A 56,971-nucleotide genomic window follows, 5' to 3' on the forward strand; every position below is an offset into this window, starting at 1 on the left:
GGGGTGCGGATCACCAGCAGGTCGTCGTAGAGCTCGCCGGTCGTGGGGTCGACGGCGGTCTTGTGCGGCGCCCGCTGGAGGACGAAGCCGCGGCCCTTGTCGCCGCGCGGGACCTTGTAGGTCGGGCGGTCGCCCCAGCTGACGCCGAGCTCGACCTCCGGCAGCGACAGGCAGATCTGCCCGATGTCGTCGGGCGTCGCCGGTCTGGTCACGATCCGAAGGTAGCCCCGTCGGGCAGTACGACGCCCCTGGCCCAGTCGGCGGCCGCCATCTCCTTGCGGCCGGTGGGGCGGACCTGGCCCAGGCGCACGGGAACGCTGGCGGTACCGACGTGCACCGAGCGCTTGGTGACCCGCAGCTCCCCCGGAGCCAGCGGCGCCTCCTCGGCGTCGGGCGTCACCGGGCCGAGCTTGAACCGCTCCCCCGCGACCGTCGTCCACGCACCCGGCGCCGGGGTGCAGGCCCGGATCCGGCGGTCGACGGCGGCGGCCGGTTCGGACCAGTCGACGCGGGCGTCGTCCACGGTGATCTTCGGCGCCACGGTGACGTCGTCGGTCGGCTGCTCCCGCGCCTCGAGGGAGCCGTCGTCGATGCCGTCGAGCGTGGCGACCAGCAGCTGCGCTCCCCCCTCGGCCAGCCGGCCCAGCAGGTCGCCCGCGGTGTCGGCGGGCCGGATGCGCTCGGTCATCACACCGAAGGTCGGGCCCGCGTCGAGCGCCGGGACGATCCGGAAGGTGGTCGCACCGCTGAACTCGTCACCGGCCCAGATGGCGTGCTGCACCGGCGCGGCCCCGCGCCACTGCGGCAGCAGCGAGAAGTGGAGGTTGACCCATCCGTGCCGCGGGATGTCGAGCGCGCTGGCAGGGAGGAGCGCGCCGTAGGCGACGACCGGCACGCAGTCGACGTCGAGCGCCTTGAGCTCGTCCTGGAACGCGGGGTCGCGCGGGTGCTCGGGCTTGAGGACGGGGATGCCCAGCTCCTCGGCACGCTGCGCCACCGGACTGGCGACCAGTCGCCGGCCGCGGCCGGCGGGGGCGTCGGGTCGGGTGACGACGGCGACGAGCTCGTGCCGGGACTCGGCGATCGCGTTCAGGGACGGCAGCGCCACCTCGGGCGTGCCTGCGAAGGCGAGCCGCATCAGATGGCGAACCCGCGCGTGGCGTGCGGCGACAGCTTGACGGTCGGCCTCTCGACGCCGAACCAGTCCGAGTCGCGGATCTCCTTCATCGCCGCCTTGCGCGCCGCCTGGTCGAGGCGGTCGATGAAGAGCACGCCGTCGAGGTGGTCGGTCTCGTGCTGGATCGCCCGGGCGAGCAGCTCGGAGCCCTCGATGAGCACGGGCTCGCCGTACATGTTGAAGCCGCGCGCGACGACCGCGAGGGCCCGCCGGCAGTCGTACTTCAGCCCGGGGATCGAGAGGCAGCCCTCGTCGCCGTCCTGCGTCTCGGCGGAGAGCGTCAGGTCGGGGTTGATCAGATGACCGACCTCGCCGTCGACGTACCAGGTGAAGACGCGGAGACCCACGCCGATCTGCGGTGCGGCCAGGCCGGCGCCCGGCGCCTCGAGCATGGTGTCGGTGAGGGCCTCGACGAGCCGCCGCAGCTCCTTGTCGAAGTCGGTGACGGGCTGCGCCTTCTGGCGCAGGACCGGGTCGCCGAAGAGACGGATGGGCTGGATGGGCATGGGCGCAAGTCTAGAGAGTGGGCGGGTCGACCTGGACGCGCACCGGGTCCAGCTTGCGCGAGGAGCGCAGCCGCTGCAGCTCGAGGAGCGCCCGGGAGAGTGCCGCACCCTCCGCCCGCGGCACGCGTACGACGGCCCGCCACTGCTCCTCGGCGACGGGGACCGGCCCGAGCACCTCGGCGCTGGCCGGGGCCGCGAGCAGCGTGAGCGCGTCGTCGAGCGCACCGGCGTCACCGGTGATGGTGGCCAGTCGCGAGGCCGGCGGCAGGTGCGCCTCCGCCCGCTGCTCGGCCTCCCGCCGGGCGAAACCCGGCTGGTCCCACCTGACCAGTGCCTGCAGAGCGGGATGCGCCGGGTCGCCCACGACGACCGCACGGCCGCCGGGCGCGGCCAGCGCGATGGCGGCGCTCCAGCGGCGCAGCGCCTCCTCCTCGGTGCGCAGGTCCGGCCGCCCGAGCAGCAGCCACGTGTCGAGCAGCACCACGGAGGCGTACCCCTCGGCGGCGACCGGCTCGGCACCCGGGGTCGCCACGACGATGGCGCGCTCCGCGGGGACGCTCGGCAGGACCCGCTCGCCGCTCGAGGTGACGACGCGGACGCCCGGGAACGCCCGCCCGAGCTCCTCGGCGGTGCGGGCGTCGCCGAGCACGGGAGCACGCAGGCCCCGGTAGTCGCAGACCGGGCACGCCCAGTGCTCGGCCACGGTGCCGCACCAAGTGCAGGCCGGCGGCGTGGCCGGGCCGGTGAGGCGGAGCGGACCGGTGCAGACCGTGCAGCGGGCCGGCGTCCGGCACCGCTCGCAGGCCAGCGCCGCCGCGTAGCCCCGCCGCGGCGTCTGCACCAGCACGGGACCCTCCTCCAGGGCAGCCCGGATCGCCTGGTGCACCTCCCGCGGCACCCGAGACGCACGGGTGAGCGGATCGCGGTCGAGGGAGAAGTCGCTGGCACCGGTGATGGCGACGCGGACCCGCTCGCGAGCGAACGTCCGGGTCGGCGCGATCTCCTGCGCCCAGCCCGAGCGCAGCAGCTGGTCGGCCTCGACGGTCCGGGCGAAGCCACCGACGAGGGCCGCCGCGCCCTCCCGCTCGGCACGCAGCAGCAGCGTCTCGCGGGCGTGGGGGTAGGGCGCGCGGGGCTCGGCGAGCAGGTCGTCGCCGTCGTCCCACACCGCGACCAGGCCGAGGTCGTGGACCGGCGCGAAGGCGGCTGCCCGGGTGCCGATCGCGACGCGGACGGCCCCGCGCGCGACCGCCAGGAACGACCGGTAGCGCGCCGCCGGGCCACTGTCGGCGGTCAGCGTGACGTGCCGCCCCGGGCCCAGCACCGTGTCGAGCGCGGCCGAGAGCCGGGCGACGTCCTTGCCGTCGGGCACGCAGACGACGGCGCCGCGTCCGCCGGAGCCGACGGCGCCGACGGCCGAGGCCAGGAGCAGGGCCCAGTCGGTGCCTGCCGCGGCGTGCCAGACCGCCCGCGGCGACCCGCCGGCGGCGAGGTGCCGCAGGAAGGCCGCACCCGGCTCGTGCCCCGCCCAGGCGGCGGCGAGCGCCGACGGGTCCAGCGACGCCGCCGGGGGCGCGTCGGAGGCCTCCTTCTCCACGGCGGCGTGCCGGGGCGGCACCGCCAGGCGGAGCAGGTCGGACCGGGTGCCGGCGTAGCGCTCCGCGAGGTCGGCGGCCAACCCGGCGATGGCGGGGCTGAGCACGGGCTCTGCGCTGACCACCCGCTTGAGGGGGGCGAGCCTGCCCTCGTGCTCGGAGGCCTCCAGGCGCGCGAGGACGAAGCCGTCGACGTCCTGGCCGGCGAACCGGACCTTGACCCGTGCGCCCGGCACCGCGTCGGCGGCCATGCTGGCCGGGACGGCGTAGTCGAACGTCCGGTCCAGGTGGGTCGGCTGCAGGTCGAGCAGCAGCTGGGCGACCGGCAGGTGGTCGGTGATCTCGGCCTCGGCCTGCTTGCGCGCGCGGGTCGCCCGCGCCTTCGCCCGGCCCTCGGCGACCTTGTCCCGGACGAGGCCGGGCAGCTCGAGGTGCTGCTCGGTGCTCTCGCGGGCCGGCCGGTTCATGCGGCCGTTTCTACCAGCGCGCCACCGACACCCGGGCGCCGCGGTCGGGTCGCCTGTGGATGTGGAGCGATCACCGGCGCGGTGCTCAGGTCGCGGCGCGACCTGACGATCAGTCTCATCGGAAGCTGCGCCTGCGGGGCCAGGGAGACGCCACTCGACGCCGGGAGCAGGACCAACCACATGACACCGATCCCGGCGCTCGTCCCCGAGCACAGCACGTCGCTGGTCGCCATCGCCGCCGTCCTGTGCCTGGCCGGGGCGTGGGCCGCCTCGCGCTTCTTCCAGCGGATGACCGACGTCGGCGACCGGCAGCGCTACGCGTGGCTCTTCCTGACCTCCCTGGCCAGCGGCGTGTCCATCTGGGGCACCCACTTCGTCGCGATGCTCGGCTACCACCCCGGCGTACCGATGAGCGTCGAGTGGCTGGCGACCGCGCTCTCGCTCCTCATCGCCGTGCTCGGCAGCGCCGTGGGCTTCCTCATCGGCGGCGCCGCCGACGTCTCGCGCGCCCGGGTCGCGCTCGGTGGGACGGTCGTCGGCCTCGCCGTGTCCTCGATGCACTACGTCGGCATGAGTGGCCTGCGCATGCAGGGGACGATGTCGTGGAACGAACCGCTCATCGTCTTGTCGGTCGTCTTCGCGGTCGGGTTCGCCTCGGCGGCGCTGCTCTACGGACGGTCCGACCTGCGCCACGCCCAGACCCTGATGTGGCTGCTGTTCACGACGTCGGTGCTGGCCCTGCACTTCACCGGGATGGCCGCCATGTCGGTCGCCCACGACATGTCGGACATGGCCGGCACGCGGAGGTCGCTCGACCCCGAGACGCAATACGTCCTCGCCGTCGCGATCGCCGGCATGGCCTTCGTCACCCTCGGGTCGGGCATGGTCGGCTACCTGATCGACAACAACAGTCGCGCGTCCGCGGTGGAGCGCCTCCGGCGCCTCGCCATGTACGACGTCCTCACCGGTCTGCCCAACCGCGCGAGCCTCAACGAGCGGCTCGCCGCCGAGATCGAGCGCTCGCGCGAGCACCACCAGCGGCTCGGGCTCGTCGTGATCGACATCGACAACTTCAAGGAGGTCAACGACCTGCATGGCCACCCGGTGGGCGACGAGGTGCTGCGCGTGCTCGGCAGCCGGATGGCCGAGCTCATCCGGGGCGACGACGAGTTCGTGGCGCGGATCGGCGGTGACGAGTTCATTGCGCTCTGCCGGCTCGAGGACGACGCGCACCTGCCCACCTTCCTGGACGCCCTGCGCCAGGTGCTGTCCGGTGTCATCCACGTCCGTGGGGCGCGGATCGCGCCCCGGGCCAGCATCGGCGCCGCCACCTTCCCCGACCACGCCTCGGACGCGGAGACGCTGGTCAACAACGCCGACCTCGCGATGTACCGCGCCAAGAGCGACCCGCTGCACGACATCTGCCTCTACGACGCCTCGGTGGACGAGCAGACCCGACAGCGGCGCGGCCTGACCGCCGACCTGCGCGAGGCGCTCGCGCGCGGTGAGCTGTTCCTCCACTACCAGGTGCAGACGGCCGTCGCGACCGGCGAGACGCGCGGCTACGAGGCGCTGCTGCGCTGGCGGCACCCCGAGCTCGGCCTGGTCTCCCCCGCCGAGTTCATCCCGCTTGCGGAGGAGAGCGGACTGATCGCGCCGATCGGCGAGTGGGTGCTGCGCACGGCCTGCGCCGAGGCGGCCCGGTGGGTGCCGCCGCACCGTGTCTCGGTCAACGTCTCGGCGGTGCAGCTCGCCGAGGCCGGGCTGGCCCGCACGGTCCGCGAGGTGCTCGAGGAGTCCGGCCTGCCCGCTCACCGCTTGGAGCTGGAGATGACGGAGACGGCCGTCTTCACCGACCGGGAGAGCGCCCTGCAGACCCTGCTGGAGATCAAGGACCTCGGCGTCGGGATCGCACTCGACGACTTCGGCGTCGGCTACTCCTCCCTCGACGCGCTGCGGACCTTCCCCTTCGACCGGATCAAGATCGACCGCTCGTTCTTCTCCGGCGGCGGCACGCCTGAGCAGACCGTCGAGCTCGTCCAGGCCGTCCTCTCGCTGGGCCGCACGTTCGGGATGTCGGTGCTGGCCGAGGGCATCGAGACCGACGACCAGCTCGCCCTGCTGACCGACACGGGCTGCGACGAGGCCCAGGGCTACCTGTTCGGCCGCCCGGCCTCGCTCGACGACATCGTGAGCTCCGGCCAGCTCGGCATGGCTGCCGTCTAGCGGAGCCGGGCGGCGGCTACCTCACCTTGCCGGTCGGTCGCGACGTCACGCTCGCGGTGGTGTAGCCGGCCTTGCGGCCGGTCACCCGCACCGAGATCTTCTTGCCCCGGTCCTTCTTGGTCAGCTTGTACGCCGTCTTGGTCGCCCGCTTGATCGCCTGGCCGTTGCGCAGCCACTGGTAGGACAGCGCCACACCCCGCGGCGACCAGGTGCCCGGGACGGCCCGTAGGACCTTCCCCACCTTCGCCGTGCCCGCGACCTTCGGGCGGGGCGCGCTGAGGACGCCGGGCGCGACCGGAGCCGCCGCGGCGCTCGTCGCCTGGCCCGGGATGAGCCCCGTCGCACTCGCGGTGACCTGCACCGAGAGGCGGTGGCGCAGGTCCGCCGCCACCGGGACGTACGCCGCGCCGGTGGCCCCGGTGACCGGCCGGCCGTCGCGCAGCCACTGATAGCTGACCCGCTCGGGGGCGGGCAGCCAGCCTCCGGGCGTGGCCGTGAGCCGCCCGCCGACCCGGTCGGTGCCGCGGACCGTCGGGGCCGCCGTCAGCAGCATCCGCGTCGAGCAGGTGTAGACGGTGATGTCGTCGAGGAACCACCCCGGGGACCAGTACGCCGAGTCGTTGTCCAGGGTGAACCGTGGACGGACCGGGTGGCCGGCCAGGCTCGAGAGGTCGAGCTGGCTGGCGATCCAGCCGCGGCTGTCGCCGCCGAACCCGAGCCGACCCGCTGCCGGGTTGCCCGAGCCCTCGGCGATGACCTGGCTCGGGCCGTCGACCCACGGCAGCGTCGCCGCGTCGATCGGCGGCTGGGGGTCGTCGGTCCGGTCGACCTCGACCGTGCCGGCGTCGTAGTAGGTCGCGTCGACGTAGTCGAGCAGGTACCACCCCTGGAAGCGCAGGTAGGACCGCTGGCCGGCGGGCAGGCTCACGGGCGTCGCCAGCGTCAGGGACGAGGCTCCGGGCGTCGTGTCGGCACTGCTCCACGGGTGCGTGTTCGACCAGGAGGCAGTGCCCGAGGTGGCGTTGCTGCCCCAGGTCGGCGAGGCTCCCCGCACCCAGTTGGGTCCGGCCGTGAACGTCGCCGCGTTGCCGGTCTCACTGTCGAGCATCTCGACCTGGCGGGTCCCGCTCGGGCAGCTGTTCGCCGGCGCGTCGGCGGGCTGCCGGGCCTGAGTGGGCGTCGTACGGAGCTCGGTGGCCACCGTCGCCTGGTGCACGCGCGTGCAGTCGGCCGACGTGAAGCCGACCCGTTGGGCGGTGACCAGCGCCTGGCAGCTCTGCTCGAGCACGCCGGCCAGGTCGGCGTAGTCGCTGCCCGAGCTCAGCTTCATGGTGACGTCCGCGTAGAGCGTGGCCGTCTTGGTCAGCTGCGGATCGCCCGCGTCGATCCCGGTGATGGTCTGGCCGTTGAACGACCCGCCCTGCGAGATCAGGTAGGCCGTCTTGTTGCCCACGCCGCTGTCGGTGTGGACGCCGCCGTTGTCGGAGTAGCTCGGCGCGTCGGAGGTGTAGCGGTTGCTGGTCATGCGGTCCGGCTGGCCGAACTGCGTCGGGTTGGACAGACTCCTGATGGCACCGCCCGGCAGGTCCTCGCCGATCTGCCAGTTGCTCGCGACGTCGGAGGGCGACGGATGCCGGTGGTCGATGATCTCGCCCATGATGTCGGCCAGGGACTCGTTGATCGCGCCTGACTGGCCCCAGTAGAACAGCTGGGAGAAGTGGTCGATGACGCCGTGGGTCATCTCGTGCCCCACCACGTCGTCGGCGCCCGCGTAGCCCTGGCCGTAGTACATCTGGCGGCCGTTCCAGAAGGCGTTGTCGTAGGGGCAGGTCTCGCCGGTGTAGCACCACCGCACCGTCGAGGCGAGCCTCTTCCTGCCGCCGACGCTGATGCCGAGCAGCTGGGTGAGGTCGAGGCCGACGATCTGGCGGTAGAAGTCGGAGACCGCGCCGGCGAGGTCGAACGCACTGTTGGCCTCGGCGAGGGTGCTCGGTCCGGACGTCTCGGTCCGGGCGAAGCCGGTCGTGCACGGCAGGTCGGTCGTCCGCGGGGTGTTGGCGTTGTCGCAGACCACCCGGTCGATCGACTGGTTGTCGTCGATGTCCAGCAGCACCGCGCCGGTCTGGTCGTCGACCAGCACGAGCCGGCGTACGCCGTCGGCGCCGGTGACCTCGAACCGCCAGCCGGTCCGGGCGCCGGCCGTCGACGGCTCGCCGAAGACCGCCGGGTCGAAGATCGACCGTCCGTCCGACGACACCGCCAGGTCGGCGGCTCGGCGGCGCGAGTCCCGCGCCACGACCGCACGGGCGGCGCCGGCGGCCGCGCGCTCCGCCACGCGGGCGGCCGGGACGCTCTGCGCCGTGCTGAGGCTGGCGCTCGCCGCCGTGAGGTCGCGCTGCGCCCCGAGCGTGAGGACCACCTGCCCGCCGAGCACGGGGACGCCGTCGACCGACTGGTCGTAGCGCACGACGTCCTGCCCGCTCACGGTGCCGGCCGTGCCGGCGTCGGCCAGGGTCGTCCCGGGCCGGTCGGCGCCGAACGCGGCGCCGTAGCGCTCGAGGTGCGCCCTGGCCGCCGCCCTGACGCTGTCGCGCCCGTCGACCGACGGGTTGTCGATCCGGCCGTGACCGCCCACGGCGGCGAACCGCATCGCTCCGGCCGGGCCCCGGCTGACGAAGGTCGAGCTCGCGTCCGCCCGCAGCCGAGAGGCGGCGCGGGCCGGCCCGTCAGGGGGCGGAGGGCTCGCGGCGCCAGCGGGGACCGTCAGTCCTGCGACGACGGCGGCGGTCGCCAGGGCACCTGCGAGTCGGGTTCGTGCGGCGAGCACGTTGACAAGTACCCCTCCTGTCCCGAAACAGACGGCGGCCGGGTGGGATAACTCCCACCCGGCCGCCGACGGCGTCTCAGTGCAGCGGCGTCAGGCGCCCGCGGCCGCCTTCAGCGCCTCGGCGCGGTCGGTCTTCTCCCACGTGAACTCCGGGAGCTCACGGCCGAAGTGGCCGTAGGCGGCGGTCTTGGCGTAGATCGGGCGCAGCAGGTCGAGGTCGCGCACGATCGCGGCCGGGCGCAGGTCGAAGACCTCGAGCACCGCCTTCTGGATCCGGTCGACCGGAACCGTCTCGGTGCCGAACGTCTCGACGAACACACCGACCGGGTGAGCCTTGCCGATGGCGTAGGCGACCTGGACCTCGGCGCGGCGGGCCAGGCCGGCCGCGACGATGTTCTTGGCGACCCAGCGCATGGCGTAGGCGGCCGACCGGTCGACCTTGGACGGGTCCTTGCCGGAGAAGGCGCCGCCACCGTGGCGGGCCATGCCGCCGTAGGTGTCGACGATGATCTTGCGCCCGGTCAGGCCGGCGTCACCCATGGGGCCGCCGACGACGAATCGGCCGGTCGGGTTGATGTAGAGCTTGTAGCCGTCCGAGGGGACGCTGTCCTTGAACTGCTCCAGCACCGGCTCGATGACGTGCTTCTTGATGTCGGGAGCCAGCGTCGCCTCGAGGTCGATGTCGTCGGCGTGCTGCGTCGACAGGACGACGGCGTCCACGCGGACGGCGCGGTTCTCGTCGTCGTACTCGATGGTGACCTGGGTCTTGCCGTCGGGGCGCAGGTAGGGCAGCGTGCCGTTCTTGCGCACCTCGGTGAGCCGCTCGGAGAGCGTCTGCGCGATCTTGATCGGCAGCGGGAACAGCTCCGGGGTGTCGTCGCAGGCGTAGCCGAACATGAGTCCCTGGTCGCCGGCACCCTGGCGGTCGAGCTCGTCGATCGAGTGGTCGACGCGGTCCTCGTAGGCGTCGTCCACGCCCTGCGCGATGTCGAGCGACTGGGCGCCGATGGCGACCTGCACACCGCAGGAGTTGCCGTCGAAGCCCTTGTCCGAGGAGTCGTAGCCGATCTCGAGGACCTTCTGGCGGACCAGCTGGGCGACGGGGGCGTAGGCCTCCGTGGTCACCTCGCCGGCGACGACCACGAGGCCCGTGGTCAGGAGGGTCTCGACCGCGACCCGGCTCTTGGGGTCGTGCTCGAGGAGGTAGTCGAGCACCGTGTCGCTGATCTGGTCGGCGATCTTGTCGGGGTGGCCCTCGGTCACCGACTCAGAGGTGAACAGACGTCCGGTCACAATCGATCTCCCGTTCCTGCTGGCGGACTAGTGGTCATACGGTAGGCGACGCCGTCCAGGTGATGGACGGCCGTCTCATTGTCACACGGTCAGGTAGACAAACGCGCGACCACCTGGTCCCAGATCACATGGGCCAGGGCGTTCTTCGAACCCGACGGTACGTCGACCGCGGCTCCGTCGGCGGCCAGGATGACCGCCTCGTTGTCGGGGCTGCCGAACACGGCGCCCCCGCGGACGTCGTTGACGACCAGGAGGTCGCAGCCCTTGCGGGCGAGCTTGGCCTTCGCCAGCTCGAGCACCGTGCCGGTGTCGTCGCCGGTCTCCGCCGCGAACCCGACCACCACGCTGCCGGGGTGCGGCCGGTGGTGGCTGATCTCCTTGAGGATGTCGGGGTTCTGCGTCAGCTCGATGGTGGGCGCCGAGCCGTCGGTCGCCTTCTTGATCTTCGCGTCGCTCACCGCCGTCGGCCGGAAGTCGGCCGGTGCGGCGGCCATGACGACCGCGTCCGCGCCGGACGCGGCGCTGACGACCTCGTCGCGGAGCTGGGCGGTGGTCTCGACGCGGACCACCTTCACGCCGGCCGGGTCGGGCAGGCTCACGTTGGCGGCGACGAGGACGACGTCGGCGCCCCGAGCGGCGGCCGCGCGGGCCAGCGCGTAGCCCTGCCGGCCGCTGGAGCGGTTGCCGATGAAGCGGACCGGGTCGAGGTACTCCCGCGTCCCTCCCGCGCTCACGACCACCCGGCGCCCGGCCAGGTCGGCCAACGCGTCGGTCGAGCCCGTGGAGGTCCACCGGGCGAGCACCTCGGAGCAGAGGGCGAAGATCTCGTCCGGGTCGGGCAGCCGGCCCTTGCCGGTGTCCTTGCCGGTCAGCCGGCCCTCGGCCGGCTCCAGGACGAGGGCGCCGCGGCGGCGCAGCGTGGCGACGTTCTCGGCGGTCGCCGGGTGCTCCCACATCTCCGTGTGCATGGCCGGCGCGAAGACGACCGGGCAGCGGGCGGTGAGCAGCACGTTGGTCAGCAGGTCGTCGGCCAGGCCGTGAGCGGCGCGGGCCAGCGTGTTGGCGGTCGCCGGGGCGACGACCACGAGGTCCGCCTGCTGCCCGATGCGGACGTGCGGCACCTCGGTGATGTTCTCGAAGACCTCCGTCGCGATCTCCTTGCCGGAGAGCGCCGCCCACGTCGGGGCGCCGACGAACTCCAGGGCGGAGGCGGTCGGTACGACGGTCACGTCGTGGCCCGACTCCGTGAATCGACGCAGCAGCTCGGCGGCCTTGTAGGCCGCGATCCCGCCCGAGACCCCCAGAACGACACGCGGCCGCTCCCCGGCGTGGGGAGCGGCCTCGTGGGTGGTGCGAATGGTCACTCGCCGACCGCGAACGGGTCCGTCGCGGTCGCAGCGCGCTGGGCGGCCTCCTCCGCGGCGAGCTCCGCGGGGTCGACCTCCTCGCAGGTGAGCAGGTCGTCGTTGATCTCGCGCAGCGCGATCGAGAGCGGCTTCTCCTGGACGTGCGTCTCGACCAGCGGGCCGACGTACTCGAGCAGGCCCTCGCCGAGCTGCGAGTAGTAGGCGTTGATCTGACGGGCGCGCTTGGCACCGTAGAGGACCAGGCGGTACTTGCTGTCGGTCTTGCTCAGCAGGTCGTCGATCGAGGGGTTGGTCACGCCCTGGGCGTCGATCTCGGGGGCAGCCACGCGTTCATGCCTCACTGTCGGGGTTCGATGGGCTCGTGCGCAGAGGCGCACTGAGCTTCATCAAGGTTACCAAGTCCTCCGCAGCAGCGTGAACTTCGCGGTTGACGATGGTGACGTCGAACTCCTGCTCGGCCTCGAGCTCCACCCGCGCGGTCTCCAGGCGACGCTCGCGCTCCTCCTCGGTCTCGGTGCCGCGTCCGACCAGTCGGCGGACCAGCTCCTCCCACGACGGAGGCGCCAGGAACACGAACAACGCCTGCGGCATGGTGGCGCGCACCTGGCGGGCACCCTGAAGGTCGATCTCGAGCAGCGCCGGACGGCCGGCGGCGAGCGCCGCCTCGACGGGCTTGCGCGGGGTGCCGTAGCGGGCGACCTTGTGCACGGTCGCCCACTCGAGGAGCTCCCCCTCGGCGATCATCCGGTCGAACTCCTCGTCGGAGACGAACCAGTAGTGCACCCCGTCCTGCTCCCCCGGCCGCGGCGGGCGCGTGGTGGCCGAGACGGAGTACCAGACCTCCGGGTGCGACGTGCGTACGGCGGCCGCGACGGTGCCCTTGCCCACGGCCGTCGGGCCGGCGAGCACCACGAGACGTGACGGCTGTGTGGCGGCGGGCGCGTCAGCCACGCCGGGCGAACTCCTCGGCCAGTGCCTCGATCTGCTTGAACCCGAGGCCGCGGACGCGGCGGCTCTCGGCGATGCTGAGCCGCTCCATCATCTGGCGGGCGCGCACCTTGCCGACACCGGGGACCGCCTGGAGCAGGTCGAGGACCTTCATCTTGCCGATGACCTCGTTGGTCTGTCCCTGCTCGATGACCTCGAGCACCGAGCCGCCCGAGTTCTTGATCCGGTTCTTCACCTCGGCCCGCTCCCGTCGGGAGGCCGCCGCCTTGTCGAGGGCGGCTTGGCGCTGTTCGGGCGTGAGCGGGGGCAGAGCCACGTGCGTGGTCCTTCTGGGGTCTCGGAAGCAGATAGGAGGGACTTCGGGTCAAGATAGCCGCACCCCCGGACAGCGGCAACGCGGGGATACCTCAGACGGTGAGCGGAGCGTGGCAGACGTCGCGTGCGTGCTGGTCGACCGCCGCCAGGGCCGCCCGCGTCCGGTCCGCGCCCACCTCCGTCGCTGCCGCCGTGATGCGGTCCTGCTCGGACTTCGTGAGCCCGGCCGGGGGCGTGGCCGGGTCGTACGTCGCCGGGTCGACGTCGGCGTCGGCCAGCGCGCGCTCCAGGTCCCCCAGCGCCTTCGTGAGCGTCGCCCAGTCGCCCTCGATGTCGCTGGGCGCCTTGTCCTGGAGCACCTCGAACGTCGGCAGCGCCTTCAGCAGCGCCTGCGGCCCGCCCGCCTCGAGTGTCTTCGACAGCCCCTCCTGGTGGTCCTTCACGCTGCCGCAGTAGTCCGCGTACCGATCGCCGCCGCACCCGCTGAGCGCGGCGAGCAGCAGCGCGGCCGACAGGCCGCTCACCAGGAGTCGTCGCATCCGGACATCCAAGCAGCCGGGTGGGTGCGAGCCCGCCAGCCTCAGCGCAGCTCGTCGTTGGTCCGCAGCGCGGCATCGCGCAACGCGTCGACGGACGGTCCGGCGCGGAGCAGGCCGCGCGAGGAGGAGGGCAGCACGGTGAGCGGGCCGAAGATGCGGCGGACGTCGGCCGCCGTACCGCCCTGCTCGCCGAAGCCCGGCGCCAGGATCGGACCGTTGAAGGCGAGGTCCTCCCCCGCATCGCCGATCGTCGCGCCGACGACCGCACCGAAGGAGCCGAGCGGGGCCGCGTCGGCGTTGAGGCGGCGCAGGTGGTCGAACATCCGGGCCGCGACGGTCTCCCCCGAGTCGACGGTCGCGGACTGCACCTCCGGACCCTCCTTGTTGGACGTCAGGCCCAGCACGAACAGGCCGGCGTCGAAGCGGCGGGCCGTGTCGACGAAGGGGTCGAGCGAGCCGAAGCCGAGGTACGGCGACACCGTGATCGCGTCGGAGGCCAGCGGCGAGGCCGGGTCGAGGTAGGCGTCGGCGTACGCCTGCGAGGTGGAGCCGATGTCGCCCCGCTTGACGTCGAGGAGGACCAGCGCGCCCAGCGCGCGCGACTCGGCGATCACCCGCTCGAGCACCGCGACGCCGGCCGAGCCGAAGCGCTCGTAGAACGCGCTCTGCGGCTTGATCACCGACACGTGCGGTGCCAGTCCCTCGACCGCGGTGAAGGCGAACGTCTCCAGGCCGGCGACGCTGTCCTCCAGACCCCACTCGACCAGCAGCGACGCGTGCGGGTCGATACCGGCGCACAGCGGGCCGCGCTCGGCGACGGCGGTGGACAGGCGCTCTCCGAACGTGCTCATGGGCTCATCCTTCCTGACACGCAGACAGCCGCCCGCATCCGGCTCTAGTGTTCCGGCATGTCGCACCCTGACCGGTCCGTCGGGCCACTCCCGACGGTGGTGGCGGTCGTCCTCGCCACGCCGGTCCACCTCCTGACCCTGGCGGTCGCCGCCCTCGGCGTCCGGCTGCTGTGGCTCGGAACGCCGCTGGCCGCCAAGGTCGCCGGCCTCCTCTGCCTCCTCCTCGCCTACGCGCTGCGGCCCGCACTCGGCGACCGCAAGCCGGTCGGCAGCGAGCTCGACCTCAAGCGCTGCCCGCAGACGGCCACGCTGCTGCGCGAGGTGGCGGCCGCGGTCGGGACCACTGCGCCGGGACACGTCAGCCTGACCACCGACCCGCGGGCCGACGCCCGGCTGACCGGCCTGAGCGGTCGCGCGCTCTCGATCGGCGCTCCGCTCTGGCTCGCCCTCACCGGACCCGAGCGGGTCGCGTTGGTCGGCCACCAGCTCGGCCACCTCGCGCGTGGCGATGTCTGGGTGCGCCGGTACGTCGGCGGAGCGCTGCACACCCTGCGCGGCTGGGAGGGCATGCTGGCGCCGTACCGCCCACGTCTGGAGATGAGGCCGGAGGACCAAATCCTCGCGATGAGCTCGGGAACCGACGTCCAGTCGCCGAACGCGTCGGCCGGCATCCTCGGCGACATCGTCTCGGTCCTCCTGTGGCCGCTGCGTGTGCTGCTCGCCGGCTACCGCCGGCTCGTCGAGCGAGTCGCCGCTCCGTCCGTCCGTCACGAGGCGCTGCACGCCGACCTCGCCGCCGTCCGCGCCGCGGGCACCGACGCGACCGTCCGCCTCCTCGAGGTGCTGCTCGCCCTCCCGGCCGTCGAGACGTCGGCCAACCGCGCGGTCTCGACCCGCTCCGACATCGCCACGGCCATCGCCCAGCGGATGGCGGCCTTCGACGCCGGGCAGCGCTCCGCAGTCAGGAACGGCGCCGGCGCCGACACCGTCGACGCTGTGCACCCGTCGACGCGTGAGCGTCTGGCCGCCGTCGAGTCGGCCCCGCGCGCCGAGCCCGCCGTCCGGGTGACGACCGAGCGCTGGACCGCCATCGACCAGGAGCTGTCGGCCGCCGTCACCAAGCAGCTCAAGCGGCTGGCCGACGACTTCCGTCACGCCTACTGACCGAGTGGGGTCGTCCGTCCTCGAGCACGGCCCCCTCCTCCACTGGCTGATCGACGAGGAGCTGACGCCGTCCTCGGACCGGGCGTTTCAAGCGACTCGGCGACACCGACCGGGTCGTCCGCTGAGCCCGCCGCGCCCGGGTCACGCCGACGTCAGGCCCTTCGCGATCCGCCGCGGCCACAGCGGCCCTTCGTAGATGAAGGCGGTGTAGCCCTGCACCAGGTCGGCGCCCGCGGCGACCCGCTCCCGGGCGTCCTCGACGGTGGTGATGCCGCCGACGCCGATCAGCGTCAACCGGTCGCCGACCCGTCCCCGCAGCAGCCGCATGACGTCGAGGGCGCGCACGGTGAGCGGGCGGCCCGAGAGCCCGCCGGCGCCGACGTCCGCGATCGAGCTCGGGTGGCTGCGGAGCCCCGCGCGGGAGATCGTCGTGTTGGTCGCGATGATGCCGTCGAGGCCGATCGCGAGCGCCAGGTCGGCGACGCCGAGGACGTCCTCGTCGGCCAGGTCGGGCGCGATCTTCACGAGCAGCGGCACCCGCCGGTCGGTGGCCGCTTCCGCAGTCGCGCGGACGTGCTGCAGCAGCGGGCCGAGCTTCTCCACGGCCTGCAGCGAGCGGAGTCCCGGGGTGTTGGGCGAGCTGACGTTGACGACCAAGTAGTCGGCGTACGGCGCGAGGAGACGGGTCGACTTGCCATAGTCGGCCTCCACCGCGGCCTGGTCGTCCTCCGGGACGACCTTGGTCTTGCCGATGTTGACGCCGAGCACAGGACCGAGCGCACCGGCCGGACGTCGGTCCAGCCGCTCCTTGAGACGTCGCGCGACGGCCTCGGCACCGTCGTTGTTGAAGCCCATCCGGTTGACGACGGCGCGGTCGGAGACGAGCCGGAACAGCCGCGGCGTCGGATTCCCGGGCTGCGCCTCCCCCGTCACGGTGCCGATCTCGACGTGGCCGAAGCCGAGCCCGCCGAGCGCGTCGATGCCGACGGCGTTCTTGTCGAAGCCGGCGGCCAGTCCCAGCCGGTTGGGGAAGGTCAGCCCGAGCGCCTCGACCGGCTCCCCGGCCGACGGCAGCCGGGTGAGCGCCGGCGCCGCCTGCCGGATCGCACGGAAGGCGCCGTGGTGCGCCTCCTCCGGATCGGTCCGGGTCAGCACATGGTCGAACAGCAGCCGGTAGGGCCGGCCCATCAGGCGGACTCGGAGCGCTCGTCGGTCCCGGCCGAGGTCAGCTCCGCCCACTCCTGCAGCGACCGTACGTCGATCTCCCCCTGACGCAGCGCCGCGATCCCCTGCACGGCGGCCGCGAGCCCCTGCACCGTCGTGATGCACGGCGTTCCGGACAGGACCGCCGCCGACCGGATCTCGTAGCCGTCGGCGCGAGCACCGCTGGCCGAGCCGTTGGGCGTGTTGACGATGAGGTCGATCTCGCCGTCGAGGATCAGCTGCACGGTGGTCCGCTCCCCGTGCGGACCCTCGCCCTGGGAGTGCTTGCGCACGATCGTCGACGGGATGCCGTTGCGGCGCAGCACCTCGGCGGTGCCCTGCGTCGCCAGGATCTCGAAGCCGTAGTCGGCCAGCACGCGCGCGGGGAAGATCATCGTCCGCTTGTCGCGGTTGGCGATCGAGACGAACACCTTCCCGGCGGTCGGCAGCGGGCCGAACGACGCGGTCTGCGCCTTGGCGAAGGCGCGGCCGAAGTCGGCGTCGAAGCCCATCACCTCGCCGGTCGACTTCATCTCCGGCCCGAGCACGGTGTCGACGAACTGGCCGTCCTTGGTCCGGAACCGGTTGAACGGCAGCACGGCCTCCTTGACCGCGATCGGCGCGTCGGCCGGCAGCGTGCCGCCGTCACCGGTCGCCGGCAGCAGACCGGCGGCCCGCAGCTCGGCGATCGACTCGCCCATCATGAGCCGGGCCGCGGCCTTGGCCATCGACGTCCCGGTCGCCTTGGAGACGAACGGCACCGTGCGCGACGCGCGCGGGTTCGCCTCGAGGACGTAGAGCACGTCGGCACCGAGCGCGAACTGGATGTTGATGAGGCCACGCACGCCCACGCCGCGGGCGATCGCCTCGGTGGCCTGGCGGATCCGCTCGATCTCGGCCGCGCCGAGCGTGATCGGCGGCAGCGCGCACGAGGAGTCGCCGGAGTGGATGCCGGCCTCCTCGATGTGCTCCATCACGCCGCCGAGGAAGAGCTCGGTGCCGTCGTAGAGCGCGTCCACGTCGATCTCGACCGCGTCGTCGACGAAGCGGTCCACCAGCACCGGCCGGTCCGGGCTGATCTCGGTCGCGGCCTCGATGTAGGACTGCAGCGCGCCGTCGTCGTAGACGATCTGCATGCCGCGGCCGCCGAGGACGTACGACGGCCGGACGAGGACCGGGTAGCCGATCTCGTGCGCGATCGTGCGGGCGTCCTCGAACGAGACCGCGGTCCCGTGCTTGGGGGCGATCAGGCCGGCCTCGGCGAGCACGCGGCCGAACGCGCCGCGCTCCTCCGCGAGCTCGATGGCCTCCGGCGAGGTCCCGACGATCGGGACTCCGGCGTCCTGCAGGCCCTGCGCCAGGCCGAGCGGCGTCTGGCCGCCGAGCGTGGCGATGACGCCGGCGATGGGGCCGGCGGCCTTCTCGGCCTCGTAGATCTCGAGGACGTCCTCGAGCGTCAGCGGCTCGAAGTAGAGGCGGTCGGAGGTGTCGTAGTCGGTCGAGACGGTCTCCGGGTTGCAGTTGACCATCACGGTCTCGTAGCCGGCCTTGGACAGCTCCAAGGAGGCATGGACGCAGGAGTAGTCGAACTCGATGCCCTGGCCGATGCGGTTGGGGCCCGAGCCGAGGATCAGGACCGCCGGCTTCTCGCGCGGCGCGACCTCGGTCTCCTCGTCGTACGAGGAGTAGTGGTAGGGCGTCTTCGCCGCGAACTCGGCCGCGCACGTGTCGACGGTCTTGTAGACCGGCCGCACGCCGAGGTCGTGCCGGGTGGCGCGGACCTCAGCCTCGCTCACGGTTGCCGAGCCTGCGTCGTCCTGAGCCTGCCGAAGGGTCGAGGTGCGGATGCCGGCGATCTGGGCGTCGGAGAAGCCGTGCCGCTTGGCGAGGCGCAGCGTGCTCTCGTCGAGCGACTCGGCGGCGCCGATCTTCTCGGCGACCTCGTGGATGAGGAAGAGCTGGTCGACGAACCACGGGTCGATCTTGGTGGCGTCGAAGACCTGCTCCGGCGTCGCGCTGAGGCGGATCGCCTGCATGACCTTCTGCAGACGGCCGTCGTGCGGGACCTGGACCTGCTCGAGCAGGGTCTCGAGGCTCGCTGACGCTCGCACCTCGACCGGCGGCGTACCGAAGTCGAACGGCGCGGCCTTGTTCTCGAGGCTCCGCAGCGCCTTCTGGAGCGCCTCGGTGAAGTTGCGGCCGATCGCCATCGCCTCGCCCACTGACTTCATGTGCGTGGTCAGCGTCGGGTCGGCGGTCGGGAACTTCTCGAACGCGAACCGCGGCACCTTCACGACGACGTAGTCGAGCGTGGGCTCGAACGACGCCGCCGTCTCCTGGGTGATGTCGTTGGCGATCTCGTCGAGCGTGTAGCCCACGGCGACCTTGGCGGCGATCTTCGCGATCGGGTAGCCGGTGGCCTTCGAGGCGAGCGCGCTCGAGCGGGAGACGCGCGGGTTCATCTCGATCACGATGACGCGGCCGTCGGCCGGGTTGACGGCGTACTGGATGTTGCAGCCGCCGGTGTCGACGCCGACCTCGCGGATGATGCCGATGGCGAGGTCGCGCAGGCGCTGGTACTCGCGGTCGGTGAGGGTCATCGCCGGGGCGACGGTGATCGAGTCGCCGGTGTGGACGCCCATCGGGTCGAGGTTCTCGATCGAGCAGATGATGACGACGTTGTCGGCCTTGTCGCGCATCACCTCCAGCTCGTACTCCTTCCAGCCGATGATCGACTCCTCGATGAGGACCTCGGTCGTCGGGCTGGCGGCGAGGCCCGCACCGGCGATGCGGTGCAGGTCGGTCTCGTCGTAGGCGATGCCGGAGCCGAGGCCGCCCATCGTGAAGGACGGTCGTACGACGACCGGGTAGCCGAGCTCCTGGGTGGCCTTCTCGACGTCATCCATCGAGTGGCACACGAACGAGCGGGCGACCTCGCCGCCGACCTTGGCGACGATCGCGTTGAACTTCTCGCGGTTCTCGCCGCGGTGGATCGCGTCGAAGCTGGCGCCGATCATCTCGACGCCGTACTTCTCCAGCACGCCGTTCTCGTGGAGCGCGGTGGCGGTGTTGAGGGCCGTCTGGCCGCCGAGGGTCGGCAGGATCGCGTCGGGGCGCTCCTTGGCGATGACCTTCTCGACGAACTCGGGCGTGATCGGCTCGACGTAGGTCGCGTCGGCGAACTCCGGGTCGGTCATGATCGTCGCCGGGTTGGAGTTCACGAGGATGACGCGCAGGCCCTCGGCCTTGAGCACGCGGCACGCCTGCGTGCCGGAGTAGTCGAACTCGCAGGCCTGGCCGATGACGATCGGGCCGGAGCCGATGACCAGGACGCTCGTGATGTCGTCGCGCTTCGGCATGTCAGGCACCCACCTTCTCGTCGCCGGTCGAGCCCGACCGGGACTCCATGAGCTGGACGAAGCGGTCGAACAGGTAGGCCGCATCGTGCGGGCCGGCCGCCGCCTCCGGGTGGTACTGCACCGAGAAGCCCTTCAGGTTGCCGTCCGCGTCGCGCAGCTCGAGGCCTTCGACGCAGTCGTCGTTGAGGTTGACGTGGGACACCGACGCCGTGCCGAACGGCGTCTCGGTCGGCTCGCCGACCGGCGCGTCCACCGCGAAGCCGTGGTTGTGGGCGGTGACCTCGACCTTGCGCGTGGTCAGGTCCATGACCGGCTGGTTGATGCCGCGGTGGCCGTACTTCAGCTTGTAGGTCCCGAAGCCGAGCGCGCGGCCGAAGAGCTGGTTGCCGAAGCAGATCCCGAAGTAGGGGATCTCCCGGCCCAGCGCCTGCTGCAGCAGCTGGATCTGGTGCGTCGTGGCCGCCGGGTCGCCGGGGCCGTTGGAGTAGAAGAGGCCGTCCGGCTCGACCGCGAGGACGTCCTCGAGGCTGGCGGTCGAGGGCAGCACGTGCACCTCGATGCCGCGCTCGGCCATCCGCTGCGGCGTCATCTCCTTGATGCCCAGGTCGAGGGCGGCGACGGTCAACCGCTTCTCGCCGATCGCCGGGACGACGTACGCCTCGGTGGTGGTCACCTCGTCGGCGAGCTCGGCGCCGCTCATCTCGGCGCTCTCACGCACCCGGGCGAGCAGCGCCTCGGGGTCGGTCTCGACGGTGGAGATGCCGACCCGCATCGCACCTCGCTCACGCAGGTGCCGGGTGAGTGCGCGGGTGTCGACGCCGGAGATGCCGACGACGCCCTGCTCGCGCAGCTCGTCGTCGAGGGTGCGCTTCGAGCGCCAGTTGCTGGGGACGCGGGCGGGGTCGCGCACGACGTAGCCGGACACCCAGATCTGGCGGGACTCGGGGTCCTCGTCGTTGATGCCGGTGTTGCCCACGTGCGGGGCGGTCATGACGACGACCTGCCGGTGGTAGGACGGGTCGGTGAGGGTCTCCTGGTAGCCGGTCATACCGGTCGAGAAGACCGCCTCGCCGAAGGTCTCGCCCTCGGCCCCGAACGACTCACCGCGGAACGTGCGCCCGTCCTCGAGGACCAGAAGAGCGCTGCGCTTGACCTGGGGACTGGTGGCATGCAGCGGCACGCCGTACCTCCTTCTCCGCCTCTCTGGACGGCCTGTTAAAGGATGCCGGACTCGGGGGTTGACACTACCAGCGCGCGGTCGGCGGCTCGGTATCGGGATGGTGCCCGCATGTTCGTCGAGGTATGCAGGCCAATGCGCACTCCCCCCGCGGAGTTCCGCACGGGAAGCGACCACTCGTCTGCATACCTCGACGAACATTCACTGCTGACGCTCCGCCACGATCTGCCACGCGAACCCGACCCGGTGGAACGGCTCGCGATCGCACAGGGCGAGCTCGAGCCGCAGCAGCGCGTCGTAGGCGCTCGGGTCGTCCGTGGCCGCGTCGGCGATCCGCAGGTCGTTGGCGATCCGGTGGCCGTAGCGACCGACCACGCGCAGTCCCTCGGCGTCGAGGGCCGTCTCGACGTCGCCCGGCGCGACCTTGCGTACGTCGTGGTCGAACGTCACCGTGTGGGTGCTGTCGGACTCCAGCTCCGCGAGGGCGGCCGCGGGTCCCTCGCGCAGCAGCGCGCCGAGGACCGCCCCGTCCGGGTTGGCGTCGACGAGCGACAGCCGGCCTCCGCTCCGCACGCGGGCAGCGAGGGCGGCGACGTCAGCGGCGTCGGCGGGCCGGTAGCGGAGGACGTAGTGGCAGATCACCAGGTCCCACGTGCCGTCGGGCAGGTCGTCGAGCCCGCCGACGACCGTGGTGATCCGGGTTCCGGCCTCCGCGGCCCGGCGCTGCGCCTCGTCCAGCCAGGCAGCGGTCGGGTCGACGATCGTCACCTCGTGACCCGCCTGCGCCAGCGTGATCGAGTCCCGGCCGTCGCCGCCGCCGACGTCGAGGACGCGCAAGCGCTCGCCCAGCGCGGTGGCGTGTCGGCGGAGGACCTCGCCGACGACGGCGTACCGGATCCGCGGGTAGGGCAGCTCGCAGTAGTCGCGCCAGGCCTGGAGCCGGTCGGTGAAGACGTCGGTCATCCGGCCAGGAACGCCTCGGTGCGGGGGTCGCGCTGCCCGGCGAAGAACGTGTCGAGGACCTGCTGGAAGACGGGCTCCGACGGGGCGGCGATCGCGAAGAGCGTCATCGAGGACCACAGCTTCTGGTCGTCGGGCGATCCCATGATGTCGAGCGCGGATCGGTCGTGGTGCCCGAGGACGGCGCTCGCGCACTCGACCAGCCGTGGCCCGAGGACGTCGTCGGCGGCGTAGGCCCGGGCCTCCTCGAGCGAGCCGATCGCGTAGTGCTGGGACGTCGCCGAGTGGCCGAGGCCGGCCACCTGTGGGAAGACGAACCAGATCCAGTGGCTGGTCTTGTGGCCGCGCCTCAGCTCGGCGAGCGCCTGCTCGTAGACGCCCTCCTGGGCGTCGTGGAACCGCCGGAGATCGCTCATGCCCCGAAGGTACGCGCGCCCCGCAGCCAGGTGCCGACCACGCGGCCGGTGAGCGAGCGGCCGTGCCACGGGTTGTTGCGGCTCAGCGAGAGCGACGCGCCCCGGTCGACGACGTACGACGTGCTCGGGTCGACCAGCGCCAGGTTGGCCGGCTCCCCGACGGCGAGGGCGCGCCCGTGGCCGTCGAGGCCGGCGATGGCGGCTGGGTTGGCCGACATGACCCGGGCGACGCCGGCCCAGTCGAGCAGCCCGCCCTCGACCATCACGGTCGCGACCACGGAGAGCGCCGTCTCGAGGCCGAGCATGCCGAACGCCGCGTCGACGAACGCGTGCTCCTTGTCGTGGCGGGCGTGCGGCGCGTGGTCGGTCGCGACAGCGTCGATCGTGCCGTCGGCGAGCGCCGCGCGGAGTGCCTCGACGTCCTCGGCGGGCCGCAGCGGCGGGTTGACCTTGAAGGTCGGGTCGTAGCCGGCGAGCAGGTCGGTGGTGAGGAGCAGGTGGTGCGGGGTGACCTCGGCCGTCACGGCGATCCCCTGCGCCTTCGCCCAGCGGACGACCTCGACCGAGCCGGCGGTCGACACGTGCGCGACGTGGACCCGGGACCCGGTGTGGCGGGCCAGCATCACGTCGCGGGCGACGATGACCTCCTCCGCGATGGACGGCCACCCGGGCAGGCCGAGCTCGCCGGACAGCTGGCCCTCGTGGCAGCAGGCGGCGTGCGGGGCGAGGGCCGGGTCCTGCGAGTGCTGCGAGATGACGCCGCCGAACGCCTTGACGTACTCCAGCGCACGGCGCATGACCCGAGCGTCGGCGACGCACCTGCCGTCGTCGGAGAACACCCGCACCCGGGCCCGCGAGCGGGCCATCAGCCCGAGCTCCGCCAGCTCCTCGCCGGCCAGGCCACGGGTGACGGCGCCGACGGGCTGCACGTCGACGAGACCGGCGTCGCGGCCGAGCTCCCAGACCCGCAGCGCGGCCTCGGCGGTGTCGGTGACCGGGGTGGTGTTGGCCATCGCGAGGATCGACGTGAAGCCGCCGGCCGCGGCCGCCCGGGAGCCGGTGAGCACCGTCTCGGCGTCCTCCCGGCCGGGCTCGCGCAGGTGCGTGTGCAGGTCGACCAGGCCGGGGAGGAGGACGAGGCCGTCGGCGTCGACGGTCTCGTCGGCAGTGGTGGAGACCGACCCGACCTCGCGGATGAGCCCGTCCTCGACGTACACGTCGGCGGCGTCCTCGCCGAGCAGGCGGGCACCCTTGATCAGCAGGCTCACTTCTGGTCCTCTCCGGCGAGCAGGTGGTAGAGCACGGCCATCCGGACGGCGACGCCGGCGGAGACCTGGTCGAGGACCATCGAGTCGATCGCGTCGGCGGCGTCGGCGGAGATCTCCAGGCCGCGGTTCATGGGGCCGGGGTGCAGGATCGGGGCGCCCTCCCGGAGCACGCCGAGCCGGTCGCGGGTGAGCCCGTAGCCGACCGTGTACTCACGCGGGCTCGGGAAGTAGCCGCCGCTCATGCGCTCCTTCTGGACGCGCAGCATCATCACGGCGTCAGCGGTGGGCAGCACCGCGTCCAGGTCGTACGACGTCCCGAACCCCGCGTCCGCGGACCAGGTGCCGATCCCGCTGGGCATGAGCGTCGGCGGCGCGACGACCGTGACCCGTGCGCCGAGCTTGGTGAGCGCCTTGACGTTGGACCGGAACACCCGGGAGTGGGTCAGGTCGCCGACGATGACGACGTGCCTGCCCTCGAGCGAGCCGAGCCGGCGCGTCAGCGTGTAGGCATCGAGCAACGCCTGCGTCGGGTGCTCGTGGGTCCCGTCGCCGGCGTTGATGACCGGGACGTCGATCCACTCGCTGACCTGCTGCGCAGCGCCGCTGGCGGAGTGCCGCATGACCAGGCCGTCGATGCCCATCGCGGTCACGGTCAGCACGGTGTCGCGCAGCGACTCGCCCTTGGACGTCGACGAGCCCTTGGCGGACAGGTTGATGACGTCGGCGGACAGCCACTTGCCGGCGATCTCGAAGGACGAGCGGGTCCGCGTGGAGTCCTCGAAGAACAGGTTGATCACGGTGCGACCGCGCAGCGCCGGCAGCTTCTTCACCTCACGCCGCTGGACGTCGTGCATCTCGGCGGCCGTCTCGAAGAGCGCCGCGATGTCGTCGGCGGTGACGTCGTCGATCGAGAGCAGGTGCTTCTTCATCGGACCTCACCTCCAGCGGTGCCCGCCGGCGAGCCGAAGATCGACACCGAGTCGCCTCCGTCGGTCTCGGCCAGCCGCACGCGGACCTTCTCGCTGCGCGCGGTCGGGAGGTTCTTGCCGACGTGGTCGGCGCGGATCGGCAGCTCGCGGTGGCCCCGGTCGACCAGGACCGCGAGCCGGACGGCCGCCGGGCGGCCGAGGTCGGAGAGCGCGTCGAGGGCGGCCCGGATGGTGCGCCCGCTGTAGAGCACGTCGTCGACGAGCACGACGGTCTTGCCGTCGATGCCGCCGGCCGGGAGCGACGTCTTGTGCGGTGCGCGGGTGGGGTGGCTGCGCAGGTCGTCGCGATACATCGTCACGTCGAGCGAGCCGACCGCGACCGACGTGCCCTCGACGGACTCGATCCGCTCCGCGATGCGCCGGGCCAGCGGGACTCCGCGGGTGTGCAGCCCGAGCAGCAGGAGGTCCTCGGCGCCCTTGTTGCGCTCCAGGATCTCGTGGGAGATGCGAGTCAGTGCGCGGGAGACGTCGTCGGCGTCGAGGACGACGCGGCCGTCGCCCGCTGGGGTGTCAGGAGAGGACATGGCCTCGCAGGACCTCCTTCTCCGCCTCACAGGACGGGTCGTTAAAGGATGTCGGAACGACCAGGAGACTAGTCCAGGTCGAGGAGAACCTTGCCAACCGCACCCTGCTCGACGGCGTCGTGGGCGGCGCCGGCGTCCTCGAGCGGGTAGTGGTGCAGCGGTACGCCGACGTCGGACCCGACCTGCAGCGCGCCCGCCTCGACGGCGGCCGCGACGTCGGCCGCGGCGGCGCGCAACAGCTCCGGCTCGAGCATGTAGAGCAGGATGAACTGGTAGCGCAGGTTCTTCGAGAATGTCGCGCGCAGCGGCAGGGTCATCTCGTCGCCGCCGTTGTTGGCGTAGATCGCGACGGTGCCGTGCACCTTCAGGACCTCGCGGTCGAGGTCGTTGTTGACCGCCGGCGCCACCTCGACGACGAGATCGACGCCCTCGGGTGCCAGCGCCCTGATCTCCGCCGCCGGGTCGCCGACGCGGTAGTTGACCGTCTGGTGGGCGCCCGCGGCGATGGCGAGCGCCGCCTTCTCGTCGCCGCTGACGGTCGCGATCACCGTCGCCCCCGCCCAGCGGCCGAGCTGGATGGCGGCGTTGCCGACGGCGCCGGCCCCACCGGCCACGAGGACAGTCTGACCCGTCATCGCACCGGGCTCCAGCCGCGTCACGTCGCCCGAGGTCAGCGCCCGGTGCGCCGTGACGGCGGGGACGCCGAGGGAGGCGCCGAGGTCGAACGAGGCACCGACGGGCAGGTGCACGGCGTTGTCGGCCGGCACGACGACGTACTCGGCAGCGGTGCCGTGGGCCCGGCCGTGCTGGGCCATGAGCACCCAGACCCGGTCCTCCACGGCGAACCCGAGGACCCCGTCGCCGATCGCGTCGACGACGCCGGCGCCGTCCTGGCCAGGGGTGATCTCGTCGTACGGCAGCTCGGGGTAGGTCCCGCCGGCCCGCGCCTTCCAATCGGTCGGGTTGACGCCCGCGCGGGACAGACGCACCCGCAGCTCGCCCGGACCGGGCGTGGGCAGGTCCCGCTCGACGAGGCGGAGGACGGAGGACGGACCGGGCTCGGAGTAGACGATGGCGCGCATGAGGCCGACGGTACCCAGGGACGCGCGAGGGGCACGGCGTGGCGCCGTGCCCCTCGTCCCTCAGCCGATCAGCGGATCACTTGAAGGCGTCCTTCACCTTCTCGCCGGCCTGCTTGAGGTTGCCCTTGGTCTGGTCCTTCTGGCCCTCGGCCTCGAGGCTCTCGTCGTCCGTGGCCTTGCCCACGGCCTCCTTGGCCTCGCCGACCTTCTCCTCGGCGAAGTTCTGAGCCTTGTCCTTGTCACCCATGGGTGTCCCCTCTCCTGAGCGGTACTCCGTCGAACCTCCGGTAACCGCTCCTGCTCGGGGAATTCGTCAGGAGAGCTTCGTCTTGTCCCGCTGGATCGCGCCGAGGATGCCGTTGACGAACTGCGGCGAGTCGTCGGTGGAGAGGTCGCGCACCAGCTGCATCGCCTCGCTGATCGCGACGTGCTCGGGCACGTCAGGAGCGTGGAGCAGCTCCCACACGCCCAGACGCAGCACGTTGCGGTCCACGGCGGGCATGCGGTCGAGCGTCCAACCCTCGGAGTACGTCGCCAGCAGCTCGTCGATCCGAGGCTGCTCGGCCGCCACGCCGCGGACCAGCGTCGCGGTGTAGGCGTTGCCCGGGCCCTCGCCCTCGGCGATGGCCTGGTCGAGCATCTCGGTCGCACTCAGGCCGCGAGCCTCGGCCGCGAAGAGCAGGTCGAGGGCGCGCTTGCGTGCCTTCGTCCGGGCGGTCGGCTGGCCGGAGGGAGCAGCCACGTCAGCCCTTCACACGGCTGAGGTAGGAGCCACCCTCGCGGGTGTCGACCTTGATCTTCTCGCCCTGCTCGATGAAGAGCGGGACCTGGATCTCGTGGCCGGTCTCCAGGGTGGCCGGCTTGGTGCGGCCGGTGGCGGAGTCGCCGACGACGCCCGGCTCGGTGTAGGTCACCACGAGCTCGACGGAGGCCGGCAGCTCGATGAAGAGGACGCGGCCCTCGTTGGTGGCGACGATGACGTCGGTGTTCTCGAGCATGTAGTTGGCGGCGTCGCCGACGAGCTCGGGGCCGACCTCGATCTGCTCGTAGGTGCCCGTGTCCATGAAGACGTAGTGGGTGCCGTCGTTGTAGAGGTACTGGTAGGTCCGGCGGTCGACGGTGGCCGTCTCGACCTTCGTGCCCGCGTTGAACGTCTTGTCGACGTTCTTGCCCGACTCCACGTTCTTGAGCTTGGTGCGCACGAAGGCCGGGCCCTTGCCGGGCTTGACGTGCTGGAACTCGACGACTGACCAGAGCTGGCCGTCGATGTTGAGAACCATGCCGTTCTTGAGGTCGTTCGTGGTTGCCATACGTTCGCGTCCAGCCTTCTGGTCTGTGCAGGTTGTCAAAAGTCGTGCGAGGTCGTGCGGGGTGCCCTGGGCACCAGCGCCCGAGTCTATCGGCGCTGCTGTGGCGCGACGAAAACCGCGCGACTCAGACCAGCTGGGCGGCCTTGTCGAGGAGCTGGGCGAGCGAGACCGCGCCGAGGGCGAAGGCGCCCGCCCGCAGCAGCCACAGCACCCCGTCCACGGCGACCGGCGCGGACCGCGGAGGTACCGGCCAGTCGGCCAGGATCCGGCGCTCCGCGACGATGGTCAGCAGACCGCCGTACAGGCCCGGGATCGCGACGAAGAGCAGCACGGCCAGCCACGCGGGCTCGAGCAGGGTGAAGTCGACGCCGTCGGTGTGCACGAGCTGGTTGCCGACGCCGACGCCCGCGGCGAGCGCGACGCTTCCGACGCGGAACCACTCCGGCCCGAAGAGCAGCCAGCGGGCGAGCAGGTAGACCACCGCGCCGACCAGTCCCAGGAACGCCCCCGCGCTGACCAGGTGGAGCGAGCCGCTGACCGTGAACCGGCCCATCTCGAAGCCGTCGTCGCTGATCGTGCCCTCCAGCTCGGGGCTGAGCCTGATGAGCAGGAACATCGCCAGCCGACCGAGGAAGCCGGCCACCAGCGCGCCGAGCACCAGGCCGGCCACCACGACGAGGCCGAGCCGACGGACCAGGTGGAGCGCCATGCGCGGCAGTGTGGGCCACCCGGGGCGAGACGGCCTTCGCGACACGTCGTTTACCCCAAGACCGGGGACGTGGATCAGGCCACGATCACCCGGTCCGTACGCCGACCGCGGCTCGAGCGCCGGCCTCGGACCACGTCCCATGACTCCGCGAGCACGCCGACCGCCGCCTCCAGCTCCGCGGCCGTCCGGCTCCACGGGATCCGCACGTAGTGGCCGAGACCGCCCTCGAGGGCGAAGACCGGCCCGGGCGCGACGACCGCGCCGCGGCGCTCGGCCTCGACGGCCAGGTCCGGAGCGAGCGGCTCGGGCAGCCGGCACCAGAGGCACAGGCCGCCGCGCGGCACGCGGAACGTCCACTCGGGCAGCTGCTCGCTGACCGCCTCGACCAGCGCCGCCCGCTGCACGCGGAGCCGGGCCCGGTGCGCCTCGACGACCGGCTCCGGGTCGTCGAGCAGCCGCGCGAACGCCAGCTGCTCGACCACCGGTGCGCCGAGGTCCAGACGTACGCGCGCCCGGGTCAACGCGCCCATCGTCGCGCGACCGTCGCGGTCGGGCACCCGGATCCAGCCGATCCGCAGGCCGCCCCAGAAGCTCTTCGACGCGCTGCCGAGCGTGATCGTCTCGGGCGCGAAGGTCGCGAACGGCGGCGGCATCGGATCGCCGTCGAGCATCAGCGCCTGGTGGGCCTCGTCGACGATCGGCACCGTGCCCGCCGCCCGCAGCGCCCCGGCGACCCGCTCCCGCTCCTCAGCGGTCATCACGAGGCCGGTCGGGTTCTGGAAGTCCGGGATCAACGAGGCGAGCGTCGGCCGGGCCTGGCGGAGGATCGCCTCGAGCCCGTCGAGGTCCCAGCGGTCGGGGGCGACCGGCAGCCCGACCAGCCGGGCGCCGGCGTCGCGCAACGCGTCGACCGCGTTGGGGTAGGTCGGCGTCTCGACCAGCACCCGCGCACCACGGCCGGTGAACGCCCGCGCCACGATCGCCGACGCGGAGAGCGCGCCGGGAGTCACCATGATCTGCTCGGGCCGGGTGGGCAGTCCCCGGTCGTCGTACGTGCGGGCGATGGCCTCCTGCAGCCGCGGGACTCCGGCCGGGAAGTAGCCGTGCCCGCCCAGGTAGGCCGGCAGGTCCGCGACGGCGTCCGCGAAGGCGGCCGCCACGCCGGGCGGCGCCGAGGCGGCCGCGCAGTTGAGGTCGATCACGTCGGAGCGACCGCCGGGCATGAGCGCCCGGTCGTGCGCCCGGCGCCGGTCGCCCGGGACGCGGGTGAAGGTGCCGGCACCCTGCCGCGCCTCGGCGTAGCCGGCCTCGACGAGCGCGGCGTAGGCGCGCGTGACCGTGGTGCGGGAGACTCCGATCGCGACGCTGAGGTCGCGCTCGCTCGGCAGCCGGGTGTCGAGCGCGATCCGCCCGTCGCCGACGAGGAGCGTCAGGCTCTCCGCCAGCCCGGCGTACGCCGGCGCACGACCGAACCCGTCGACGAGTCCCGCGAGCCGGGCGGCGCTGATGGACGGGGCGGAGATGGCCTGCGGCATGCAGTCCACTCTGTCACGATTGGCTATTTGTGAACAGTCCAATCTGGCCGATGCTGGTGCCATGACCGCACTCGCCGACCTCGGCCCCCTCGCTCAGCTCCGCGCCGGGCGGCTCGGTCGCCGTCTCCCCCAGCTGCTGGTCGGGCTCTGGATCTACGGCGTCTCCCTCGGCCTCATGGTCCGCGGCAACGACGGCGTGGCCCCGTGGGACGTCCTCCACCTCGGCATCGTTGACCACACCGGGCTCAGCCTCGGGACCGTGCTGGTCATCACCGCCTTCGCAGTCCTCCTGCTCTGGATTCCGCTGCGTGAGAAGCCGGGTATCGGCACGGTCGCCAACGCGCTCATCATCGGGCCGAGCACCGACGCGACCCTCGCGGTCGTCGGCCAGCCCGACGGTCAGCCGGCCCGCATCGCCCTGATGCTCGGCGGCGTCGTGCTCTGCGCGCTGGCCACGGCGATGTACATCGGCGCCCAGTTCGGTCGCGGACCACGCGACGGGCTGATGACCGGCCTCGTGCGGCGCACCGGCCTCTCGATCCGGCTGGTGCGCACCTCGCTCGAGGTGTCGGTCGTGGTCATCGGCCTGCTGCTCGGCGGACCGCTCGGCGTCGGGACGATCGTCTTCGCGCTCACCATCGGCCCCCTCACCCAGTGGATGCTGCCCGCGTGGACCGTCGCGCTCGACGCGCCGGCCGCCGCCGTCGCCCAGCCGGCGGCCCGCTGACCGCACGCCGAGGACGACGGCCGACAGGGCCGCCAGCGTCGCCCCCGCGGCCCACGGCGTCCGGGAGCCGGCGAGGTCGACGAGGAGTCCGGAGGCCGCCGTGCCGAGGGTGATCCCCCCGTTGGCGAACGTGGTCACCCAGGTCGTGGCCTCGGTACGCTGCTCCGCCGCGACGAGCGCGTCGCCCGCGCCGTAGGCCACGACGAACGCCGGCCCCATCGCCGCTCCGCCGACCACGAGCGCGACGACCGAGGGGGCGAACGGCTCGACCAGGCTCGCCGCCAGCAGACCCGAGCCGAGCAGCGCGAAGAGTGTCCCGAACGCGCGCCCCCAGGACCACGCGGGGCGGAGCCGGCCCCACACCAGTCCCCCGACGACCGAGCCGAGGCCGATCGCCGCCTCGGTCCAGCCGGCGTACGCCGGGTGGCCGAGATCGCTCGCCCGGGCGGCTGTGCCGGTCGTGAGCGTCGCCGCCGCGGCACCGAACGCGGCCATGGTCAGCAGCAGGCCGAGGAAGCCGGGGCTCCTCAGCGGCGGGCGCCCCGGGCCTCTTGCTGTCGCGGCGCCGCCGCCCAGCCGGGCCGGCGATGCCACGAGACCGGCCACCCCGACGACGAGCAGGCCGACGACGAGTGGAAGGGCCGCCCACGCGGGACCGAGCGCCAGCAGGCCGCCCGCCAGCGCGGGCCCGAGGAGGAAGATCACCTCCTCGCACACGCCGTCGAGTGCGTAGGCGGTCGTCAGCTGCGCCCCGGGCGCGAAGGCGCGCCACTGCGTGCGCATCGCCGGACCGAGCGCCGGCGACATCGCGCCGAGCGCCAGCCCGCAGGCCCACCACAGGGGCGCCGACGACAGGTGTGCGCGGCCGGCGACGGCGACGGTGAGGAGCAGCAGGCTCGCGCACGCGACCGCGATGGGGAGCACGACGCGCTGGCCGTACCGGTCGACGGCGCGCGCCTGGAGGGGCATCGCCAGCGTGCCGAGCCCTTGGAGTGCGGTCGTCGTCGCCGCGACGCCGAACGATCCGGTGGCCTGCTGGACGGTGAAGAGCATGAGGAGCGGGAGCAGCCCGTAGGCGAGCCGGCCGGTCAAGGCGAGCGCGAACGTGCGCGCGACGCCGGGTCCGGCCAGCAGCAGGCGATAGCTCCCGGCGTCGGAGCCGGGCATGAGGAGAGCCTTCCGTGAGGTCGTTCAGAGGTCGACGAAGGTGCCGGCGCCCTCGGGCGGCCGGCCGCGACCTCTCAGCACGGAACTGGCATGGGCGTGACCCTAGCGCTCCCTCGACCGTGTCGTCACCGTCATGGGTGATCTCCTGGCCCCGACGTGTATCTGCCGGGGCGTCCCGCGCTCCGATGTCACAACCAACTGACGCTGCTTCACCGTCTCAGTGGCACCCGGACCGACCGGTCCGCGCCATCTCGGTGTCGCCAGACGCCTTGACGAAGGAGCTCTTGATGTCCCTGCGCGTGCGACGGCCGTTGGCCGCACTTCTCGGGGCGGTGTCGCTGGCCGGCGCCGCCGTCTCCCTGCCCGTCTCCCCCGCGCGGTCGGTGCCACCCGCGGCAGACGCCGAGTGCCCGGACGTCGCGCCGCTCGACGGCATCGCGGCGGGGCAGCCGGTCGACGGGCTGACCGTGTCCTCGGGAACGACGCCGGAGACGTTCACCGGCTCGGTCCTCGGCACGATCACCGACGGCATCGGACCCGGGCTCGACATGATCGTCGTCAGGCTCACCTCCCCGGAGATCGACCGCGTCGGCGGCATCTGGGAGGGGATGAGCGGCTCGCCGGTCTACGCCGCCGACGGGCGCCTCATCGGCGCGGTCTCCTACGGCCTGGCCTACGGCTCGTCACCGGTGGCCGGGGTCACGCCCGCCGTGGACATGAAGGCACTGCTCACGTCCTCGCCGGCCTCCGCGGCCCCGCAGGCACGGCCCGCGCAGCGCGTGGGTCTGCCCGCCCGGCTCCGGGCGAGCGCGGTCGACGGCGGTGCGACGACCGCGCGCGAGGCGGGCTCGGGTCTCGAGCGCCTGACCGTCCCGGTCGCGGTGTCGGGCCTCAGCAGCGCCCGGCTCAAGCGGGCGTCCAGCCGGCTCGGTCTGGACAACGTCAGGCTCTACCGGTCCGGCCCGGCGGCGGCCGCTCCGGCCGCCGGCGGGGACCCGCAGATCGTCGCGGGCGGCAACCTCGCGGCCTCCCTGTCCTACGGCGACTTCTCCGCGGTCGCCACGGGTACGACGACCATGGTGTGCGACGGCGTCGTGGTGGGCTTCGGGCACCCGTTCGGCTTCGCCGGCGACACCTCGCTGACGATGCACGGGGCGGACGCGATCGACATCCAGGAGGACCCGCTCGGCGCTCCGTTCAAGGTGTCCAACCCGACCGGCCCGGTCGGCGTCGTCGACGAGGACCGGCTGGCCGGGATCAAGGGCGAGCTCGGCGCCGGGCCGGCGACCACGCTCATCCACACGGTCGTCACCGGGACCCGGGGGGCCAGCCGGACCGGCGACACCCGGGTCAGCGTGCCGGAGTTCGCCTCGACGGCGACGCAGCTCGGGCTGCTGGCGAACCTCGACCGCGTCTTCGACCACACCGGGAAGGGCTCGGCGTACGTGCGCTTCACGATCAGCGGTCGCACCGCGGCAGGCGCCCGGTTCACGCTCACGCGTGCCAACCGGTTCGTCGACAGCGCCGACGTGACCAACGCGGCGAGTGGCGAGCCCGCCGCCGCGGTCGACGCCCTCGTCAACAACGACGTGACCGGCGTGACGCTCGACCGGGTCAGCGTCGACGCGGCGCTGAGCGACCAGGTGCGCTCCTACCGCATCGCCAAGGCGCAGGTGCGGGTGCGCGGCGTCTGGCGGACCGCCGGGCCGCGCTCGGTGCTCCGGGTCCGACACGGTCGCCGGATCCTCCTGCGCGTCTTCCTCCGGTCGCGCCGCGACGAGCTGGGCACGAAGGTCATCACCACCAGCCTTCGGGTGCCGGCAGCCGCCCCGCACGGCGTGATGGGCGTCGTCGACATCGGCTCGTCGGCGAGCGGTGACGTCGGCGCCGATGGGTCCGAGGAGGTCGGAACCGTGGGTGGCGACGAGGGACCGTCCTCCCTCGGTCAGCTGATCCGCGACCTGCAGACGGCGCCGCGCAACGACGAGCTCGACCTGACCCTGCAGCTGGAGTCCGACGACACCTCGCCGTCGGTCAGCGTCCGCCAGCAGGTGGGGTCCGTGGTCACCGGCGATCGGCAGTTCATGGTGCGCGTCCGGTGAGGCGGCTCAGCGACCGGCGATCGTCTCCAACGCCGTGCGGTAGCCGTCAACGCCGTCTCCCTCGATCACGCGGACGGCGTGGGGCGTGACGACCGAGGTGTGCCGCCACTCCTCGGGCCGCTTCGACGGCGCGCTGATGTGGACCTCCACGAGCGGCGCGGTCAGCTGGGCGCAGGCGTCCCAGAGCGCGTAGGAGTAGTGGGTCCACGCACCGGCGTTGAGGACCACGGGGGTGCCGGCATCGGCGGCAGCGTTCAGCCAGTCGAGCAGGGCACCCTCGTGGTTCGTCTGGCGCACCTCGACGTCGAGGTCGAGCTCCGCGCCCCAACGCCGACAGAGGGCGACGAGGTCCTCGTAGGTGGTGGCACCGTAGATCTCCGGCTGCCGCTTGCCGAGGCGCCCGAGGTTGGGGCCGTTGAGCACGAGGACTCTCACGCCGACACCGCCCGGAAGGCCTCGCGCAGCAGCTCCTCGCTCGGGCCGGCGAGGATCGACGGCTTCGCCAGCCCGTCCAGCACGAGGAACCGCAGCTGCGACCCGCGCGCCTTCTTGTCGACCCGCATGGCACCGACCAGGTCGTCGAACGTCACCGCCTGCCCCGAGCTCGTCGAGGCGTACGTCGTCGGGAGCCCGACCCGCTCGAAGGCGGTGCGGTGCCGGGCGGCCGTCGCGTCGTCGAGCCGGCCGGCCAGCCGGGCCAGCTCGGCGGCGTAGACGCAGCCGATGGCGACGGCCTCGCCGTGCCGGATGGCATAGCTCTCGTGCTTCTCGATCGCGTGAGCCAGGGTGTGGCCGTAGTTGAGCACCTCACGCCCGGGGTGGCCGTCCGCGCCGCCGGCCTCCTTCAGGTCGGCGACGACCACCTCGGCCTTGACCCGGATCGCCCGCTCGACGAGCTCCTCCAGCACAGGCGACTCGGCGGTCAACGTCTCCGGGTCGGTCGTCTCGACCAGCTCGAGGATGCGCGGGTCGGCGATGAAGCCGCACTTGACGACCTCACCGAGACCGGCGACGAGCTCCTCGCGCGGCAGCGAGCCCAGCAGAGCCAGGTCGCACAGGACCCCCGCCGGCTCGTGGAAGGCGCCGACGAGGTTCTTCCCCGCACCCGTGTTGATGCCGGTCTTGCCACCGACGGCCGCGTCCACCATCGCGAGCAGCGTGGTCGGCACGTGCACGACCCGCACCCCGCGCAGCCAGCTCGCGGCGACGAAGCCGCCCAGGTCGGTCGTGGCCCCGCCACCGAAGGTGACGACGGCGTCGGACCGGGTGAACCCCTTCTCCCCCAGCGCCTCCCAGCAGTCGTTGGCGACGGCGGCGGTCTTGGCCGCCTCGCCGTCGGGAAGGCCGAGGGCGAGGACCTCGTAGCGGTCGACGAGCCGGTCGAGCAGGGGCTCGGCGAGGGCGCCCAGGGAGCCGGCGTAGACGAACGCGACCCGCTGGACCTGCTCCCCCAGGATGCCGGGCAGCAGGTCGGCGAAGTCACGCCCGATGTGGACGTCGTACGGCGACGCACCGCCCACGTGGATCGTCGTCATCGGTCGAGTCCCTCCTCGATGTCGTCGGCGACCTGTTCGGCGGTCCGGCCGTCGGTGTCGACCACGAGCGTGGCCACGGCCTCGTAGACGGGGGTGCGCTCCTCGAGCAGCTGCTTCACTCGGGAGCGGACGTTGCCGAGCAGCAGCGGGCGACCGGTACCGAGCCCGACCCGCTTGACCGCGTCGGCCAGGCCGACCTTCAAGAAGACGACCGCATGGTCCTTCAGCAGCACCTGCGTGTCGGGGTCGAGCACCGCACCGCCGCCGAGCGCGAGGACGCCCTCGTGGGTCGCGAGGGCGGCGGCGACCGCCGCCTTCTCCAGCGCCCGGAAGTGCTCCTCGCCGTCGTCGACGAAGATCTCGGGCACCGGCTTGCCGGCGGCCGTCTCGACGTCCACGTCGGTGTCCCGCAGCTCGGCGCCCCAGCGCCGGGCGAGGACGCGGCCGACGGTGGTCTTGCCGGCCCCCATCGGGCCGACGAGCACGACGCGGGGGGTCAGCGACGCGCTCATCGGTAGCGGAGGGAGGCGAGGTAGGACTCGGCGTTGCGCCGCGTCTCGGCCACCGAGTCACCACCGAACTTCTCCAGCACCGCGTCGGCGAGCACCAGCGCGACCATCGCCTCGGCGACGATGCCGGCCGCCGGCACCGCGCAGACGTCGGAGCGCTGGTGGTGCGCCACGGCCGCCTCCCCCGTCGCGACGTCGATCGTGCGCAGCGCCCGCGGGACGGTGGCGATCGGCTTCATCGCCGCGCGCACCCGCAGGGTCTCGCCGGTGGACATGCCGCCCTCGGTGCCGCCGCTGCGTCCCGACGTACGGCGGATGCCGTCGGGGCCCGTGACGATCTCGTCGTGCGCCTGGCTGCCCGGGGTGGCGGCGAGCTCGAAGCCGTCGCCGACCTCGACGCCCTTGATCGCCTGGATACCCATGAGGGCGCCGGCGAGCCGGGCGTCGAGCCGGCGGTCCCAGTGGACGTGCGAGCCGAGGCCCGGCGGGAGGCCGTGCACGACGACCTCGACCACGCCGCCGAGGGTGTCGCCGTCCTTGTGCGCCTGGTCGATGCGCTCGACCATCTGCTTCGAGCCGTCGGCGTCGAGGCAGCGCACCGGGTCCTCGTCGAGCCGGGCCACGTCGTCGGCCGTGGGCACGTCGGTGCCCGGGGTGCGGATGCCGCCGATCTCCAGCACGTGCGAGACGACCCGCGCGCCGACGCTCTGCTCCAGGAAGTTGCTGGCGACCCGGCCGAGCGCGACCCGGGCGGCGGTCTCGCGCGCCGAGGCCCGCTCCAGGATCGGCCGGGCGTCCTCGAAGTCGTACTTCTGCATGCCCACCAGGTCCGCGTGCCCGGGGCGCGGGCGGGTCAGCGGCGCGTTGCGTGCCTGACCCTCCAGGACGGCGTCGTCGACCGGGTCGGCCGACATGACGGTCTCCCACTTGGGCCACTCGGTGTTGCCGACCTGAACGGCGACCGGGCCACCCTGGCTCTCACCGTGGCGGACACCGCCGACCAGCGTCACCTCGTCGCGCTCGAACTTCATCCGCGCGCCGCGGCCATAGCCGAGCCGGCGACGCGCCAGCGAGTCGGCGATCTCCTCCGACGTGATCCGGACGTGGGCGGGCAGGCCCTCGAGGATCGCGACCAGCGACGGGCCGTGGGACTCGCCCGCAGTGAGCCAACGCAACATGCGGCCCAGTCTCCCATCCGGCCGTCCTGATCGCATGCGCGGCCGGGGCCGGTGAGACGAGGGCCGACGAGCGCTAGGTTGGCGTCGTACCCGTCCCAGCGAGGTGATCGCATGGCCCGACCGTTTCGCTTCGGGGTCGTCACGGGCGGCGCCCGGAGCCGGTCGGCCTGGCTCGACCAGGTCCGTCGGATCGAGGCGCTCGGCTTCGACACGCTGGTGATGCCCGACAACCTCGCCCACCTGCCCGCCGTCTTCCCGGCGCTGGCCGCAGCCGCCGCCGTGACCGAGCGGCTGCACCTGGGCACCTACGTCCTCGCCAACGACCTGCGTCATCCGGTCCTGGTGGCCAAGGAGGCCGCGACCCTCGCGATGCTCTCGGACGGCCGGTTCGAGCTCGGACTCGGCGCAGGTCGTCCCGATGCGGCGCTGGAGAACCGGATGCTCGGTCTCCCGTTCGACCAGGGCGGCGTCCGGCTGGAGCGGCTCGAGGAGTCGATCGGCATCATCCGGCGGCTCCTCGCCGGTGAGACGGTCACCGCTCGTGGCACGCACTACACCGTCGACGACGCGGTGATCGCGCTGCGTGCGGAGGGCGCGCCACCGGTGCCCTTGCTGGTCGCGGCCAGCCGCCCTCGGATGTTGCGGCTGGCGGGCCGGGTGGCCGACGGCGTCGCCCTGGGCGTCGGCTACGAGACCACGGAGCAGGCCAAGGCGACGCTGGTGGAGCAGGTGCGCGTCGGTGCGGGCGGCCGGTTCGACGACCTCGAGCTCGACCTGAACCTGATGGCGGTCGGCGGCATCGTGCCACGGTTCCTCGCCGGTCGGGTCGACCCCGAGGCGCTCGCCGCTCGCGGCTCGGTGGCCGTCGTCTCCGGCACACCTGCGGACATGGCCGACCAGCTCCGGCAGCGGCGGGAGACACTCGGGGTCTCCTACCTGCTCGTCGGCGAGGAGCTCGCCGACGCGTTCGCTCCGGTCGCCGAGCTGCTGCGGGACAGCTGAGCGTCAGGCGAGGTTGAGCACGTTCCCGACGACGGCCGCGACCAGCGCGCCGAGGATCAGGAACGGCCCGAACGGCACGTGCTCGCGCAGCGCGCCCTTGCTCGGGTCGCGCTTGATGGTGCGCCCCATCAGCTTGAGCGGGAGGAACGACAGGGCGCCGAGCACACCGGCCGCGAGCACGGACAGGATGAGCTGGGCGAAGCCGAGTGGGCCGAGCGCGAGTCCGAGCAGCCCGCCGAGACGGACGTCGCCGTACGCCATGATCCGGGGGCTGATGAACCACATCAGCCCGTAGTAGAGCCCCAACGCCACCCAGCCGATCGCGCCCTGCAGCACCACGTGCCAGTCGCTGACGGCCACCGCCCCCACCACGACGAGGAGGCCGACGACGACGTACGACGGGGCGATGATGCGCGCCGGGAGGTACCAGGTGACGTAGTCGATGACGGTGAGCGCGCAGCCGACCGGTACCAGGAACAGCAGCCACGGCAGCGCCCACACCCACCCGAACACGCCGCCGAGCAGGCCGGCGGCGACCGCGCACGCGACCGCACAGCGCCAGGCCAGCCCGGGCCCGGCCGCCAGGTCTGCGTACAGCACCTTGTCGGGGAACTCCCCCGGCTTCTCCGTGGGATCCACCTCCGGCTCGGGCAGCGCGGCGATGACCCGCGGGACGAACCAGCCGGTCCCCGCGCCGATGACGGCGCAGACCAGCGCCGGGACGAGATGCATGGGCGTGAGGCTAGTGGGACGCGGCCTCCCAGACCTCGGTGATGGCGAATGTGGCGACTTCCAGCGCGGTTCGGGACCTCGAGCTCAAGGGGTGATCGCAAGGCCTCATCTGTGAGGTGTCGCGACGGCGGTGGCCGGACGGCCGGGTCTCCCGGTCGCGTGGCGGCAGGTGTTGTGGTCTGCGGTCCGTGCTGGTGCTTCGATCGACGAGGCGGCCGTGGTCGCCGGCGTGTCGGGACGCTCCAGTCGGCTGTCGCGACGCCGGTCCTGGCGGTGCGTGGTGCGCTCCAGGGGATCTCCGCCGTCGTACTCCTGGAGCGTCGGCGTGCCGGCGATGGCGACGACCACATCGGCCGCGTCCCGGAGGGTCGCCTGCGGGAGGGCAGGTACGTCGCACGCCACGTGGAGGATCCGGAGCAGTGGCTCCCACGCCGACTCCGACCGGGCGTCGCACCGGGCGGACTTGCTTCGTCTCACCCACGGAGCCACGCTCGCCGCCTCCACCCAGCAGCGTCGCTCCACGACGCGCGCCTTGTGGATCGCGAGCGCGGCAGCGCCCGGTGTGGACGCCCAGCGGCCCGACCCGACCTCAGTCGCCGCTCCGCGCCGCGAGGGCAGCCTCGCCGGCGAGCCGCATCGCGTCGAGCGGCGCCGGGACGCCGGTGAACTGCTCGAACTGGAGGACCGCCTGGTGCACGAGCAGGTCGAGCCCCGAGACGACGACGCCGGTCGCGGCGGCGGACAGCGGGGTGGGCCAGGTGTTGTAGGTGACTTCGAAGACGACCGGGGCACCCGCGCAGCGCGCGACCAGCTCGGGGGTCTGGGCGGACACGGGGATCGTCGAGACGACCACGTCGGCGGAACCGCCGACAGCATCGAGGGGGACGGCGTCGACGACCGGCGCCGTCGGGGAGGCGACCAGCGCGGCGACGGTCGCGGCCGCCCGGGAGGGCTCGCGGACGGCGAGGGTCAGCGACGACGCGCCGAGCTCGGCCAGCGCCAGGCCGACGCTGGCCGCGGTCGCGCCCCCGCCGAGGATGACCGCTGAACGGATCGGCCCCGCGTAGCGCTCCCGGATCGCCGACATCGCACCGGGCAGGTCGGTGTTGTCACCCGCCCAGCCGCTCTCCGAGCGCACCAGCGTGTTGACGCCACCGGCCAGCAGAGCCCGGTCCGTCACCGGGGAGGCGAACGCCAGCGCCTCCCGCTTGAGCGGTGCCGTGATCGAGAGGCCGCGCCAGGTCGCGTCGAGGTCAGCCGCGAAGCCGGCGAGCGAGCCGGACGGCACCCGGACGGCGTCGTACGACCAGTCCTCGAGCCCGACCGCGGCGTAGCCGGCGGCGTGCAGCTCGGGCGACAGCGAGTGGGCGACGGGGTCGCCCAGGACGGCGCATCTCATGAGGCCTCAGCAGGCGCCGGCGGACTCGTTGTCGCAGTAGTCCTTCAGCTCCTGCCGCAGCTTCAGGAACTCGTCGTAGGTCTTCGCGAACTTCGTCTCCCCGGTCTTCAGGTTGACCGTGGCGTAGTAGTACCAGTCGCCCTCGGCCGGGTGGGTCGCCGCCTGGATGGCGTCGTCGCCGGGGGCCTCGATCGGACCCGGCGGCAGACCGGCGTTCACGTAGGTGTTGTAGGGCGAGTCGGTCTGCGTCTCCGCGGTCGTCACCGTGGCGACGCCCTTGCGGCCGAGCGCGTAGTTGACGGTCGCGTCGATCTGCAGCCGCCCGTTGGTGCCCTGCTTGTCGCCCGGCCCCTCGAGCCGGTTGTAGATGACGCGGGCGATCTTGGGCATGTCGTCGCCGCGGCCCTCGGCCTGGACCAGCGAGGCGATGGTCATCATCTCGGCGGGCGTGTAGCCGAGCTCGGCCGCCTTCGCCTCGAGGTCGTTGTCCTTCGCCGCCTGCTGCCAGCGCGCAACCATCTTGGTGATCATGTCGACCGGCTGGTCCTTCGGACCGAACGCGTAGGTCGCGGGGAAGAGGTAGCCCTCGGGGTTGCCCTTCGCGTAGGCGGGCAGCCCGATCGACGGGTCCTTGAGCGCCTTCTCGAACTGGGCCTTCTTGAACCCGGTCTTCTTGGCGAGGACGTCGACGATGTCCACCACCCGCAGGCCCTCGGGGATGGTGACGGAGGTCTTGACGATGTTCTTGGGGTCGACGAGCACGGCGAGCGCGTTCTCCGCGCTCATCTCCTGCTGGAGGGAGTAGTAGCCGACCTGGATCCCGGCCGCGTCCGAGTTCGCGTTGGCCGCGGAGATGAACGCGTCGACCGACTTCACGACGCCGGCGCTCTTCAGGCTCCGGCCGATCTGCGCGGCCGTGTCGCCGGGCTTGACCTCGACGGTCACCTGCCCGTGTGCGGCCTGACCCGAGTAGTCGCCGCCACCGCCGCCTCCGAGACCGTCGATCTTGCCCTTGACGAACGAGAAGCCACCCCACACGAGGGCGACCACGACGGCCAGCGCGACGAGTCCCGCGAGGCAGCCCGGGACGCGACTTCGCCGCCGCTCCGCGCGGTGCCCGCTGTGTCGGGGCGGCTCCGCCTCGTCGACGTACTCGTCGTGCGCCAGGTCCTCCTCGCCTACGACGGGTCGCTCGGCCGTGTCGCCGAAGCCCGGTATGTGTCCGCGCTCGTCGTGCTCACTCATGGCGTCCCAACCTCGACGATCTCTCCAGGCGCGTCCCCCGAAGCGCGTTCCGTGTCCAGTGCGTGCTGCAGGATCAGCACGGCGGCGGCCTGGTCGACCACCGAACGCCGGTCCTGCCCCTTGCGTCCCCGATCGCGGAGCATAGCCTCCGCCGACACAGTGGTCAGCCGCTCGTCGACGAGGCGCACCGGCACCGGCGCCAGGCGGCGGGCCAGACCGGCCGCGAAGTCACGCACCTTGGCGGTCGCCGGGTTCTCCCCGCCCTTGAGGGAGCGGGGGAGGCCGACGACCACCTCGAGGAGCACCGACTCGGCCTCGATGTCTGCCGCGATCGCCGCGATCCTGGCCAGGTCGCCGCGACCACGCCGGACCGTCTCGAGCGGCGTGGCGAGGAATCCGGTCGGATCGCTCCTGGCAACGCCGATCCTGGCGTCCCCGGGGTCGATGCCGATCCTGACCCCTGAGCGCATCAGGCCTTCGCCACCAGGCCGGGCACGAGGGCGAGCACGAGGGCGAGCGCCTCGTCGATCCGGCTCGCGTCACTGCCGCCGCCCTGGGCGAGGTCGTCCTTGCCACCGCCGCGGCCGCCGACGACCGGCGCGAGCTCGCGGAGCAGCGCGTTGGCGGAGAGCCCGCGGGCGCGTGCCTGCTCGTTGGTCGCCGTCACCACCGAGACCTTGCCGTCGCCGTCCCCGATGAGCACCACGACGGCCGCGCGATCGGTGAAGCGGGCGCGGACGTCGGTCGCCAGCGTGCGTACGTCGCCCGCTGCCGCTCCGGCGGCACGGGCCGCGACGACGGCGACCCCGTCGACGTCGACCGCCGCCTCGGCGATGGAGCCGGCGCTGGACAGCAGCTGCGCGGTCCTCACCCGCTCGATCTCCTTCTCGGCACCGCGCAGCCGCTCGACCAGGTCGTTGACCCGCTCGGGGAGCTCCTCGGGACGCGCCTTCAACGCCTCGGAGAGCTGCGCGACGAGCACGTGCTCGCGGGCGAGGAACTGGTAGGCGTCGGTGCCGACCAGGGCCTCGACACGACGCACCCCGGAGCCGATCGACGACTCGCCGAGCAGCTTGATGACCCCGAGCCGGCCGCTCGACGCGGTGTGCGTGCCGCCGCACAGCTCGCGGGCCCAGTCGCCGACGGAGACGACCCGGACGACGTCGCCGTACTTCTCACCGAAGAGGGCCATGGCGCCGGAGGCGACCGCCTCCTTCTGCGACATGTACTCCGCCTGCACGGCGAGGTCGTCGAGGATCACCGCGTTGACCGTCGCCTCGACGTCGGCCATCACCGACGTCGGGACCGCGCCGGTGGCGGAGAAGTCGAACCGGAACCGCCCCGGCGCGTTCTCGGAGCCGGCCTGGGTGGCCGTCTCGCCGAGCGCCTCCCGGAACGCCTTGTGCACCATGTGGGTCGCCGTGTGCGCGCGGCTGATGGCCAGCCGGCGGCCGAGGTCGACGACCGCGTGCGCGCCCAGGCCCGGCGTCACCTCGCCGCTGACGACCCGCACCCGGTGGGAGATGAGGCCGGTGATCGGCGACTGGACGTCGAGGACCTCGAGCCGAGCGCCGTTGCCGAGCTCGATGAGGCCGGTGTCGGCCAGCTGGCCGCCGCCCTCGGCGTAGAACGGCGTGCGGTCGAGGACCAGCTCGATCTCGTCGCCCTCGCTCGCGCTGGTGACGACGCCGTCGACCCCGATGAGGCCGCGCACGGTGCCCTCGTCGGTGGTCGTGTCGTAGCCGGTGAAGTCGACCTTGCGGCCGATGGAGTCGGCGATCTCCCGGTAGGCGGCGGCGTCGCGGTGGGCGCTCTTCTTGGCCCGCGCGTCGTCCTTCGCCCGCTGGCGCTGCTCGCTCATGAGGCGGCGGAAGCCGTCCTCGTCGACGGCCAGGCCCTGCTCGGCCGCCATCTCGAGCGTGAGGTCGATCGGGAAGCCGTAGGTGTCGTGGAGCTGGAACGCCTTCGCCCCGTCGAGGACGGTGCCGCCGGCCCGCTTCACCTCGCCGGCCGCCATGTCGAAGATCTGGCTGCCCGACTTGAGCGTCTGCCGGAACGCGTCCTCCTCGGCGAACGCGACCGTGGAGATCCGCTCCCAGTTGCGGTGCAGCTCGGTGTAGGTCTCCCCCATCTTGTCGCGGGAGACGGGCATCAGCTCGGGGAGCACGCGGTCCTCGCAGCCGAGGAGCCGCATGGACCGGATCGCGCGGCGCATCAACCGGCGCAGCACGTAGCCGCGGCCCTCGTTGCCCGGGGTGACGCCGTCGTTGATGAGCATCAACGACGAGCGGACGTGGTCGGCGACGACCCGGAACCGGACGTCGTCGCCGTGGTCGGCGCCGTAGGCCCGACCGGTGAGCGCCATCGCCTTCTCGATGACCGGAAACATGACGTCGGTCTCGTACATGTTGTGCTTGCCCTGCAGCAGGTAGGCGACCCGCTCCAGGCCCATGCCGGTGTCGATGTTCTTCTTGGGGAGCTGGCCGGCGATGTCGAAGTCGCTCTTGGACCGTACGGCGGACAGCTCGTCCTGCATGAAGACGAGGTTCCAGAACTCCAGGTAGCGGTCCCCCGCGTCCCAGTCGCGGTCGGCGCCGTACTCAGGGCCGCGGTCGATGAGGATCTCCGAGCTCGGCCCGCCGGGGCCGGGCACGCCCATCGACCAGTAGTTCTCCTTGGGCGGCAGCCGCACGATGCGGTCGTCCGGCAGCCCGGTGATCTTCTTCCAGAAGTGGACCGCCTCGTCGTCGCCGTCCAGCACGGACGGGTAGAGGACCGACTCGTCGAAGCCAAAGCCGCCGTCGGCGATGGACTTCGTGACCAGCTCCCAGGCGAGCGTGATCGCGCCCTCCTTGAAGTAGTCGCCGAAGGAGAAGTTTCCGCACATCTCGAAGAACGTGCCGTGCCGGGTCGTCTTGCCGACGTCCTCGATGTCGGGCGTGCGGATGCACTTCTGCACGCTGGTCGCCCGCTGGAACGGCGCGCTCTCCTGGCCCAGGAAGTAGGGCTTGAAGGGCACCATGCCGGCGTTGACGAACAGCAGGTTCGGGTCGTCGAGCAGCAGGGAGGCAGACGGCACCACGGTGTGGGGCAGCGTCGGGTTGTCGGCGAAGTGGCTGGTGAAGCGCTGGCGGACCTCCGCCGTGCTCAGCCAGGTGTCGGGCCGGCCACCGTCGGACACTGTGCTCACTGAGGACCTTCCTGGAAGTCGTTGCTGGAATCGATCGCTGCGAGCGCCGAGCTCGCGTCGGGCTGGGGTGCGGCGAGCTGCCGCTGCGGGTCGTACGTCGGCCCGAACCGTTCGCGCAGCCGCGCCTCGGCCTCCGCCTTGCCGGTGGCCACCTCGTCACGGAACAGGCGTGCGCCGAGCTCGAGCGCCTGCCACCTGTCGTGCAGTCCCTCGCCGGTGAACGCCTCGGCGGCACGCCGGCCGCGGACCATCGCGTAGACGCCGATGCCCGCTCCGGCGAGGAACCAGAGTCCTCGCCTCATGCCGCGCCCTCGTCAGCCGTGACCTGGTCGGCCGTGACCTCGGCGCGGTGCCGCGCGCGGTACTCGCGCAGCGCCTCCCTGACCTCCACCTTGCGGGCCCTCCGCGAGCGCTTGATCTCGCGCCTCATCTCGAACCGGATCCGGTTGCGGGACTCCGGAGCCAGTGCCCGCCGCAGGCCTTGGACGAGCGACGCCGTCTGCACGACGGTCTCCCGGAGCACGGCGTCGGCGAAGGCCGGCGCGGTCAGCCGCACCGGCCCCGCCGGCTCGCCAGGCCCGGCCTCCAGCTCGCCGAGGTGGGTGATGACGTACTCGTGCTCGGTGCGGACGACTGGTGCGGTCGCCGACCACTCGCGGTGGTCGAGCCGGTCGAGACCCGACTCGAGGGCCTCCAGCCGCTCGCGGAGAGCCGCCGCCTCGCGTGCGGAGTCCCGGCGCGCGCGCCGGAGCAGGACCAGCGCCACGACCGCCACGACGGCAGCGACCGTGGCCGCGCAGGCCAGCAGGATCGTGAGCGCCGTCATGAGGACCGACCCTATCGCGAGCCCTTCGGTCTCTTCCTGCCCGATCCCCGGATGATGGCGCGCACGCGCTCCCACCGCTCCTTGATGCCGGTCTCGGCGCCGATCTCCTTGGGCTGGTAGTAGGCCGCGTCGGCCAGCACGTCGGGCAGGTACTGCTGCTCGGCGATGCCGAACGGCTCGTCGTGGGCGTAGACGTAGCTGGTCCCGTGGCCCAGCTTCTTGGCACCGCCGTAGTGCGCGTCGCGGAGGTGGGCGGGCACCTGACCGATCTTCCCGGCCCGTACGTCGGCCAACGCGGCGCCGATCGCGGTGGTGACCGCGTTGGACTTGGGTGCCACCGCGAGCGCGATCGTCGCGTGCGCCAGCGTGAGCTGGGCCTCGGGCATGCCGATCAGCTGCACGGTCTGCGCGGCGGCGACCGCCGTCGTCAGCGCGGTGGGGTCGGCCAGCCCGATGTCCTCGCTCGCGGAGATCATCAGCCGCCGCGCGATGAACCGCGGGTCCTCCCCCGCCTCGATCATCCGAGCGAGGTAGTGGAGCGCCGCGTCGGCGTCGGAGCCGCGCACCGACTTGATGAAGGCGCTGATGACGTCGTAGTGCTGGTCGCCGTCCCGGTCGTAGCGCACCGCGGCCGTGTCGACCGCCGTCTCCGCGGTCGCGAGGTCGATCACGACCTTCTCGGCGGTCGAGCTGCGGACGCCGTCGAGCCGCGAGACCGCCGCTCCCGCGGCCGCCTCCAGGTAGGTGAGCGAGCGCCGGGCGTCGCCGCCGGCCAGCCGGACCAGGTGGTCGAGCGCGTCGTCGTCGATCGTGAACCGGCCGGAGAGGCCACGCTCGTCGCTCAGCGCCCGGTCGAGGACGCCGCGGATGTCGTCGTCGGTCAGCGACTCGAGCTTGAGGAGGAGGCTGCGGGACAGCAGCGGCGAGATCACCGAGAAGTAGGGGTTCTCGGTGGTCGCGGCGACGAGCGTCACCCACCGGTTCTCGACGCCGGGCAGCAGCGCGTCCTGCTGCGCCTTGCTGAAGCGGTGCACCTCGTCGACGAAGAGCACCGTCTCCTTGCCGGTCGCGACCAGCTCCGCGCGGGCGGAGTCGATGGCGCTCCTGACCTCCTTGACGCCGGCGGAGACCGCCGAGATCTCGACGAAGCGCCGGTCGGTCTGCCGGCTCACGATCGAGGCGATCGTCGTCTTGCCGGTGCCCGGCGGCCCCCACAGCAGTAACGAGAGCGACTTGTCGCCCTCGATCAGCTGCCGCAGGGGGCTGCCGGGCGCACGCAGCTGCGCCTGTCCGACCAGCTCGTCCAGCGACCGTGGTCGCATCCGGACCGCCAGCGGCGCGGACGCGTGGTCCGCCGAGCTCAGCGACCCGCCGGTCGACGTACCGCCGAGCTCGAAGAGTCCCTCCACGGGTCCAGCCTAGAGACGCAGGGTCTCAGGCCTTCCCCATGGTGTTGTTCTTGAGGTCGAACCAGGTGTCCGAGTAGCCCGGGCCCGTCGGCAGCTCGGTGGCCGGGCCCGCAGCGAGGTCCGCCGAGCCGCTGTCGTCGACCCCCAGGAGGCGCGGCGTGATCGGCTTCTCCGGGTGCTTGCCCATCTCGCCCGGGAAGTGGCAGGCGACCTTGTGGGTCGGGCCGACCTGGAGCAGGGGCGGCTCGACCCGCGCGCAGATGTCCTGGGCGATCGGGCAGCGGGTCCTGAACCGGCACCCCGACGGCGGGTTGATCGGCGACGGTACGTCGCCCTCGAGCCGGATCCGCTCGCGACGGCCGCCGACCTTAGCCTGCTTGACGTCCGGGACGGCCGACAGCAGCGCCTGGGTGTAGGGGTGGTGCGGACGCTGGTAGAGCGTGTCGCGGTCGGCGATCTCGACGATCTTGCCGAGGTACATGACCGCGATCTCGGGGCAGAAGTGGCGGACGACGGCCAGGTCGTGGGCGATGAACAGGAAGGCGATCCCGAACTCCTTCTGCAGGTCCTGCAGGAGGTTGATGACCTGGGCCTGGATCGACACGTCCAGCGCCGAGACCGGCTCGTCGGCGACGAGCAGCTTCGGCTGCAGGGTCAACGCGCGGGCGATGCCGATGCGCTGCCGCTGGCCGCCCGAGAACTCGTGCGGGTAGCGGTTGTAGTGCTCCGGGTTGAGGCCGACGACCTCGAGCAGCTCCTGGACGCGCGACAGGATCTTGTTCTTCGGGACGACCTTGTGGATCGCCAGCGGCGCCCCGATGATCGAGCCGACCGTGTGCCGCGGGTTCAGCGACGTGTAGGGGTCCTGGAAGATCATCTGCACGTCACGACGCAGCGGGTGCAGGTCGTTCTCGGACAGCTTGGCGATGTCGCGCCCGTCGAAGTCGATCGAACCGCCGGTCGGCTTGTAGAGCCGCGTGATGAGACGGCCGGTCGTCGACTTGCCGCAGCCGGACTCGCCGACCAGGCCGAGGGACGCGCCCGCGTTGACCTGGAACGACACGCCGTCGACCGCCTGGACGTGACCGATGGTGCGCCGCATGAGCCCCGAGCTCTTCACGGGGAAGTACATCTTGAGGTCTTCGACGCGAAGGATCGGCTTCGCCTCGGTCAGCGCCGAGCCGGCGCCGCGATCAGTCAGCTCGTCGGTGGTCACTGCAGGCCCTTCTCGTTTGAATCGGCGGCCGTGAGCTCGTCGGCGAGCTCATCGGCCAGCACGGGGTCGAACTCCGGCAGAACCTCGTTCGCGTAGACCGTGTCGGGGTCGGCCAGGTGGCACCGCTTGAGGTGGCCGAGGCCCTGGCGGCCCGTCACGAGGTCAGGCTGCACCGTGCGGCACAGGTCGCCGGGCACCTTCGCCACGTGGGGGCAGCGCGGGTGGAACGCGCAGCCGGTCGGCGGGTTGAGCAGGCTCGGCGGGTTGCCCGGGATCGGGACGAGCTTGGACGACGTGTCGGCCGCGACGTCCGGGACGCTCGAGAGCAGGCCCCAGGTGTAGGGCATCTCCGGGCGGACCAGGATGTCCTTGGTCGGGCCGTACTCGACCGCCTTGCCGGCGTACATCACGAGGACGTCGTCGGCCATCTCCGCCACGACGCCGAGGTCGTGGGTGATGATGATGATCGCGGAGTCGAACTCGCGCTGCAGGTCCTGGAGCAGGTCGAGGATCTGCGCCTGGACGGTCACGTCGAGCGCGGTCGTCGGCTCGTCGGCGATCAGCAGGCCCGGGTTGTTGATCAGGCCCATGGCGATCATGGCGCGCTGACGCATACCGCCCGAGAACTGGTGCGGGTAGTCGTCGACGCGGCGGTCGGGCTGCGGGATGCCGACGCGCTCCAGCATCTCGATGGCGCGCACCCGGGCGGCCTTCTTCGAGACGTTGTTGTGGACGCGGTAGGCCTCCATCAGCTGGTTGCCGACCGTGTAGTAGGGGTGCATCGCCGAGAGCGGGTCCTGGAAGATCATCGAGACGTCCAGGCCGCGGCGGCGGCGCATCTCCTCGTCCGAGACCTGCAGCAGGTCGACGCCGTCCAGCAGGATCTCACCGCTGATCTGGGCGCTCGAGCCGCGGTGCAGGCCGAGGATCGCCGAGCTGGAGACCGACTTGCCGGAGCCGGACTCGCCCACGATGCCGAGGGTCTTGCCCTTCTCCAGGTCGAAGGAGAGTCCGTCGGTCGCCTTGACGATGCCGTCCGCCGTCGGGAAGTGGACCTTGAGGTCTCTGACGGAGAGGAAGGAAGAGGTCGCGGTGCTCAAGGAACAGACTCTCCTAGCCGACCCGGACACGCGGGTCGATGAAGGCGTACAGGATGTCGACGATGATGTTGGCCAGGATCACGAACGCTCCCGCCATCAGCACGATGCCGATCATGACCGGCAGGTCGTAGTTGTTGTTCGCCGACACGGCCAGCTTGCCCAGGCCGTTGAAGTTGAAGATCGACTCGGTGATGATCGCACCGCCCAGCACGCTGGCGAAGTCGAGACCGGCCATCGTGACGAGCGGGGTCAGCGCTGCCCGCAGCGCGTGCTTGAAGAGCACGACCCGTCCGCTGACGCCCTTGGCGCGCGCCGTCCGGACGTAGTCCTCGGTCAGCGACTCCAGCACGAACGCGCGCGTCATGCGGACATAGCTGGCCATGTAGAGCAGGGCGAGGGTGATCGCGGGCAGCATCAGGTTGAACGCCCACTTGGCCGGGCCACCGCTGGCGATCGGCGTGTAGGACGGGACCGAGACGAGGCCCCACTTGATCGCGACGTAGCGCAGCAGGAAGGTACCGATGAAGAACGCCGGGAACGCATAGGCGAACAGCGACAGCCCGACGATGCCACGATCGATGAAGGACCCCTTCGTCACCGCGGCGAGCACGCCGATCAGGACACCGAAGAGGACCCAGAGGATGACCGCGGCGAGCGCGATCGAGAACGTGATGGGGAACGCGGCAGAGACCATCGTGTTGACGGTCTTGACGCTGTACTGCGAGTAGCCGAGGCAGGGTGCGGAGCAGTGGACGACGTTCTGGGGCGCCGCCTCCCGCATCTCCTTGTCGGCCGGGAAGTCACGGCCGGCGACGATGCCCTTGGTGAAGTCCGCCCACATGTTCGCGGGGCCCTTGATGTTGCTCTCCCACACGCCCTGGTTGCGGGGCGGGTAGCCCAAGGACTTCCGCGCCTGCTCACGCAGCTCCGGCGAGCAGTTCTTGCCGCACGCGAACTGGGCCGGATCGACCGGAGAGGCGAAGAAGAGGACAAACGTCACCAGGCTCATCACCAGGAGCATGATCACGCCGATGAAGATCCGGCGGATGACGTAGGCCAGCATGGGGATTCACCTCAGGTCGAGCTCGATGGGTCTGGACACGCAGGCGCCTGGTCACGGGTCACGACCACGCGACCAGGCTCCCACCCGGGGCCGGGTGGACGCTAGTGCGTCCACCCGGCTCGGTTGGTGAGGGCCGGGGCCCTCGATGTTGCTGAGTGGAGGAGCGGCCTAGGCCGCTCGCCTCACTGCTTGACGCCGATGGCGCCGAGGTCCGGGAAGCCGTTGGAAGCCGCGTTCGTGGTGAAGTTGGCGACCTTCGAGCCGTGGACCCAGTTGAACAGGGCGATCTCGAGCGGGATGTAGGCGTAGTCCTTACCAAGGACCGCGTCGGCGTCCTGCAGAGCCTTCGTCTGGTCGTCGATGCTCGTGGCGTTCTGAGCCTGGTCGACCAGCTTGTTGAACTCGTCGCTCTTGTAGTTGCCGTAGTCCTGACCGTTGGAGTTCTTGGTCAGGTTGATGCGGCTGTCGAAGAGCGGCGCGGTGACCGTGAGGGCCGACGGCCAGTCAGCACCCTAACCGCCCCAGGTGATGTCCGACTTGGAGTTCGGGTCCTGGATGGTCGGGTAGTAGGCGTCGGTCAGCGGGTTCAGGGTGACCTTGAAGCCCGACTTGTTCCACGTGTCGGCCAGGGCGGCAGCCTCGTTCTTGCCGGTCTCCGAGGAGCCGTCGAACGTGAAGGTGATCGGGTAAGGCATCTTGATGCCCGCGTCGGTCAGGGTCTTCTTGGCGGCCTCCGGGTCACCGGCGCCCATGTCCTTGAACTGCTCGACCGGCTGGTAGCCCGGAACCGAGGGGTTCACGATCGAGTCGGCCGGCTTGTAGAACTTCTCGCCACCGCCGGCGGTGATCCAGCCGTTGACGTTGGTCGCCTGGGCGAGGGCCTGGCGGACCGGCAGCGAGAGACGCTTGACGTTCGGCTGCAGGTAGTCGACGTACGGCGACTCGACGTTCTCGTAGCGGTCACCGAGGCCGGAGGCCTGGGCGATGTACTGCGGGAGGATGCGGTTGCCGCTGACGGCGGCCTGCGCCTCCGGGCTGTCCTGGATCAGCAGGTCGTTGATGGTCTCCGGCGTCTTGCCGATGTCGAAGACGATCTTGTCCGGGAGGGCGCGACGAAGGTCGGTGCTGTCCGTCTTGGGGTCGTAGTTGGGGTTGCGCACGAAGGTGCCACCCTTGTTCTCGTCCCACGTGCCGTCGAGCTGGTACGGACCGTTGGAGAAGATCGCGAAGTTGGAGCCCGCGGCCTTGTCCTGGGTCTGCTTGTAGGGGTCCATCATGTGGAGCGCGGCGATGGCCAGCGGGAAGTCGGGCCACGGCTTCTTGAAGTGGTACGTGATGGTGTTCTTATCGCACGTGATCGCCTTGTCGAAGTCGGCCTGGCCAACCTTGCTGAACGGACCCTTGTAGGTCGGCGAACCGTCGGCGGCCGTGGGGACGTCGAGGTAGCTCAGCAGGTAGTTCGGGCCGCCGGTGATGACGTCGGTCGCGAAGACACGGGAGGCGCCGTACTTGAAGTCCTCACACGTGATCGGGCTGCCGTCCTGCCACTTCACGCCGTCCTTGACCGTGAACTGCCAGACCTTGCCGCCCTCGGTCGAGGTGCCGGTGTCGGTGGCGAGGTCGGGGACTGGGGTGGTCGCCTTCTCCTTGTCGTCCGAGATCGGGAACGTCACCAGCTGGCGGTAGACCGTACGGCTGAAGTTGGTGATGTCGCGACCGACGTAGACACGCTGCGGGTCGTTGTGACCCAGCGGCGACGCGAGGAGGTAGGTGAGCGTGCCGCCCGCCTTCGCGCTCTCGTTGGACGACGAGCCGGGGTTGCTCCCGCCGTCGCTACCGCCGCCGCACGCGGCGAGTGCAACCGTCATCGCAGTCGCAGCAGACGCTGCGAGCAGCCGCTTTCGATTGTTGGCCATTGCTTCTCCTTGGATGTGTGACACGCCTGGTGCGGCGGCACATTCGACGGCGACCTGCCGTCGAAGTCTGATGGGCGCTACCGGTTGGACTTCGGGTCGAGCGCGTCGCGCAGGCCGTCGCCGAACAGGTTGAAGCAGACGACGATGAGGGCGATCGCGAACGCGGGGGCGAAGAAGAACACGAAGTCGAACTGGGCGAAGTCCAGCGAGTACTTCAGCACGTTGCCCAGCGTGGGCGTGGGCGGCTTGATGCTGACGCCGAGATAGCTCAGCGCCGCCTCAGCGGAGATGTAGAGCGGGAGCGTCAGCGTGAAGCTCACCAGCAGCGGCGCCCAGAGGTTGGGCAGGATCTCCTTGAAGTACATGCGCCGGCGCGACGCGCCGAAGAGCCGCGCGGCGTCGACGAAGTCGCGCTCGCGCACCGAGAGGACCTGGCCACGGATCAGTCGCGCGATGCTCGGCCAGCCGAACAGGGCCAGGAAGACGACGACGTACGTCGCCCAGCCGAAGTCACCCGAGGGGACGTGCAGCGACTGCGTGAGGAAGGCGTACATCGGCGCCGAGAGGGCCAGCAGCATCAGCGTCGACGGGAACGACAGGGTCAGGTCGATCGCCCGGCCGATGAGGCCGTCGACCCAGCCGCCGGTGAAGCCGGCGACGATGCCGAGCACGGTGCCGATCCCCATCGCGAGCGCGCTCGCCAGGAGCGACAGCGTCAGCGACAGCGTGGTGCCGAGCCAGACGCGGGACAGCACGTCGCGGCCGGTGCCCGGCTCGACGCCGAGCGGGTGGCTCCAGCTGATCCCACCGAACCTGCCCTTGGGCAGCGTGAACTCGTTGAGCAGGTCCTGGTTGAACCCCGTCGGGTCCAGGACGCCGAGCTTGACGAGGAACGGGGCGGTGATAGCCGCCAATACATAGAGCACGACCACGAAGAACGAGATCATCGAGAGCTTGTCCTTGCGGAACCGCTCGTACGCCAGTCGCGTCGGAGACTTGCCGGCGATGACCGCCGTGCTGCTCTCGTCCGGGTGACCGGTCGGGTCGGGCAGATGCTCGCTCTGCAGGTTGCTCACCGGCGTGGCGGTCATGTCACCTCGTGTCCATTCTCATCGGCAGGTGTCAGCGGCCTGTAGGCCACACCCGTCGGGTGTCCTTGATTTCGACACCGCAGGCGACTTTAGGTCACGAAGAGCCTGTTAACGATCACCTGCGGGTAACGATCTGATCAAGACGCGTTCGTCGACGCGTACGGCAGATCAGCTCTGAGAGGGAAGATCCTCCGCTGGAACGGCGTCCACACCGGCCTCCTTGCGCTGTTGGGCCGTGATCGGCGCAGGGGCCGACGTCAGCGGGTCGAAGCCGCCACCCGACTTCGGGAAGGCGATGACCTCCCGGATGGAGTCGACCTTCGCGAGCAGGGCAACGACCCGGTCGAGGCCGAGTGCGATGCCGCCGTGCGGCGGCGCGCCGAACTTGAACGCGTCGAGGAGGAAGCCGAACTTCTCCTGCGCCTGCTCGTCGCTGATGCCCATCACGTTGAAGACGCGCTTCTGTACGTCCTCGCGGTGGATACGGATCGACCCGCCGCCCAGCTCGCTGCCGTTGCAGACGATGTCGTAGGCGTAGGCCAGCGCGCTGCCCGGGTCGGTGTCGAAGGTGTCGAGGAACTCGGGCTTGGGACCGGTGAAGGCGTGGTGGACGGCCGTCCACGCGCCTGCGCCGACGGCGACGTCACCGCTGGCGACCGCCTCGGCCGCCGGCTCGAACATCGGCGCGTCGACGACCCAGGTGAAGGCGAAGGCGTCCTCGTCGATGAGGCCGCAGCGGCGCCCGATCTCGAGCCGGGCCGCGCCCAGCAGGGCGCGGCTGGGCTTGGTCGCGCCGGCCGCGAAGAAGACGCAGTCCCCCGGCTGAGCGCCGGCGTGGGCCGCGAGGCCGGCCTGCTCGGACTCGGAGAGGTTCTTGGCGACCGGGCCGCCCAGGGTGCCGTCTTCCTGGACGAGCACGTAGGCGAGGCCGCGCGCGCCGCGCTGCTTGGCCCACTCCTGCCACGCGTCGAGCTGCTTGCGCGGCTGGCTCGCTCCCCCGGGCATGACCACGGCGCCGACGTACTCGGCCTGGAAGACGCGGAACGTCGTGTCCTTGAAGTAGTCGGTGAACTCGACGAGCTCGTAGCCCATCCGCAGGTCGGGCTTGTCGGAGCCGTAGCGCCGCATCGCGTCGGCATAGGTGATCCGCGGGATCGGGCGCGGGATCTCCTGGCCGATGGTGGCCCACATGGCGGCGAGCACGTCCTCCATCAGTCCGATGACGTCCTCCTGGTCCACGAAGCTCATCTCGATGTCGAGCTGGGTGAACTCCGGCTGCCGGTCGGCGCGGAAGTCCTCGTCGCGGTAGCAGCGCGCGATCTGGTAGTAGCGCTCGAGACCGCCGACCATGAGCAGCTGCTTGAACAGCTGCGGGCTCTGCGGGAGCGCGTACCAGCTGCCCGGGTGGAGGCGGGCCGGCACGACGAAGTCGCGCGCGCCCTCCGGGGTGCTGCGGGTCAGCGTCGGCGTCTCCACCTCGACGAACCGGTGCTGGTCGAGGGTGTCCCGGGCCGCCTTGTTGATCTTGCTGCGCAGCCGGATCGCCTCGGCCGGGCCGGTGCGGCGCAGGTCGAGGTAGCGGAACTTGAGGCGCGCCTCCTCGCCCACCTCGACGTGCTCGTCGATCGGGAACGGCAGCGGGGCGGACGGGTTGAGCACCTCGAGCTCGTCGACGACGACCTCGATCTCGCCGGTGGCGAGGTTGGGGTTGACGTTGCCCTCGGAGCGCTTGACGACCTCGCCGACGACCTTGAGGCAGTACTCGTTGCGCAGCGCGTGCGCCGACTCCTCGTCGCGGATCACGATCTGGACGATGCCGCTGGCGTCGCGCAGGTCGATGAAGGTCACGCCGCCGTGATCGCGCCGCCGGGCCACCCACCCCGCGAGGGTGACGGACTGCCCGACGTGCTCGGCACCTAGGGTGCCGGCCTCGTGTGTGCGGATCACTGCTTCTGCTCCTTCATCGGTTCGCTGGTCGAGCTCGTCGAGACCAGGGTGGTCAGGTAGGTCGCCAGCTCCCCCAAGGGGACCGGGACCTGGTCGCCGGTGTCCATCGATTTCACCTGGGCCACACCGGCCTCGAGGTCGCGCTCGCCGATGACGACCACCAGCGGCGCTCCGGACCGGTCGGCCGCCTTCATCGCGCCCTTGAGGCCGCGCTCGCCGAAGCCCTGGTCGGTGCGCAGGCCGGCGCGCCGCAGCTCGGCCACCAGCAGGGCGGCCCGGTGCCGGGCGGCACCGAGCGGGACGACGTACACGTCGAGGGCGGTGGCAGGGCCTGGCGTGAGGCCCTCGGCCTGGCAGGCGAGGAGCGCGCGGTCGAGGCCGAGGCCGAAGCCGATGCCGGAGAGCTCCTGCCCGCCGAGCTCGCTCATGAGCCCGTCGTAGCGGCCGCCGCCGCCGATGCCGGACTGGGCGCCGAGGCCGTCGTGGACGAACTCGAAGGTGGTGCGCGTGTAGTAGTCGAGGCCGCGCACCATCCGCGGGTTCACGACGTACGTCGTCCCGGCGGCGTCGAGCAGCGCGCGGACCGCGCCGAAGTGCTCGGCGCAGGCCTCGTCGAGGTGGTCGATCATCAGCGGCGCGTCGGCCAGCTGCTCGATCACCTCGGGCCGCTTGTCGTCGAGGACGCGCAGCGGGTTGATCCGCGCACGCTCGCGGGTCGCGTCGTCGAGGTCGAGGCCCTCGAGGAAGGCGACCAGCTTCTCGCGGTAGGCCGGCCGGCAGTCGCCGCAGCCGAGACTCGTGATCTCGAGCCGGTAGCCGGTCAGACCCAGCTCGCGGTAGCCGTTGTCGGCCATCGTGATGACCTCGGCGTCCAGCGCCGGGTCGTCGGACCCGATGGCCTCGACGCCGAACTGCTGCAGCTGGCGGTAGCGGCCGTGCTGGGGACGCTCGGCGCGGAAGAACGGTCCGGCGTACCAGAGCTTCACCGGCAGCTGGCCGCGGTCGAGGCTGTGCTCGATGACCGAGCGCATGACGCCGGCGGTGCCCTCGGGGCGCAGCGTCAGGGAGCGTCCACCGCGGTCGGTGAACGTGTACATCTCCTTGGAGACGACGTCGGTCGACTCCCCCACGCCGCGCACGAAGAGGGCCGTCTCCTCGAAGACCGGCAACTCGATGTAGCCGTAGCCGGCCAGGGTCGCCTGGCGCGCGAGCGTCTCCTTGACGGCGAGCCAGGCGGCGGAGACGGGCGGGAGGTATTCGGGGACGCCCTTGGGCGCGGCGATCTTCGCCTTGTTGTTGTCAGCGTTCATGCTTCGATCAGGTCCTGGAGGAAAGGGTTGGTCGCGCGCTCGCGGCCGATCGAGGTCTGCTCGCCGTGTCCGGGGAGCACGACGATGTCGTCGGCCAGCGGCAGCACCTTGGTCGTGAGGCTGCGCAGCATCGTGGGGTGGTCACCGCCAGGGAGATCGGTCCGCCCGATCGAGCCGGCGAAGAGCAGGTCCCCGGAGAACATCAGCTCCGAGGGCTCCACGCCGCCGGTCGAGCCCGTCGAGGCCCACGGCGTACGGAAGGTGACCGACCCCTCGGTATGGCCCGGGGTGTGGTCGACGAGGAAGCGCAGCCCGGCGAGCTCCAGCGCCTGGCCGTCGCCGAGCTCCTGGACGTCGTCGGGTTCGGCCCAGCTGTAGTCGCCGCCGAGGAGCATCTGCGTCGTCTCGGGGCTCATCCCCGCCAGCGGGTCGGAGAGCAGGTGCCGGTCGGACGGGTGGATCCAGGCAGTGGCGTCGTAGGCGCCGGCGACCGGGGCCAC

At 71.9% G+C, this 56,971-nt stretch carries 52 protein-coding genes (2 of these 52 cut by a window edge); 4 read left to right on the top strand and 48 right to left on the bottom strand.

The window, feature by feature from the left end; translation table 11 throughout:
* The 4 genes in view from QDS12_RS19685 to QDS12_RS19700 are tightly spaced (at most 10 nt apart) and all read right to left on the bottom strand, a layout consistent with a single transcriptional unit that may run on beyond the window.
* Positions 1-212: the 5' portion of an MmcQ/YjbR family DNA-binding protein gene (locus tag QDS12_RS19685; protein ID WP_279882343.1), read on the bottom strand. Its footprint begins 199 nt before the window's first position; 212 of the gene's 411 nt are visible here — the first part of the coding sequence; its start codon is at positions 210-212; its stop codon lies beyond the left edge, outside the window.
* A complete protein-coding gene (gene fmt, locus QDS12_RS19690) occupies positions 209-1,138 on the bottom strand; it encodes a methionyl-tRNA formyltransferase (RefSeq protein WP_279882345.1) in 930 nt (309 codons plus the stop codon). The genes QDS12_RS19685 and fmt overlap by 4 nt, the downstream gene beginning before the upstream one ends.
* Positions 1,138-1,683 carry a peptide deformylase gene (def, locus tag QDS12_RS19695; protein WP_279882347.1) on the bottom strand — a complete coding sequence of 182 codons (546 nt, stop codon included), beginning with the start codon at positions 1,681-1,683 and terminating at the stop codon, positions 1,138-1,140. Before def ends, fmt begins: the two co-directional genes overlap by 1 nt.
* A gap of 10 nt (positions 1,684-1,693) precedes the next feature.
* Entirely contained in the window at positions 1,694-3,745 is a 2,052-nt protein-coding gene (locus QDS12_RS19700) for a primosomal protein N' (protein ID WP_279882349.1), read from the bottom strand.
* A gap of 180 nt (positions 3,746-3,925) precedes the next feature.
* Between QDS12_RS19700 and QDS12_RS19705 the strand changes: the two genes are divergently transcribed.
* Positions 3,926-5,971 (top strand): EAL domain-containing protein, encoded by a 2,046-nt coding sequence (locus QDS12_RS19705; RefSeq protein WP_279882351.1) that lies wholly within the window; start codon positions 3,926-3,928, stop codon positions 5,969-5,971.
* A gap of 16 nt (positions 5,972-5,987) precedes the next feature.
* On the opposite strand, the gene QDS12_RS19710 is transcribed toward QDS12_RS19705, so the two are convergent.
* The 8 genes from QDS12_RS19710 to pyrF form a co-directional block, all read right to left on the bottom strand.
* Positions 5,988-8,798: a M4 family metallopeptidase gene (locus QDS12_RS19710; RefSeq protein WP_279882353.1), complete on the bottom strand. Its 2,811-nt coding sequence runs from the start codon at positions 8,796-8,798 to the stop codon at positions 5,988-5,990.
* Positions 8,799-8,888: 90 nt separating this feature from the next.
* Complete coding sequence (metK, locus tag QDS12_RS19715) at positions 8,889-10,091, bottom strand: methionine adenosyltransferase (RefSeq protein ID WP_279882355.1); 1,203 nt, start codon at positions 10,089-10,091, stop codon at positions 8,889-8,891.
* Positions 10,092-10,180: 89 nt separating this feature from the next.
* Complete coding sequence (coaBC, locus tag QDS12_RS19720) at positions 10,181-11,455, bottom strand: bifunctional phosphopantothenoylcysteine decarboxylase/phosphopantothenate--cysteine ligase CoaBC (RefSeq protein ID WP_279882357.1); 1,275 nt, start codon at positions 11,453-11,455, stop codon at positions 10,181-10,183.
* Entirely contained in the window at positions 11,452-11,784 is a 333-nt protein-coding gene (gene rpoZ, locus QDS12_RS19725) for a DNA-directed RNA polymerase subunit omega (RefSeq protein ID WP_192680745.1), read from the bottom strand. Before rpoZ ends, coaBC begins: the two co-directional genes overlap by 4 nt.
* 4 nt (positions 11,785-11,788) lie before the next feature.
* On the bottom strand, positions 11,789-12,409 hold the full coding sequence (gmk, locus tag QDS12_RS19730; RefSeq protein WP_279882360.1) for a guanylate kinase: 621 nt from the start codon (positions 12,407-12,409) through the stop codon (positions 11,789-11,791).
* Positions 12,402-12,722, bottom strand: a complete 321-nt coding sequence (mihF, locus tag QDS12_RS19735; RefSeq protein WP_279882362.1) for an integration host factor, actinobacterial type — start codon at positions 12,720-12,722, stop codon at positions 12,402-12,404. Before mihF ends, gmk begins: the two co-directional genes overlap by 8 nt.
* A gap of 91 nt (positions 12,723-12,813) precedes the next feature.
* Positions 12,814-13,260: a hypothetical protein gene (locus QDS12_RS19740; RefSeq protein ID WP_279882363.1), complete on the bottom strand. Its 447-nt coding sequence runs from the start codon at positions 13,258-13,260 to the stop codon at positions 12,814-12,816.
* Between the two features lie 41 nt (positions 13,261-13,301).
* Positions 13,302-14,111 carry an orotidine-5'-phosphate decarboxylase gene (pyrF, locus tag QDS12_RS19745; protein WP_279882364.1) on the bottom strand — a complete coding sequence of 270 codons (810 nt, stop codon included), beginning with the start codon at positions 14,109-14,111 and terminating at the stop codon, positions 13,302-13,304.
* 57 nt (positions 14,112-14,168) lie between these two features.
* On the opposite strand from pyrF, the gene QDS12_RS19750 reads away from it, so the two are divergent.
* On the top strand, positions 14,169-15,275 hold the full coding sequence (locus QDS12_RS19750; RefSeq protein WP_279882366.1) for a M48 family metallopeptidase: 1,107 nt from the start codon (positions 14,169-14,171) through the stop codon (positions 15,273-15,275).
* Positions 15,276-15,416: 141 nt separating this feature from the next.
* Here QDS12_RS19750 and QDS12_RS19755 read toward each other — a convergent pair whose 3' ends face one another.
* The 15 genes from QDS12_RS19755 to QDS12_RS19825 form a co-directional block, all read right to left on the bottom strand.
* Positions 15,417-16,463 carry a quinone-dependent dihydroorotate dehydrogenase gene (locus QDS12_RS19755; RefSeq protein WP_279882368.1) on the bottom strand — a complete coding sequence of 349 codons (1,047 nt, stop codon included), beginning with the start codon at positions 16,461-16,463 and terminating at the stop codon, positions 15,417-15,419.
* On the bottom strand, positions 16,463-19,837 hold the full coding sequence (carB, locus tag QDS12_RS19760) for a carbamoyl-phosphate synthase large subunit (protein WP_279883482.1): 3,375 nt from the start codon (positions 19,835-19,837) through the stop codon (positions 16,463-16,465). Before carB ends, QDS12_RS19755 begins: the two co-directional genes overlap by 1 nt.
* A 1-nt stretch (position 19,838) precedes the next feature.
* A complete protein-coding gene (carA, locus tag QDS12_RS19765) occupies positions 19,839-21,017 on the bottom strand; it encodes a glutamine-hydrolyzing carbamoyl-phosphate synthase small subunit (RefSeq protein WP_279882370.1) in 1,179 nt (392 codons plus the stop codon).
* Between the two features lie 198 nt (positions 21,018-21,215).
* Complete coding sequence (locus tag QDS12_RS19770) at positions 21,216-21,977, bottom strand: class I SAM-dependent methyltransferase (RefSeq protein WP_279882372.1); 762 nt, start codon at positions 21,975-21,977, stop codon at positions 21,216-21,218.
* Entirely contained in the window at positions 21,974-22,390 is a 417-nt protein-coding gene (locus tag QDS12_RS19775) for a DUF1810 domain-containing protein (RefSeq protein ID WP_279882374.1), read from the bottom strand. Before QDS12_RS19775 ends, QDS12_RS19770 begins: the two co-directional genes overlap by 4 nt.
* Positions 22,387-23,658, bottom strand: a complete 1,272-nt coding sequence (locus QDS12_RS19780; protein ID WP_279882376.1) for a dihydroorotase — start codon at positions 23,656-23,658, stop codon at positions 22,387-22,389. Before QDS12_RS19780 ends, QDS12_RS19775 begins: the two co-directional genes overlap by 4 nt.
* Positions 23,655-24,587: an aspartate carbamoyltransferase catalytic subunit gene (locus QDS12_RS19785; protein WP_279882378.1), complete on the bottom strand. Its 933-nt coding sequence runs from the start codon at positions 24,585-24,587 to the stop codon at positions 23,655-23,657. Before QDS12_RS19785 ends, QDS12_RS19780 begins: the two co-directional genes overlap by 4 nt.
* Entirely contained in the window at positions 24,584-25,171 is a 588-nt protein-coding gene (pyrR, locus tag QDS12_RS19790; protein ID WP_279882380.1) for a bifunctional pyr operon transcriptional regulator/uracil phosphoribosyltransferase PyrR, read from the bottom strand. Before pyrR ends, QDS12_RS19785 begins: the two co-directional genes overlap by 4 nt.
* 68 nt (positions 25,172-25,239) lie before the next feature.
* Entirely contained in the window at positions 25,240-26,253 is a 1,014-nt protein-coding gene (locus tag QDS12_RS19795; protein WP_279882382.1) for an NADPH:quinone reductase, read from the bottom strand.
* A 76-nt stretch (positions 26,254-26,329) separates the two neighbouring features.
* A complete protein-coding gene (locus QDS12_RS19800) occupies positions 26,330-26,500 on the bottom strand; it encodes a CsbD family protein (RefSeq protein WP_279882384.1) in 171 nt (56 codons plus the stop codon).
* Between the two features lie 66 nt (positions 26,501-26,566).
* Positions 26,567-26,995: a transcription antitermination factor NusB gene (nusB, locus tag QDS12_RS19805; protein WP_279882386.1), complete on the bottom strand. Its 429-nt coding sequence runs from the start codon at positions 26,993-26,995 to the stop codon at positions 26,567-26,569.
* A gap of 1 nt (position 26,996) precedes the next feature.
* A complete protein-coding gene (gene efp, locus QDS12_RS19810) occupies positions 26,997-27,563 on the bottom strand; it encodes an elongation factor P (protein ID WP_279882388.1) in 567 nt (188 codons plus the stop codon).
* Between the two features lie 124 nt (positions 27,564-27,687).
* Complete coding sequence (locus tag QDS12_RS19815; RefSeq protein WP_279882390.1) at positions 27,688-28,272, bottom strand: hypothetical protein; 585 nt, start codon at positions 28,270-28,272, stop codon at positions 27,688-27,690.
* Between the two features lie 74 nt (positions 28,273-28,346).
* Positions 28,347-29,807, bottom strand: a complete 1,461-nt coding sequence (locus tag QDS12_RS19820; protein WP_279882392.1) for a PLP-dependent aminotransferase family protein — start codon at positions 29,805-29,807, stop codon at positions 28,347-28,349.
* A gap of 13 nt (positions 29,808-29,820) precedes the next feature.
* Entirely contained in the window at positions 29,821-31,701 is a 1,881-nt protein-coding gene (locus tag QDS12_RS19825) for an MFS transporter (RefSeq protein WP_279882394.1), read from the bottom strand.
* Positions 31,702-31,988: 287 nt separating this feature from the next.
* Between QDS12_RS19825 and QDS12_RS19830 the strand changes: the two genes are divergently transcribed.
* Positions 31,989-33,803 carry a SpoIVB peptidase S55 domain-containing protein gene (locus QDS12_RS19830; protein ID WP_279882396.1) on the top strand — a complete coding sequence of 605 codons (1,815 nt, stop codon included), beginning with the start codon at positions 31,989-31,991 and terminating at the stop codon, positions 33,801-33,803.
* Between the two features lie 6 nt (positions 33,804-33,809).
* On the opposite strand, the gene QDS12_RS19835 is transcribed toward QDS12_RS19830, so the two are convergent.
* From QDS12_RS19835 to aroC, 4 genes are read right to left on the bottom strand one after another with little or no spacing between them, the layout of a single operon-like run.
* Positions 33,810-34,238, bottom strand: a complete 429-nt coding sequence (locus QDS12_RS19835; RefSeq protein ID WP_279882397.1) for a 3-dehydroquinate dehydratase — start codon at positions 34,236-34,238, stop codon at positions 33,810-33,812.
* Complete coding sequence (aroB, locus tag QDS12_RS19840) at positions 34,235-35,338, bottom strand: 3-dehydroquinate synthase (protein ID WP_279882399.1); 1,104 nt, start codon at positions 35,336-35,338, stop codon at positions 34,235-34,237. The genes QDS12_RS19835 and aroB overlap by 4 nt, the downstream gene beginning before the upstream one ends.
* Positions 35,335-35,850, bottom strand: a complete 516-nt coding sequence (locus QDS12_RS19845) for a shikimate kinase (RefSeq protein ID WP_279882401.1) — start codon at positions 35,848-35,850, stop codon at positions 35,335-35,337. The genes aroB and QDS12_RS19845 overlap by 4 nt, the downstream gene beginning before the upstream one ends.
* Positions 35,847-37,025, bottom strand: coding sequence for a chorismate synthase (aroC, locus tag QDS12_RS19850; RefSeq protein WP_279882403.1), 1,179 nt, complete (start codon positions 37,023-37,025; stop codon positions 35,847-35,849). The genes QDS12_RS19845 and aroC overlap by 4 nt, the downstream gene beginning before the upstream one ends.
* A 111-nt stretch (positions 37,026-37,136) precedes the next feature.
* On the opposite strand from aroC, the gene QDS12_RS19855 reads away from it, so the two are divergent.
* Positions 37,137-38,027 (top strand): TIGR03621 family F420-dependent LLM class oxidoreductase, encoded by an 891-nt coding sequence (locus tag QDS12_RS19855; RefSeq protein ID WP_279882406.1) that lies wholly within the window; start codon positions 37,137-37,139, stop codon positions 38,025-38,027.
* Positions 38,028-38,030: 3 nt separating this feature from the next.
* Here QDS12_RS19855 and QDS12_RS19860 read toward each other — a convergent pair whose 3' ends face one another.
* The 17 genes from QDS12_RS19860 to QDS12_RS19940 form a co-directional block, all read right to left on the bottom strand.
* The gene (locus QDS12_RS19860; protein WP_279882408.1) at positions 38,031-38,759 is read right to left on the bottom strand and encodes a hypothetical protein; all 729 of its coding nucleotides are present in this window, start codon (positions 38,757-38,759) and stop codon (positions 38,031-38,033) included.
* A 105-nt stretch (positions 38,760-38,864) separates the two neighbouring features.
* Positions 38,865-39,281 (bottom strand): hypothetical protein, encoded by a 417-nt coding sequence (locus QDS12_RS19865; protein WP_279882410.1) that lies wholly within the window; start codon positions 39,279-39,281, stop codon positions 38,865-38,867.
* 67 nt (positions 39,282-39,348) lie between these two features.
* A complete protein-coding gene (locus QDS12_RS19870; protein ID WP_279882412.1) occupies positions 39,349-40,158 on the bottom strand; it encodes a shikimate dehydrogenase in 810 nt (269 codons plus the stop codon).
* A 6-nt stretch (positions 40,159-40,164) separates the two neighbouring features.
* A complete protein-coding gene (gene mltG / locus QDS12_RS19875) occupies positions 40,165-41,403 on the bottom strand; it encodes an endolytic transglycosylase MltG (RefSeq protein ID WP_279882414.1) in 1,239 nt (412 codons plus the stop codon).
* On the bottom strand, positions 41,400-41,873 hold the full coding sequence (gene ruvX / locus QDS12_RS19880) for a Holliday junction resolvase RuvX (protein WP_279882416.1): 474 nt from the start codon (positions 41,871-41,873) through the stop codon (positions 41,400-41,402). Before ruvX ends, mltG begins: the two co-directional genes overlap by 4 nt.
* Complete coding sequence (alaS, locus tag QDS12_RS19885; protein ID WP_279883484.1) at positions 41,873-44,554, bottom strand: alanine--tRNA ligase; 2,682 nt, start codon at positions 44,552-44,554, stop codon at positions 41,873-41,875. The genes ruvX and alaS overlap by 1 nt, the downstream gene beginning before the upstream one ends.
* 35 nt (positions 44,555-44,589) lie before the next feature.
* The gene (locus tag QDS12_RS19890) at positions 44,590-44,895 is read right to left on the bottom strand and encodes a DUF6167 family protein (RefSeq protein ID WP_279882417.1); all 306 of its coding nucleotides are present in this window, start codon (positions 44,893-44,895) and stop codon (positions 44,590-44,592) included.
* Positions 44,892-45,419, bottom strand: coding sequence for a hypothetical protein (locus QDS12_RS19895; RefSeq protein ID WP_279882419.1), 528 nt, complete (start codon positions 45,417-45,419; stop codon positions 44,892-44,894). Before QDS12_RS19895 ends, QDS12_RS19890 begins: the two co-directional genes overlap by 4 nt.
* Positions 45,420-45,430: 11 nt before the next feature.
* Positions 45,431-46,828 carry a replication-associated recombination protein A gene (locus tag QDS12_RS19900; RefSeq protein ID WP_279882420.1) on the bottom strand — a complete coding sequence of 466 codons (1,398 nt, stop codon included), beginning with the start codon at positions 46,826-46,828 and terminating at the stop codon, positions 45,431-45,433.
* Between the two features lie 25 nt (positions 46,829-46,853).
* The gene (locus QDS12_RS19905) at positions 46,854-48,044 is read right to left on the bottom strand and encodes a dipeptide ABC transporter ATP-binding protein (RefSeq protein ID WP_279882421.1); all 1,191 of its coding nucleotides are present in this window, start codon (positions 48,042-48,044) and stop codon (positions 46,854-46,856) included.
* A complete protein-coding gene (locus QDS12_RS19910) occupies positions 48,041-49,144 on the bottom strand; it encodes an ABC transporter ATP-binding protein (protein WP_279882422.1) in 1,104 nt (367 codons plus the stop codon). Before QDS12_RS19910 ends, QDS12_RS19905 begins: the two co-directional genes overlap by 4 nt.
* Before the next feature lie 13 nt (positions 49,145-49,157).
* A complete protein-coding gene (locus QDS12_RS19915) occupies positions 49,158-50,207 on the bottom strand; it encodes an ABC transporter permease (protein WP_279882424.1) in 1,050 nt (349 codons plus the stop codon).
* A gap of 512 nt (positions 50,208-50,719) precedes the next feature.
* The gene (locus QDS12_RS19920; RefSeq protein WP_279882426.1) at positions 50,720-52,075 is read right to left on the bottom strand and encodes an ABC transporter substrate-binding protein; all 1,356 of its coding nucleotides are present in this window, start codon (positions 52,073-52,075) and stop codon (positions 50,720-50,722) included.
* 125 nt (positions 52,076-52,200) lie between these two features.
* Positions 52,201-53,214 carry an ABC transporter permease gene (locus QDS12_RS19925; RefSeq protein ID WP_279882428.1) on the bottom strand — a complete coding sequence of 338 codons (1,014 nt, stop codon included), beginning with the start codon at positions 53,212-53,214 and terminating at the stop codon, positions 52,201-52,203.
* Between the two features lie 168 nt (positions 53,215-53,382).
* On the bottom strand, positions 53,383-55,161 hold the full coding sequence (gene aspS / locus QDS12_RS19930; protein WP_279882430.1) for an aspartate--tRNA ligase: 1,779 nt from the start codon (positions 55,159-55,161) through the stop codon (positions 53,383-53,385).
* Entirely contained in the window at positions 55,158-56,471 is a 1,314-nt protein-coding gene (hisS, locus tag QDS12_RS19935) for a histidine--tRNA ligase (protein WP_279882432.1), read from the bottom strand. Before hisS ends, aspS begins: the two co-directional genes overlap by 4 nt.
* A protein-coding gene (locus QDS12_RS19940) for an MBL fold metallo-hydrolase (RefSeq protein WP_279882434.1) crosses the window boundary here: on the bottom strand, positions 56,468-56,971 show its 3' portion. 195 nt of this gene lie beyond the right edge of the window; the window shows 504 of its 699 coding nt (coding positions 196-699); its start codon lies off the right edge, out of view; it ends in the stop codon at positions 56,468-56,470. The genes hisS and QDS12_RS19940 overlap by 4 nt, the downstream gene beginning before the upstream one ends.

Source organism: Nocardioides sp. CER19 (assembly GCF_029846275.1).
Lineage (GTDB): Bacteria > Actinomycetota > Actinomycetes > Propionibacteriales > Nocardioidaceae > Nocardioides.

Excerpts from the sequence above, each read along its gene's own strand:
- fmt (WP_279882345.1), bottom strand. The coding sequence starts at position 1,138 with ATGCGGCTCGCCTTCGCAGGCACGCCCGAGGTGGCGCTGCCGTCCCTG.
- def (WP_279882347.1), bottom strand. The coding sequence starts at position 1,683 with ATGCCCATCCAGCCCATCCGTCTCTTCGGCGACCCGGTCCTGCGCCAG.
- QDS12_RS19700 (WP_279882349.1), bottom strand. The coding sequence starts at position 3,745 with ATGAACCGGCCGGCCCGCGAGAGCACCGAGCAGCACCTCGAGCTGCCC.
- QDS12_RS19705 (WP_279882351.1), top strand. The coding sequence starts at position 3,926 with ATGACACCGATCCCGGCGCTCGTCCCCGAGCACAGCACGTCGCTGGTC.
- QDS12_RS19740 (WP_279882363.1), bottom strand. The coding sequence starts at position 13,260 with ATGCGACGACTCCTGGTGAGCGGCCTGTCGGCCGCGCTGCTGCTCGCC.
- pyrF (WP_279882364.1), bottom strand. The coding sequence starts at position 14,111 with ATGAGCACGTTCGGAGAGCGCCTGTCCACCGCCGTCGCCGAGCGCGGC.
- QDS12_RS19750 (WP_279882366.1), top strand. The coding sequence starts at position 14,169 with ATGTCGCACCCTGACCGGTCCGTCGGGCCACTCCCGACGGTGGTGGCG.
- QDS12_RS19755 (WP_279882368.1), bottom strand. The coding sequence starts at position 16,463 with ATGGGCCGGCCCTACCGGCTGCTGTTCGACCATGTGCTGACCCGGACC.
- carB (WP_279883482.1), bottom strand. The coding sequence starts at position 19,837 with ATGCCGAAGCGCGACGACATCACGAGCGTCCTGGTCATCGGCTCCGGC.
- QDS12_RS19770 (WP_279882372.1), bottom strand. The coding sequence starts at position 21,977 with ATGACCGACGTCTTCACCGACCGGCTCCAGGCCTGGCGCGACTACTGC.
- QDS12_RS19775 (WP_279882374.1), bottom strand. The coding sequence starts at position 22,390 with ATGAGCGATCTCCGGCGGTTCCACGACGCCCAGGAGGGCGTCTACGAG.
- QDS12_RS19785 (WP_279882378.1), bottom strand. The coding sequence starts at position 24,587 with ATGAAGAAGCACCTGCTCTCGATCGACGACGTCACCGCCGACGACATC.
- pyrR (WP_279882380.1), bottom strand. The coding sequence starts at position 25,171 with ATGTCCTCTCCTGACACCCCAGCGGGCGACGGCCGCGTCGTCCTCGAC.
- QDS12_RS19795 (WP_279882382.1), bottom strand. The coding sequence starts at position 26,253 with ATGCGCGCCATCGTCTACTCCGAGCCCGGTCCGTCCTCCGTCCTCCGC.
- QDS12_RS19800 (WP_279882384.1), bottom strand. The coding sequence starts at position 26,500 with ATGGGTGACAAGGACAAGGCTCAGAACTTCGCCGAGGAGAAGGTCGGC.
- efp (WP_279882388.1), bottom strand. The coding sequence starts at position 27,563 with ATGGCAACCACGAACGACCTCAAGAACGGCATGGTTCTCAACATCGAC.
- QDS12_RS19815 (WP_279882390.1), bottom strand. The coding sequence starts at position 28,272 with ATGGCGCTCCACCTGGTCCGTCGGCTCGGCCTCGTCGTGGTGGCCGGC.
- QDS12_RS19820 (WP_279882392.1), bottom strand. The coding sequence starts at position 29,807 with ATGCCGCAGGCCATCTCCGCCCCGTCCATCAGCGCCGCCCGGCTCGCG.
- QDS12_RS19825 (WP_279882394.1), bottom strand. The coding sequence starts at position 31,701 with ATGCCCGGCTCCGACGCCGGGAGCTATCGCCTGCTGCTGGCCGGACCC.
- QDS12_RS19830 (WP_279882396.1), top strand. The coding sequence starts at position 31,989 with ATGTCCCTGCGCGTGCGACGGCCGTTGGCCGCACTTCTCGGGGCGGTG.
- aroB (WP_279882399.1), bottom strand. The coding sequence starts at position 35,338 with ATGACGACGATCCACGTGGGCGGTGCGTCGCCGTACGACGTCCACATC.
- QDS12_RS19845 (WP_279882401.1), bottom strand. The coding sequence starts at position 35,850 with ATGAGCGCGTCGCTGACCCCCCGCGTCGTGCTCGTCGGCCCGATGGGG.
- aroC (WP_279882403.1), bottom strand. The coding sequence starts at position 37,025 with ATGTTGCGTTGGCTCACTGCGGGCGAGTCCCACGGCCCGTCGCTGGTC.
- QDS12_RS19855 (WP_279882406.1), top strand. The coding sequence starts at position 37,137 with ATGGCCCGACCGTTTCGCTTCGGGGTCGTCACGGGCGGCGCCCGGAGC.
- QDS12_RS19860 (WP_279882408.1), bottom strand. The coding sequence starts at position 38,759 with ATGCATCTCGTCCCGGCGCTGGTCTGCGCCGTCATCGGCGCGGGGACC.
- QDS12_RS19870 (WP_279882412.1), bottom strand. The coding sequence starts at position 40,158 with ATGAGATGCGCCGTCCTGGGCGACCCCGTCGCCCACTCGCTGTCGCCC.
- mltG (WP_279882414.1), bottom strand. The coding sequence starts at position 41,403 with ATGAGTGAGCACGACGAGCGCGGACACATACCGGGCTTCGGCGACACG.
- ruvX (WP_279882416.1), bottom strand. The coding sequence starts at position 41,873 with ATGCGCTCAGGGGTCAGGATCGGCATCGACCCCGGGGACGCCAGGATC.
- QDS12_RS19890 (WP_279882417.1), bottom strand. The coding sequence starts at position 44,895 with ATGAGGCGAGGACTCTGGTTCCTCGCCGGAGCGGGCATCGGCGTCTAC.
- QDS12_RS19895 (WP_279882419.1), bottom strand. The coding sequence starts at position 45,419 with ATGACGGCGCTCACGATCCTGCTGGCCTGCGCGGCCACGGTCGCTGCC.
- QDS12_RS19915 (WP_279882424.1), bottom strand. The coding sequence starts at position 50,207 with ATGCTGGCCTACGTCATCCGCCGGATCTTCATCGGCGTGATCATGCTC.
- QDS12_RS19920 (WP_279882426.1), bottom strand. The coding sequence starts at position 52,075 with ATGACGGTTGCACTCGCCGCGTGCGGCGGCGGTAGCGACGGCGGGAGC.
- QDS12_RS19925 (WP_279882428.1), bottom strand. The coding sequence starts at position 53,214 with ATGACCGCCACGCCGGTGAGCAACCTGCAGAGCGAGCATCTGCCCGAC.
- hisS (WP_279882432.1), bottom strand. The coding sequence starts at position 56,471 with ATGAACGCTGACAACAACAAGGCGAAGATCGCCGCGCCCAAGGGCGTC.